We start from the raw sequence: 57,671 nt of genomic DNA on the forward strand, positions 1-57,671 counted from the left end.
TGATAAATCAGCGAGTTTTTTTGTCATGTTGCGCTCGTTAACAAAAACTACCTACAACAGCTGATAGGTTTATAAAGTTACACGCCATGACAAAGTAAAAAGGAAGCCTAAGCCTCCTTTTCTTCGTTAGTATAGACGATATTATCGTTTGAAGTTGATATCTTCAGTCTTATCTAAATTAATTTTAGTCTTAGCTGGTTGAGTCTCTGCGATTATTTTTCCGTGGCGAATCGAGTACTGCACTGGCACTTGGCGACGTACTGCATCAAAACCGTTATCTGCAGGAAGAATTAGTAAGCTTCCTGGCTTACCTTCTTCAATGCCGTAGTTGTCTTGGATATGCAGTGTGCGTGCTGAGTTCTTGCTGATTAAATCAAGTGAGGTGTTGATTTGGTCGTAGCCCATCACTTGCGTTACGTGCAGTCCCATGTGCAGAACTTGAAGCATATTCGCTGTACCTAGTGGGTACCATGGGTCAAACACATCATCGTGGCCGAAACACACATTGATATTTGCTGCGAGCATCTCTTTAACACGCGTTACGCCACGACGTTTCGGGTAGTCGTCGAAGCGACCCTGTAAGTGAATATTCACTAACGGGTTAGCCACGAAGTTAATACCAGACATCTTCAATAGACGGAACAAGCGAGATGCGTAAGCACCGTTATAAGACCCCATCGCTGTGGTATGGCTTGCCGTTACCTTCTCACCCATTTCGAATTTGTGCGCAAGGGCTGCCAGCGTTTCAACAAAGCGAGATTGTTCATCGTCAATCTCATCACAGTGAACGTCGATCAGGCAGTCGTACTTGCGTGCAAGCTCGAACACGTAATGCAGAGATTCAACGCCGTATTCACGAGTGAATTCAAAGTGAGGGATAGCACCGATAACGTCAGCACCGATCTTCACAGCTTCTTCAAGCAACTCTTTGCCGTTGGGGTATGAAATAATGCCTTCTTGAGGGAATGCAACGATTTGGATGTCGACCCACTCTTTCATCTCTTCGCGGACTTCAACCATCGCTCTTAACGCCACTAACGTTGGGTCTGACACATCAACGTGTGTACGCACGTGTTGAACCCCGTTAGCTATCTGCCATTTCAGTGTTTGCTTGGCACGAGACTTTACGTCTTCGATTGATAACAATTCTTTACGCTCAGCCCAACGCTCAATACCTTCAAACAAAGTACCAGAGATGTTCCAGTTAGGTTCTCCAGCCGTTTGCGTAGTATCTAGGTGGATGTGCGGTTCACAGAAAGGAGAAACTGCAATGCCACCTTCAGCATCAAGGATGTCACCTTGATGAGTGATTTGAGCGTCATTATCGAGAATGCGAGAAAATTGACCATTTTCAATCAGAATCTGTTTCAAGCCCTCTTGGTCTTGAAGTTTCGCGTTCTTGATTAATAAGGTTGTCATAGTGTGTCCTTAAGCGGCCTGAGATTTCAGAGCTTTTTTGTTCAATAGAGGATTTAGCACGAGGTAACTGATTGCACCACCAAACACGGCATTCAAAGGAACGATGCCAGGTAGGAAGTGACCAGCGGCTACGCCTGTTGCTACCGCGATAATGCCAGCCCAGTTAACGGTTTGGAACTCTGCATTTGCAAAATCTTTGTAACGTTTACGGTTCGCGAAGAAGTCGGCGATGATTACGCCACCAATGGGTGGAATCGCCAGCGAAAGGAAGGTTAACCAACCAACGAAGTTGTTGTATAACCAAAGCGCGAAAATCGTACCGATAATGCCGTTAATGATAGACATTGTAGTACTTGAGCGACCTGTGATGTTAGATAAACCCAGACCTGACGCATAAAGTGCATTTTCATTGGTTGTCCAGATATTCAAGCCAAGCACGATGATGGCTGGAAGCAGTAGACCTTGCGCGATCATCACATCTGAAATATCAGCCTGACCGGTTGCTGCTGCGCCTGCTGCGCCGAAGATAAACATCAGCGAGTTACCGATGAAGAACGCGACCATTGTAATTAACACGGCGCTTGCTGGCTTTTTACCGAAGCGAACGAAATCGGCAGTCAACGTACCTGCACTTACAAACGAACCTACAACCATTGCTAGTGCCATTGAGAAGTCCATTGGCGTCTCTGGCTTAATCAGCTGCAGTTGCTCTAGTCCACCAACACTGTCTACGGCTGTTAGTACTGAGTAACCACCCAAAATTGCAATCGCGGGCACCGCAATTGCTGAAAGCACCATTAGCGCTTTAATACCGAAGTACACCGTACCTGTCATCAAAAGGCCTGACACAATAATCAAGGTGTTGGTATCAATGCCTGTGGCTTTCTGTACCGGAATTGCGAACATGGCAACGCCTACACCAAACCAGCCGACTTGTGTACCACCAAGTAGAGCAGAAGGAAGCCATGAGCCTTTAGTACCAAAAGAGAAACGAGCAAGGAGATGAGTAGAGAGGCCAGTAGATGAGCCGATGTAGCCAAGAAAAGAAGTGTAAATACCAAGAATTAGGTTACCGATGAGAACGGCGAGGAAGAAATCGTTGAAAGAAAGACCTGTCCCGAGTGAACCACCTGTCCACATACTTGCAGAGAAGAAAGTGAGTCCAAGCATTACCATGGTGAGTGAAGCAACTCCTTTCCTAGCCGATGTTGGAACTGGCCCAAGACTGTAGTTATTATCCGCAGCCATTTTTTACCTCCGCAATTGTTCAAAATTAAAATTAATGGTCGCCGTATTGCAGGCAAACGTGCGCATTATCGTGATATAAATAACATAGTCAATGCTAGTTTTATCAATAAGCCATCTATTAAGGCGGTTATGTTAAAAATAGACATTTAAAACATAAGGTTACTTTTCATATTTATTCTTAAAAAATAATTAGAAAACGTTTTCTATGGCGTAGGTGATGAGCCAGAATTGAACTTCACTATGAATGCTAGCGATTATGACTATGAATGGGTGTCTGTATATTGGATGGGCGATGTTTCTTAAATTGCAGGCAAAAAAATGGCCAATCGCAATACTCGCAATTGGCCTATATATATCGTGAACAAGAAAGGTTCACTAACAACGTCAGTTGGCTAGGTGACCCTCGGCTTAAGAAGGGTCAATATGTACATTGCAGTTAGTGTGCCAACTTTTAAAGCAACGTAAAATGGGTGTTTTATAGCAATTTGGTGCGTATTTAAACGGTTTGCTTGCATTTTGGAAGTTGGCAGTTGCGTTTTGCAATTGCATTTTGCGATTTGTATTGCTTGTCATTAAGGAATAAACGATAAAAGTGAATACTGAATACTGAATACTGAATACTGAATACTGAATACTGAATACTGCTTAGTTTTTGATTTTTGCTGCTCTGTCTGCAACTAACGGTAAAATAGATAAAAAGCCCGTGCGATCTCAGATCTCACGGGCTTTGTATCGTTTTATCTAAAACAAGTATTAGATCGAGTAGAAGAAGTATAACTGGGACTTCATTCTAATGATGATCCCGCGTATTACGTCTAGGAACGCCATAAAGCTGATAGGCTTCTCACCGCTTACCCAAGCTAACCCTACAGAGCCGACTGGAATATCGTAACCTTCCGCCTCGTCAATTTTTAAGCGGACAAAGTGGTGCTTGTTCTGAAGATTTCGACCTGTGGTGACACGAACTTGTTCATCAATACCTAATAGGCTAGCTTGTGCTTCACCCGTCGCTTCAACAATGCCTTCTACGGTTGCGGAGAATATCTTGCCTGGGTATACCGCCGTTGCAAACTCAGCAGGCTGGCCCACTTTTACGTTACGAATAGCTTGGTGATTCACTCGCATTAACACGTATTTTTCTTCAGTGTACATTTGGATACGAGGCATCATTGATACTCGCTGTCCTTCACGAAGAATGAAATTAGTTACAAAGCCGTCAGTCGGCGCCGTTACTTTGGTACTGTTCAAATCCCATTGAGCTTGAGCCAATGTTGCTTTTGCCGAATCTACCTCAGTTTGTTTCTTACTGACGTTGGTTTCTGCCTTGTGGATGTTTAACTTCGCGTTCTCAGCATCAACTTCTTTCTTACTCAGTTGAGATTCCAACGTGGTGACGTTATACGTTGCCAAGTCTACCTTTGCCGTTTGTTGGTCGATGTCAGTCTCAGTAATCGTATGTTCTACCACTTTGTTTTGCTTTTGGTAACGGTCAAGTGTTTTAGATTGCAGAACAAGATCTGTTTTTGCTGATTCTATCTGAGCGACAGAGGCTTTGATATCTTCAAGCGCTGACTGATAGCTTACTTTAGCGATGCTCACTTCTTGGCGAGCGGTATCTAAAGCAACGTTCGCCGATTCAAGTTGCACGCTAGCCTTATCTCTCGCAATAACATATTTGGTGTCATCAATTTCGTAAATGAGCTGACCTTCAATCACGTCTTGGTTCGGTCTAATGTGAACCTTGGTTGTTTTGCCTGACACATTGGTTGAATCTGGACGTAGCTGAATGTGTGGTGATTGAACGACTGAACCTCCAGAGAGATCCATCGGCGTGTAGTTAATGAGTCCAACCCAAACAAACAATAACCATGATGTACCACCTAGATAAGAAAATGCTTTGGTGCCCTTATTCCATGGCATACCAATAAGCCTAAGTAGATAGATGAACAGTGCCCACAGAGCTAAGCCTTCTAACATGTTTGGCTCTCCCCATCTTGATCATTCTTAACTTGTTGTTCTGTTGGTTCCGCAGGTGCTTTCCATGTGTCTCTCAGGTTTATTATGGCTTTTTCCATATCAACAAACGCTAAAATGACGGCAAGTACCCATACCCAGTGCCATATGAAGCCAATCCAAGTTAAAGCTGTGATTAAACCGAGCTGGTGATGCTCTTTACTGTGGGCTTTATTGATTGGTAATTCATGAACACGCCAAAAGCCGTAACATGCAGCTGCGATTGTTGCGACCAACACAACGCCAGCTACGACGTGTAATGCGGTGTCTGCGCCTGTTCCAACAAATGGGACACTTAGTAAACTCATTGATCAACCCTAAGTAAAATTTGAACGCCGAGTGTGATGGAAGTTGGATTTACAGGTTGTAAATTTACTAATTACTTCGATAATGGCAATTATATGATTTGATCTATGATCTCCTTTCTAAGGGTTAGCGACTAATGAACAATTGTAACTTCTTAAGAGCGTTAGGGATTTTGGGTATTTATCAACACGCTGTCACAAACCCTGTGGTTAATACGGAGCGTTTAGGTATTCCGAAGTCTGTGTTTACTAACTCAATGAATCTTATTCCGGTCAATGAAGTCGATAAATGGTATGGGTTTCTTGAACAGCAAACTAATGATCCAGATATTATTCTGAAACTGTCTGACCGGGTGGATATTGAAAAATTAGGCCCGTTAACCAACTGGTTTTTTTCTGGACATGATCTTGCTTCTACGATCCGCCGAGTGAACATCGGCCTGCACTGTTTACAGTCTGGTGCGTTCTTATACGGTGCACAGGTAGGGACAATGATTAAATGGTGCTACGACAATCCTGCTTACTCAGAAACGGGTAAAGTGCATGACTCAATAAGAGTCGCGGTTTTCATTATGAAGATTTTACGTCGATATTTGGGTGATGACTTTAAACCCGTCGCGGTTTCAATAGCCGGTCGTCGAGAGAATGTTGACCTCTACCATGAATATTTCGGCTGTACGATTCAATGGGGACAGCCTCGCACAGAGGTTTGGATCCCGAGTGAATCGAGGTTATCCATCAATCAATCACTATCGAACAGTAAAGCAAATCTGGCGATGAACTTTCATGACTTGGATAACTATCTAAACATGCCAGATGCTGGTGATGAACATAAGGTCACCTATGAGATGATCAACTACAGTCGCCACTTTGGTTTACCAACCCTTCACAAGGTTTCCAGTTTATTAGGGCTCTCTGAGCAGCAGTTTCAACGCCGTTTGCATAAATCGGGCATCAATTTTTCTACCATTATGGGGTATGCGTTAAGCAACGTGGCGGTAGAGCTACTGATGTATTCAGTGCCAGTGGAAGAGGTCTCGAAGAGGTTAGGTTATACCAACGTCGCGAGCTTTAATCGGATGTTTAAGAAACATCGAGGTTTGACGCCTAAGCAGTATATTGAGCGTTTTGATAGTCAATACTGATCATCATTAGTCTTCATCTAGCTTTTTAAAATGAGTGGATAGGTAAACGATTATCCAAGTGCTAAGGACAAAAGGCGCGGTCAGTGGTAGCAGTGACCGTTCATGAAAACCAAGTGTGATGAGACAGCTCAACAGCATGCCTAATAGGATTAACGGCCAAGGAATTCGCGGATAGAGCACAAGTGCTAGAGTGGCAAGAGTGGCGTTGTACCCGTAAAGACCTTGCTCAATTAGCGCGCCAGAAGCGCCAATCATGTGGCTAAAAACAGTGCTGATTAACACTGTGAGTACTACCCATAGCGCATGCTTGATATTGTTGAGTGCGATGGCAACCAAGATGACTAGACCCGATAGTGCATTATCGATAAAGCTGACTTGGCTGATCCCTTTCAATAACGGGAGCACCGCTGTTGGTAAGCTGAACCACGAGTCTACCTCAAGACTGATGATGGGTATCAATGCGGAGTTGGATGGAGAAAATGCCGATAGATCCAAGGCTGATTGGATAGCATAAATCAGCCAACTGGTGAGGATAAAGGCACTAGTGTAACCGTGATACTTCTTAAAGCTAAACACGATCTTGGCGATGGGTACGGTTATCAGCGAGCCGAGGGCTACTACTATAATCAGCCACCCATTGACTTCAAAAAAATTCCCGATGAACAAAGCAATCAGTGCGCCATTTAGCGCATACATGCCATTCTCAATATCATGAGACGGTTTATTGGTCAGTAAGGCAAATCCGTAGCTGAAACTGGCGCCAAGCAAGGTAAGAAAAGCCAGCGCAAGTGACTCAATAGAAATGGCAAACAATAGCAGAAACGACGTCATGACCGACGGAGTGAAATAGACTTGCCCAATGCCATTGAGCAAGCCTTCAAATGGTAGAATATCCTTATTCGTTCTCATCGTCTGACTACATTCTTTTGCTATGTTGAATCTTTTGTAGCTCAGATTGTATGCAATTTTATTAAGTTGACCATCTTTGCGTATCAATTCTGATACCAGCGCTCACCATAGGCTTGTTGGTAATCTGGTGTTTCAATGATGCCTTCTTGCTCTGGAACGGTTTCTAATGGCCCAACGACCGTTCGATAAGGTAATACGCCAGCCCATACCGGGATATCCATATCAGCTTTATCATCATTCACTCCATGTTTACCTATCTTCACGGAGGCTTCTGTTAAAGGGATCGCCAATAGCTCGGTGGCGGTGAGCTCTTTCTCATTACTGAGCCTGACTTCATCGGTTCTGCCCGGCGCGATTTGCTCAATAAAAATATTCAACAAGCGATCCTTTTCTTGATTGTCATCGATGACTGAAAATGATCCTAATACCACAGCAGAACGATAATGCGCGCTGTGATGAAATGCCGAACGGGCCAATACCCAACCATCGAACAAAGTGAACGTTAAACAGGTGGGCTCTCCCTTTTTTAACCCTTTTAGTAAGCGACTGTTTTTAGCCCCATGAATGTAGACCATATCATCCACTCGCCACGCGAGCATCGGGATAACCATTGGCCCTTGTTCACCCTGCAATGCAATGTGTGCGATTAAGCTCTCATCAATAATTTGGTGCAGTTTCTCTTGTTCAAATACGGCTTTGTGAGCCCCTTTTTTAATCGTGGTTCTTTTCGTGCTAGATAACATAATCGCTCCTTAATCATTGCCTTTTGATTAATGTAGCGATTAACTGGTCTATTAAATAGAGCCACTTTTAAACACTATTTGGATCCAGTTATGCAGCCTATTGATGTCGGTGACCTACAGTTAGACGAGCAACATGACACGCGTCAAACCGCCTTGTTTCATGCGATCAGAGAAAAGATTGTTCAAGATTTATGGAGTAAGGGCAGTAAGTTACCCTCAACGCGTAAGTTGGCCGTAGAACTGTCGGTAAGTCGAAATACGGTGATTTATGCGTACGAACAACTGGTCACCGAAGGCTATATCGAGAGTAAGCAAGGCTCAGGGTTTTATGTCTCGGTTGAACAACCAGAGCACTTTCTAAGTTTGTCTCAGCCAAACAGTGTTCAGGATCCGAAGGTTAAACAAACAGTCAGTAAACCGGCTGCAAACATAGCGACACCTAACGACATTAACCGCAGCTTTGCCCCCGGAGTTCCTGACTTAGATGCGTTCCCTTTTGCGAAATGGCAGAGGCTGCTGCAACGTCACTCTACACGTCAGAACATTGCGGGCAATCAAGAGGTTCAGGGAAGCTTGGCCTTGAGGGAAGCATTGAGCGGGTATCTTGCGAGTAGTCGCTCGGTTCACTGCAGTACCGATAGAATCATCATCACCGCAGGTGCGCAGCAAGCCATCTCAATTGGTTTGATGGCGACGTTAGCTATGGGGGACAAAATCCTTGTGGAAGAGCCCGGCTATCGACAAGTGCATAAAATCATCGATCTGTTGAGGCTAGAGCTAGACGGTGTGAGTGTGCGTGAAAAGGTTGGGTTAGATATTGAAAAAGTGCTGTCCAGTAACGCCAAGGCTCTGTATGTCACGCCGAGTAACCAATACCCAATGGGCACGACCTTGAATACCGAGCAACGACTTAAACTGATCGATTGGGCCAATCAACATCAGTCGTGGATTATTGAAGATGACTACGACAGTGAGTTTCAGTTTGCTCATCGCCCTTATACCAGCATGCAAGGGTTAGCGGGAAAGTTAGGGTTCGATGATCGCATCATCTATGTCGGATCCCTGAGTAAGGTGATGTTCAATGGCTTGCGACTAGGTTATTTGGTGGTGCCAGAAAGTCTGGTGGCGAAGTGTCTTGAGATTAAAGATGCGCTCACTGGAGACACGGCCTCACATACACAAGAAGCGCTGGCGGACTTTGTACGTGAAGGCGATTTATTGCGCCATATTAGAAAGATGCGTCGTTCATACAAACTCAAGCATGAAGCGATGATAGAAGCGATTAAAAGTGAGTTTCATGGCGATCTTGAAGTGATCAGTCAGGCTGCTGGGCTACATGTGACAGTGAAGTGGTATCAAGGGATATCTGAACATGAGTGGAGCCGTAGAGCAGAGTTTGAAAATATCATCATTCGTCCTTTTGACTTTTATGAATATGGATCAAGTGATGCTCGTGATTGGAGTGGTGCAGTGCTGGGGTTTGGTAATATCCGACTGGCTGACATAAAGCCGAAGATCAAACAGATCGCTCGGCTTTTTTATCAGTAATATTGGTAGGGCTTGTTTACAATTTTCTGATTCATCACTAATCGAGTTACAACTTGTCGATAGAGACGGTGGGTTTACTTTTACCTAGCCACTTGCGCCAAGGTAGTGACAATGTCACAAAAACAGACACAGCATAGAGCATCGACCAACTTAGGCAGATAAACACCAAGGTACAGATCACTAGTGAGAGCATGGCGATGTATCTCGATGCGCCAGTCAGTAATCGGCAGGCCGCTAACATCGCAAGCAGATAAACTAGAACAAAAATACCATTGGCGAGTTTAAGAAAGAATTCGAGATCCAAATTAGACAGCTCGCCGATTACACACGAAATAAGCGCAATAAAGCCGATTGCTAAGGTTGGATAAAGTGGTACGCCACGGCTGTTGAGCTGCGCCATTTTATTGGTCGGAGTGTGTTGGCGAGCTTGAGCCCAAATCATGCGAGACAAGCTTTGGGTGTAAAGGTTTAGGCTAGCAAAACAAGCAAAGAAGCCAAGTACACTGATGACGGTTTTAAAGCCATTGCCAAACAGTTGCTCTGTCACCCACGGGATAGAGGCAGCATCAAATTCCGGCGAACCATAAGCGCCTAGCTTGATAATAACCACTGAACAAGCCCAGTACACCAAACCTGCGACGAAACACCCGGTAATGATGGCGATGGGGAAGTCACGTTGTGGATTCTTAAATTCCTCTCCCATGTGAGCAAAGGCTTCGATTCCTACAAAGCACCAAAACATAACCGCCAGTGCTGCACCAATAGACCACATTGAATCGGATGTCATAGTCGGAACTGCGATGTCAGCTGCTGTGATGTCGGCTTTCCAGACAAAAGCGCTGACTAAAGCAAAAATCGACAAGGCAATCACGGTTTGCAAGCGGCCTGAAGACTTACTGCCCATCAAATTGACGGCAATAAGCAGAGCGATGGTAAAGGATTGAGCACCTAATGGTGTGTCGAGTGGTGCTGGTAACAGTTGTTGAGCAAAGCCTCCTGCCAATGCAATCGCCGCTGGAATACCGACAGGAATAACACTCACAAACAACCAAGCTACACTGGTTTCTAATCGCTCGCTGAATGCTTGGCGCACAAAATAGGCCGTGCCTCCTGCATTGGGGTAGCGTTTCCCTAATGCAGCGAAGGTTAGTGCAATCGGGCAAATGGCGATAAACAGGATTAACCATGCTAGTAGCGATAACTGCCCTGCAATGCCTGCCGCGATAGCTGGGATCATAAACAATCCTGTGCCAAGCAAGGTCGTAGAAAGTTGTCCAATTCCTGAAATAAGCGTGATTTCTTGTTTGAGTTGCGTCATTCGCTGTCCTTGCTATTGGCTTTGATATCGGTTTTATGGTGCAGTCTTGTGAGGCTGAGATTGAAAGCATACATTGTCGACATCAATAATACAGCTAGCGAAACGTCTTAAGACACCGTCAATTTAACGGTATTAATTTGATTAAGCGTGAAAGTGTCGGCTGTCATAATGGCTGTTATAAGTAAGAAAGTTGTGTCAAATTAGGAGGTATAAATAGAACAATAAATGGAAAGAATCAGAAGCATGGATAAATTTGATCGCCAAATTTTAGATATTCTAAAAACTAACGCTCGATGCTCAGTGAGCGATATCGCCAGAGATGTCAGCCTGTCTCGCTCTGCAGTGAACGCCAGAATCAAGAAGCTGGAAAACGATAAGATCATTACAGGATATTGTGCACAGGTGACCGAGCCTGATTTACCGAAGAACGTTGGCGCTTATATCTCTTTGAAGTTTGACATGTCGAGCAGTAACCATAATTGTGAGTCTTACGCTAAAAATATCTACGCCATTAACGGTGTGCAGTGGTGTCACTCTATCAGCGGTGAGACCGACATGATGCTTTATGTTGAAGTTGAAAGCATGGAGCGTTTGAACCAAATTCGCGACCAGCTGCAAGGCTATCCTGAACTTCGACATCTTATGACTCATACTGTCTTAACTGAATTCTTCAACAAGCAAACTTCGTCTTTTAATATGTCTTGAGTTAATACCGCTTACCTTCACCGTGTCGTCATTTGTCCGTACTTACTCAACTTATTGTTACTCACTCTATTTTTATTCGCTCTAAGGTTGCTGATGTTAGGTAATATCAATTTAAATTTACTGCGGTCGCTGCATGTGCTTCTTGAAGAGTGCCATGTCAGTCGAACAGCTCAGCGTCTGCACATCACGCAGTCGGCTGTGAGCCGTCAACTGGCTCAGCTTAGAGATCTATGTGGTGATCCTCTTCTGGTTCGCGATGGGAACAAACTGGTTCCAACCAACCGTGCTTTGTTGCTTAAAGGCAAGCTCGATGACTTGCTGGGCGAGTTTGACCACCTCTTAGATGACAAGCCATTTGATCCACAAGATTGGCAAGGTGAATTGGTGTTGGCTTCGAGTGATTATGTTGCTCAGTATATCTTGCCCATTATTGTGTCCGAGGTGTCGAAGGACGCGCCCCATATCAACTTGGCTTATCGTCTATGGCAGCCTAACTTCCTTGAAACGCTCAATGAATCAGGTATTCACTTGGCGTCGAGTATGTTCCCCAAAAAGCCGGATCATGTCTCAAGTATCAAGCTTGGAGAAGATAAGTCCGTGTGTTTGATGAGAGCCTCTCATCCGTTGGCTAAGCAATCAGCCATAAGCTCGGAAGACATCGTGAGTTACTCACATATCAAAGTCACGGGTGGGGGAGATAAAGACAGTTATTCGGATATTGCGTTAAAGAAACAGGGACATAAACGCAGAATCGCGTTGCAGGTACCGTTCTTTTCATCGGCGGGAAACGTGTTAATGCAAGACGACTACTTGATGATTGTGCCGGAGCATATTGCTTATAACTTGGGTCGACATCTCGATGTCGCTTACTTTTCGCTGCCGTTTGAGACAGAAATGCATACCTATTGGCTGATGTGGCATCCTAAGTATGATAACGACTCTGCCCATAAATGGGCTCGAGAGAAAGCGTTTAAAGCCATCCAAAAGTCGAGTTACAATATAAGTATGATTTCAAATCATACCAGTGATGATAATCTTTGATTTCAAATAATACCTACTGCGGCTTATTGTAAGCGCTAAGTATTGAGTATTAATTGTAGAGTGTTCAGCTGGAACGCTTTGTTTTACTAGGAATGGAATGATGACAGTAACAATTTGGTTTTCTTTATTAGCTATCTGCTTGTTGGGTGCAATGTCTCCGGGCCCAAGCTTGGCGATGATCGCTAAGCACAGTTTGGCTGGTGGCCGTATGAACGGACTTATCGCAGCTTGGTCACACGCTGCGGGCATAGGTATTTACGCGTTCGCAACCATTGTCGGTTTAGCGGTGTTACTTGAGCAATCACCAATGTTGTTCAAAGGGATCAGTTTAGCGGGTGCTGCGTATCTGCTCTATCTCGGTGTAAACGCGTTGCGCTCAAAAGGTGGAGTTGCTGCGAAATTGGAAGCGGGTGAACAGATGAGCTACATGCAGTCTGCTCGCGAGGCTTTCTTGATCTCTATCTTGAGCCCTAAGATCGCTCTGTTCTTTATCGCTCTATTTAGCCAATTTGTGGCGTTAGGTAACGAACTGAGCAATCAAGTGATTATTGTCTCAACGCCACTGATTGTTGATGGCCTTTGGTATACCTTTATTACTCTGGTGCTCTCTAGCCCATTGATCGTAGAGCGCATTCGAGCAAAAGCGCAGTTGATCGATCGATTGTCTGGCGTGGTTTTAATCCTGCTTGCTGTGCGTGTGGTGTGGACGATATAGCGATAGTCCATATACTGGAAAGAAACGATATCCATTAAAAAGGCTCACTAGACGTTATCTAGTGAGCCTTTTTGACTTCTATGGATTGGCTTCGACAGTCTTGAGCTTGTTAGCCTTCTGAATTCAGCACCGCATCGAGCTTTTCCATGGAATCTGAAAAGTACGGGTTGTAGGTCAAACGAGCATGGTTTTTACCTTCTTCACGATATCCCCACGCTGAGTACCACACTGCACTTGTCGCGTTGCACTGTGCTTCAAAACCTTCCTCTTGACCATTGGAGCAGATCTTCTCGCTACCATTGATCCCGTAGTAAGGATTGCTTGGCGAGAACAGTAAGCCCATGTGAGAGCCGTTCGAGATACGTTGCTCTGGGATCTTCATGCTGTATTGAACAGCGCGAGGATCGTCAAGTGTGGTTTCCCCTTGCCAAATCAACACGTTATTTGGGTTTGGCATGGATTCCGTAAATGCCTGCTGAACGAAGTGGGTATCAATGACACTGTCGCCTTCACTCATCATAATAAACACGGGCTTATCAAAGTGTTTGTCTTGAAGGCCCTCACGAACCACTTCTGAGGTTTGGTAGTAAACCGAAGCACCATTCATTGGCAGTGAGTTATAGCGAAGTACATTGTCTTCAGGATCTTGATCCGCCCAAGTGACAAAATAGCTTGCTAGCTCCGCATATTGAACTGCAGAAGAGCTCGGTTGAAATGCAGGAGAGAACAACAGTAACCCAGAGATCTTAGGATCGTTCATCGCCTGTGAAGTCACAAGGTTCGCACCTGTTGAATAACCGCCAAGCCACACAGAATCATACTCTTGCTCCAATAGCTTCGTATGATGAGCTACAACACCTTGCCAATCTTCTAAGCTTGGTTGCATTAAGTCACCGACACGACTGCCGTGGCCCGGTAGCAATACCGTTCTCACTAGGTAGCCTTGTTCTGCTAAGTGCGTTGCGATGTCTTTAAATGAGTACGGAGAATCACCTAAACCATGTACCAATAAAACTGCCTTACCGTTAGGTGCCGCAGGTTTGTATTCGGTGGGTGAATTGAGTCGAATCTCTAGCTGCTTGTCTTTGGTCATGAATACACGGTTTTTCAATAACCAATCTTGAGTTTCATTGACGTAGGCATCAAAGCTGTCTTGCTGATATTCAGGCAAGTTTGGAGATGTTTCGTAAGCAGGTATCGTTGTCTCGTTGGAACAACCAACGAGACTTAAAGTCGTTAAGGCGAGCAGCGTTAGAATGGTATTTCTATGCATTTTTTGATGTTGTCTCTGTTGTTCTTCTACTATGTCTGAAACTGAAGTTTAGATTACTTTCTGCTTGAAAGGTCTTCGTATTCACCTTCAATAACACCGGCATCACTGGTAGATGATTGACGTGTGTTCATGTGAGCTGCGAAACCCTGTTTTTTCATTTGATTCTGAATGCGCTTGCCAGTGATTAAAGCTGCAATAGCTAAAGGAATAGCAAGAATCAAGCTCGTGAATAACGCCAATAGGCCAGTAAACAACGCAACAATCGTAACTAATATATTTTTCATATTCATTCCTCTTTTCTCTATGTTGTTACTATATCGCTTCCATTCTGAACGAAACATGAACACCGTTAATAAATATCAGAGAGTCACTATGACACAGGTGTGTGTGGATTGAGAGTTTATATGTAGTCATAATCACGCACTAAAATTATGGAATAACAGTAAGTTCCATAAAATCAATAACTTAAAAGTTGGCACGCTTGATGCTCTATAGGGGTTGGAATAAGTCACTGTAAGCAAAGTACTTACAGCTAATAAAAAATTACTGGAGCCCCTTATATGTTCTGTATTCAATGTGAACAAACAATTCAAACCCCAACCGTAAAAGGCTGTTCTTTCGCACAAGGCATGTGTGGAAAAACCTCGGAAGTATCCGACCTTCAAGACGTGTTGGTGCATTCTCTTCAAGGCGTTTCTTTTTGGGCAAGCTTAGGTCGCGCTTGCGATGTTATTGATACAGAAGTTGATGAGTGGGCGCCAAAAGCGTTCTTCGCAACACTGACTAACGTTAACTTCGACCCTGCTCGTATTATCGAATTCGCACAACAGTCTCATGAATTCAAGCAGCGTTTAGAGCAAAAAGTTCGTGCAGCAGCAACATTGATTGGTTTTGAAATTCCAGAGCTTTCTGCAGCAGCACAGTTCGATCTTCCAACAGATTCTTCAGAGCTATTGGCACTTGCGCCTCAAGCTGCTGTAAACCGTGGTCACGATTCTCAACACGAAGATGTGATTGGTCTTCGTCTTCTTTGCCTATACGGCTTAAAAGGTGCGGCAGCCTACATGGAGCACGCTCGTGTTCTTGGTCAAACTGATGACGCTATTTTTGCTGAATACCATGAAATCATGGCGTCCCTAGGTACAGATCCATCCGATCTAAAACAGTTACTTGATACATCAATGCAGATTGGCTTGATGAACTACAAAGTAATGGAAATGCTAGACAAAGGCGAGACAGATACCTTTGGTCACCCTCAACCAACAACCGTGAATGTGAAGACTAAAAAAGGTCACTGTATTCTTGTTTCTGGTCACGACTTACATGATCTAGAAAAGATTCTTCAACAAACTGAAGGCAAGGGCATCAACGTTTACACTAACGGTGAGATGCTACCAGCACACGGTTACCCAGAGCTAAACAAGTACCCACACCTTGCGGGTAACTACGGCAGCGCTTGGCAGAACCAGCAAAAAGAATTCGCTAACTTCCCAGGCGCAATTGTAATGACATCAAACTGCCTACTTAACCCTGATGTAGGTTCTTACGCAGACCGTCTATTTACACGCAGCATCGTGGGCTGGCCGGGTGTTGATCACCTTGAAGGCGACGATTTCAGCGCAGTAATCGACTGTGCACTGGCGCAAGAAGGTTTCAAACACGACGAGATCGAGCAAATGATCACTGTCGGTTTTGGTCGTAACGCACTGATGGAAGCCGCTCCAGCGGTTATCGAGCAAGTGAAAGAAGGCAACATCAAACACTTCTTCCTAGTGGGTGGTTGTGACGGTGACAAATCTGAACGTAGCTACTACACAGACTTCACAGCTCAAGCGCCAGAAGATTCAGTAATCCTGACATTGGCATGTGGTAAATTCCGTTTCAACAAAAACCAATTCGGCGACATTAACGGTATCCCACGTCTGTTAGATGTTGGCCAATGTAACGATGCTTACTCTGCGATTCAGCTTGCTATCGCACTGTCTCAAGAGTTTGATTGTGGTATCAACGAACTTCCGTTAACGCTGGTTCTATCTTGGTTCGAGCAAAAAGCGATCGTTATCTTGCTTACTCTGTTCGCTCTAGGTGTGAAAGGTATCTACACAGGCCCTACAGCACCTGCGTTCCTAACTGAAAACCTACTTAAGATTATGCAAGACGAGTTCGATATGCGTTCTATTTCAACGCCAGAACAAGATCTTAAAACAATCTTAGCGGCTTAATTTAAGCCAACCTGAAGCCTCGTTGTTGTGACGTTTTTAATAAAACAAACAGCTCCGGGGCTTTTTAGATTTAAATCTTTAGTCATTTAATCATCAGTAAGGTGCGTGAACTATGTATGCATGGTCGGATAGCGATTCAATCAATTTAGTGTGTTTAAAGAAATGGCACGAGACGCCAGATACGGTCAGCTTTGAGCTTGGCAGTATTCCACAAGACTTACATTTCAATTTTAAGCCTGGGCAATTCATTACTCTGGGTTTAGATATGCCGACGAAAACAGATTATCGCGCCTATTCTGTGGCTTCTTGTCCTGAAGATAATCGCCTGAAGCTCACGGTGAAACGTGTGGAAGGTGGCTTGGTTTCGAACTTTATTGTTGATGAGCTTGATGAAGGTGATGAGGTTTCTGTATTGAAGCCTGCTGGCGCGTTTAACTGTATTGATTGTATGCCAACAGCGACGAAAAAAGTGACGCTAGTGAGTGCAGGTTGCGGTATTACACCGGTGATGGCGATGGCAAAATATTGGTTGGCTCAAGGCAGTGATATTGAGATCGACTTCGTCCACATGGCACGCAATAAGCGTGAGACCATTTACTTTCAAGAACTGCATCAATTAGATGATGCGCACAGCAACTTCAATCTTAAATTGCTGCTAAAAGACAGTGAAGGAACATTAGCTCCTCAAGGTCGATTAGATAAGAATTGGTTAGTAAAACTAAGCCCAGATATTTTAGACCGAACTGTTTATCTGTGCGGCCCAGTTGGCTTTATGCAAAACATAGAAAGCTACCTGAAAGAACTAGAATTCAACATGGAAAATTTCTATCAAGAAAGTTTCACGCCAGCGAACCCAAACACGGATTCACTAGCCAATAGCAATACAGCTTCAGAAGAGTCACAAGCGGAAGCGTCTGCAGATTCAAATGGTGCCGTTAAGGTGTTTGTTCCTGCATTTGGCGCAGAAGTAGAAGCGGAAGCGGGTACACCACTGGCTGATTCATTAGAGAAAGCTGGAGTTCCGATTATTATTGCTTGTCGCAGTGGGATTTGTGGTTCTTGCAAGTGCAAAGTAACCAAAGGTTCAGTGGAATCAAGCAGCCAAGAAACATTGACGCCAGAACAGATTGAGCAAGGTTATGTCCTTGCGTGTTCGAGTACGATTCAGTCAGATGTTGAGGTTGAGCTGTAGCAGATGTGAAGTCGAGCTTTGTTAGAACGGTAAAAACAAAGTTGGCATAATAGAGACCAAAATTAAAGTAACAGATGTAAAAAGGCCACTTAGATCAGATAGAGAGAGCAGATCTAAGTGGCAACCTTCCTGTTTATACGGGGGAGTAAAACAAGAAGGGTTGCGAAGCCCATAATAGACTTCGCAGATATAATTATTATGTTGTGGAGCCGTTTGCGCTGAGTTAGTTACAAGATCGAAGTCGTTTAAACTTCAGGGTATGTCTTGTAACGAACACCCATCATCTGTTCCATACAGTGAACAACTTGGCAGCTGTAGCCAAACTCGTTGTCGTACCAAATGTAAAGAACAGCGCGGTTGTCTTGCGCGATAGTTGCAACACCGTCAACCACACCTGGGTGGCGGGAACCAACCAAATCGGTAGATACAATCTCGGTTGAGTCGGTGTAATCAATCTGTGCAGATAAAGTTGAAGATAGCGCCATTTCACGCAGGTATTCGTTCAACTCTTCTTTGTTTGTGCCTTTCTCAAGGTTTAGGTTTGCTACTGCCATTGAAACGTTTGGCGTAGGTACGCGAATCGCATTACCTGTTAGCTTACCTTCCATTTCTGGCATCGCTTTTGATACCGCTTTAGCAGCACCAGTCGATGTCAGTACCATATTCAATGAAGCAGCACGACCACGACGATCACCTGAGTGGAAGTTATCGATTAGGTTTTGGTCATTGGTAAATGAGTGAACCGTTTCGATGTGACCTGATAGGACACCAAACTTGTCGTGAACCGCTTTTAATACTGGCGTAATCGCGTTGGTTGTACAGCTTGCAGCAGAGATGATCGTGTCTTCTGGTTGAATGTCATTTTGGTTTACACCAAATACAACGTTCTTAATTTCACCTTTGCCTGGCGCAGTCAGTAGAACCTTCTTCGCACCATTACACGCAACGTGTTGGTTTAGGCCTTCAGCGTCACGCCACACACCTGTGTTATCAACCACAAGTGCATTCTCGATACCGTAAGATGTGTAATCCACTTCTGCTGGCTTGTTTGCGTAGATAACTTGGATGAAGTTACCGTTAACGATGATCGCTTTACGTTCTTGGTCTACAACGATGCTGCCGTTGAATTGGCCATGAACAGAGTCACGACGTAGCAAGCTTGCACGTTTTTCTAAGTCACCGTCTTTGCCGCCACGAACAACAATTGCACGTAAACGTAGTGGGTAACCTGGGCCACTTTTCTCGATCAATAGACGAGTAAGCAAACGGCCAATACGACCAAAACCGTACAAGACAACATCGCGAGGTTCTGTCATCGCATCGCCTTCAAGCGATTCTAAAAGTGCAGTTTGTAGGAAATCATCCAACCCGAGTGTGTCTTCGCGATCTTGCCAGAATGTATGAGCAAGGCGACCAACATCGATACGACATGGAGATAAGTCCATAGAGAGAAGGTGTTGAATGATGGGTTGAGTCTGTTCTGCGGTAAGCGGAGAACCTGTGTAACGTTTTGCGATGCGGTGAGCTTTGATGATGTCGATAGTTGTTGCGTTAACCAGTGTTTTACCGAAGAGGATAACTTCAACGCCTTTTTGGCGGTACAACTGACCTAAAGTAGGAGCGATTGATTCAGCAATAGTTTGACTAGTTTGCCAGTCTAGGAGGTGCTTTTCGGGACTCATCTTTACTCGGGACCTTTCACGTTAATTTCTGCAATCATAGCGAATGTAGGGTAGCCATGAGTGCATGGGGGAGTTGAGCTATCTAAGCTTTGGTGGTCTTTAACGCCACTTAAATTTGCTTGATATGCCTTGTGTGTAATTTGTAATTTTTATGTGGCAGGATTGTAAGGTACGACGAGTTATTCTGCTAGGAAAAATAAACATAGAGTAATTGTCTGAAAATTGGCTTTTAATTGGTCATAAATTAAGGTTTTAGTGTCAAGAAAGGCTATTGACTTTAACAGTCTGTAGCACTTAATTTTCGCCAAAAAATACTCAGATCAAAACATGATGTGTAATAAAGGGAATTACGATCATTGAAGATGTGATCATTAGCACTAGTTACACTTAAAAAGTAAACGACAGATAAGGTATTCAGCGAGTTTTCTTGTTCGACCTTTGAATAAGCTGAGTTTGAGTACAGAAAGTTAGTGACGCAAACGATTAGATCTCACAAATTTGACTTAACTTTGGTGTTTATTGGTTTCTAGAGCAGTGACTTTCGGTCATCTAGAGGCATAACCATATCCTTTCACTTGTTTAAAACAGACCTTCCTCTTTAAATCCTGTATGTGGATAACGACTGACGTGAATTCCCTATGATTAGCTCATAATGTCATTTGTTCATATTCAATTTGATCAATAACTCCTGTTAATGTCCTATTCTTATATTGGGCTAGGTAAAAATACTATCGGGAAAGGAGTCGTTATAAAAATGATAAATATGTCAATTAGATGGCGTCTTATTTTTCTTTCAACAGTTTCTGTATTCATTATGTTTGGGTTTACAGTCAATGAAGTGCTCAAGAACGATAAGAAGATGAATCACCTTGAAGCAACGCGAATTAAGGTGGAAGCACTTCAATCTTTTAATGCTGTTTCAAGTGGTGCTTATCAATGGTTAGTGCTGTCTAAAGACTCCCCGGAGAAAGATCCATTGTTTTTAGAGCTGCAAGCGGAAGTGGATAGGCTTGCTCATTACGAAATACAACTTCAACAGTTCGACAACAGTTGGACTGTCGAGACGCAGTTGATTGAGTTAAAGAGTGTGTTAAAGAAGCTCGCGCGGGTAACCACTAGTATTGACAGCGACGCATCACAGATTACTGTCAGTAACGCACGGCAAACAGAACGAGCCTTTGACCTGTTAAAAGGCGTGTTAATGGAGCTGTCTGAATATCGTGCCAATATAGTGGACGAAAAGATCAGCCAAACAGATACGATGTTTATCAATCTTACTCACTACGTGTTCTGGACTCAGCGAGAAGCGTGGCTGAGTTACCGCTTGTATCGTTCTCCAGAGCTGATTGATCAATATTTATTGAGCTATGTTGGTGCTTTAGAAAGGCAACAACAGCTGTTAGATACGTTTTTACGATCAGACAGTCACTCGCTGGAAATTAGCAAACTGTTAAACATGTTCTCCCAAGATGAATTTCAAGACCGATTTACTTCTCGGCTTCTCAAAGGTGACTTCTCGGCACCTGAAATATATGAACATGTGGAAAGTTTAGAGCGAAAGAAATTGGCGATCTCAAAGGCGGTTGGTGCTTATACCGATCAATTAAAGTTTGATTTGACAAAAAATATAGCGCTACAGAAAAGGCAAACGGCGGTTATGACATTGCTTATCCTTGTTGTTTCAGGTGCTTTGTTATGGCTTGGTGTCGCGACATCTTTGCGCTTAAATAGAAACTTATCGATTATCTTGAAAGGGGTGTCTGAATGCGCGGATAGTTACGGCAAGCCTAAGGTGATTCATATTCAAGGTAACGATGAACTTGCCGAGTTTACTGAAACCCTCAATCGAGTGATGGAACGTAACTATCATCACAACAAAGAGCTGATAATAGCAAAAGAAGATGCAATTTCGGCTAACAAGGCCAAGAGTGCATTTTTAGCGAACATGTCCCATGAAATACGTACGCCGCTTAATGGAATTATCGGTATGGCGGAAATTTTATCTCAGAGTCAACTGAGCGCTAACCAACAAGAGGTACTTGAGGATATCGAGTCGTCTTCACATTCGTTGTTGGTGTTACTCAATGACATTCTCGATCTTTCTAAGATAGAGTCGGGTAACTTAATGTTGTCGCCGCATAATGCCGATTTGCGAGAAGCGGTTTACGACTCTGTGAGCGTAATTTTGTCGAAAGCGATCAGTAAAGACATTGAACTCGACATCAACATTGATGCTCAAACCCCAACACAGCTGTTTTTCGATGAGTATCGTGTTCGACAAGTGCTAACCAATTTGCTGTCTAATGCTATTAAATTTACCTCAAAGGGCACGATTACGACGGACATTGCATACACACCTATGTCTTTGGGGCGAGGTAAGCTTGAATGCAGTGTGTCTGATAGCGGGATTGGGATTGAGCCAGAGAAGCTAGAGTCCATTTTTGAACCTTTCACTCAAGAAGATGGCAGTATTACTCGCCAATTCGGCGGTACAGGGCTAGGGCTTGCGATTTGTCGGCAGCTTGTTGACTTGATGGGCGGCTATATTACCGCACGCTCAGTGAAAGGAGGAGGCTCTACATTCACCTTTTGTTTGTACGTAGACACGGTCGAGGCTCACGCTCAAACGTTCGATAACCTAAGCCGTGCGACAATTATTTCTAATTCTTTCAATTACCTCGATCAATTGGTCAAAGAGTGCGAGCGCTTAAATGTTCGACCTAATGTTGTGTCATCCATTTCGGATCTTGGTGAGAGCCTGAAAGAAAGTGACTTGGTGCTTTATTGTCACACGCTGCATCACTCTATGAGGAAAGATCTTGAGGCGTTAAAGGCGTTGTATCCGCTGACTCGCGTTATTGTGTGCCAGCATCACCTATTTAAAACCAATCTAATCACAGAAACGGTTCACTCGACTCATACATTACCATTTTTGGGTAGACGCTTCTTAAACAGCCTACGATCGCTTGATGCTGGTGAAGTACAAACACCGACTGTGGAAGTAAAAGATGAAGAAGTTCGTTCTCTGAATCGACGTATTCTGATTGTTGAAGACAACCTGATGAATCAGAAGATAGCGAGCTTCTTCCTTGAGCAAGCGGGCTATGAATATTTGATTGCCAGCAATGGCCAAGAGGCGGTCGATGTCATCACCCAGGGCGCTCAGTTTGATGCCATTCTAATGGACTGCATGATGCCAGTTATGGATGGTATAACGGCGACTCGTGTGATTCGAGAGTGGGAGACAGATCAACAAACCCCACCACTACCCATTATTGCTTTAACCGCTAGTGTCTTAGAAGAGGACATCAAAAATTGCTTTGAAGCAGGTATGAACGCCTACTTGCCGAAACCTTATAAATCCCACCAACTGTATGATCTTTTCAGTAGCCTTGATATTGTCTAATGGTTCCAGTATCAAGGCTAGCGCTGTGTGATTTAGCGTACTTCTTGCCCAAGGCTGTATTGTGCAACACAGCGGCCTACGTAGCTGATTTTTAGTAACCCGGCCACTAATATGGTGCTGATGTGTGCGAAAATTTGAATGGGTAGTGAGAAGTAATCGGCCATCGGATAAGCAACAATAATACTGAGTAGCATTAGCAAGGCAGTGATCGCTAAACTGAAATTTGAAACAGAAAGTAGAGTTTGAAAGCGTTGAGTCATCGTCTTCATATTGAATTCCTAATTCCTAATTGCTATTAATAATTATGATACTTGTTATCAATAGCAATTAGCGTTCCAGTTATGTTTTTATCATCAAATCAATGGTTTAATTTTATTGTTTCTATTTTTGAGTCGTAATGACTCTATTTCTTTGTGTGTCTTTATGACCTATCCGTGCTCTTACCACTGTCTGAATCCACAAGTATCGATGTGGAATCGAACACCAGAATACAAACCCAGTCCAACGTTATTCTTTTGCCCAAATTCCGCATGAATCTTTTTAAGCTTCACGTGTAGATTTTCGCGAGTAATATCATTAGCAGGCACTAAGTCTAAAGCGCAGAACTCTAAGTGTTTACTTCGCAGTGCGCCACCCGCTTGCTTATTGTAGATATCGGTTCTTTCTCCAGACACAGGAATAACAACGCCAATCTCAGGCTCAATATATTGTTGAATGTACTTAAGGGTATTAATCATTTTTGGTACATGCTTTTTATTGGGTAGGGTAAACAGAGTGGTGTTGCTCATTGCCCAGTCGGTGCCTTGCAACAAGACTAAGTGCAGAGGCATGCTTTGGGTGATGCCGTTATCTTTGAGTTGCTGTCCGATCGCCTTGACTTGATCTTGGGCGTGGTTAAGGAGCATCCAACCTCGAAATGCTGATCTCGTGGGAACTTTGTAGCCATGAACATCGACTACGAGGTCGTCATAAGTGATTTCGGTTTCTTCGGTATAAAGTTTCTCAAATTTTTCAGGGTAAGGTTGCGTTGTTGATAGTGCCAAGGTAATCAGAATACTTCCGTACATAAAGTCTCTCCATCGCTTAGGTTCGCCTAGTTATTAACGTTCACCTAGTTACTTACGTACACTAAGGATATTACGTTCGATTAAGTATAGACGCCGGAATTTAGGCACAAAAAAACCCACTACAAAGAGTGGGTTACTAACATTGTTGCAAGTAAATTCGTTAGGTTAGATTACTTCTTACCTTGAGTTTGCTTGTCTTCTTCTGTTAGTTCACGAATACGACGGCTGATGTCGCGACGAGCTTTAGAGATCTCTGCACTCTTGATGATGTGATCATCAACGCGGTCTTCGTAGTCAGCTTTCATGTTTTTGATAATGCCTAGGATCTCGTCGTGAGTCATCTCTGGCTTGATGTAATCAAGTAGGTTATCAAGAAGGTCGACACGCTTGCGGTTGTCACGAACTTTCTTTTCGTTGTCTAAAAGTTCACGCTTAAGTTTGTTCTTACGTCGTGCTTGGTTAACAATTTCAAATACGCTGCTCATAGATTCCTTTTCCTAATCGTCAAATACGTTGTCTGGTTCTGATTAAAGCACATCAATTGATGATGTAACAGTATTTAGATCAAAGCAAAAGTAAGGTTGTTTAATTATTCATCACTCTCTCTAACGTACGATTGTTTTTATCTTACCGTTCAAGTTAGTATCCCATTTAGATACTGCATTGATACGACATGTGAAATGAATCAACAACAATTGGAAACAGAAGATTTGGGCGACGATGTCGTTGAATCTTCGGCAGAACAAAATAAGCTTCGTGATGCGTATGTACAAGAGCGCACTAATTTGGAAGTCGTGGAAATAGAGCTAAATCGTTCTAAGATCATAATGATTGATGAACAAGGCAGAAAGAAACGAGTACCGATTTTGTCTGAGCATTAGCCATAACTGGCTGCATTGTTAAATGTTGAGATGGAATTATCAAAATAATAAAAAGGAAAAACGATGAACACAGTACTTTCCCCAATTGAAGCGAGAATTATCGGTTGTTTGATCGAGAAAGAAGTGACTACTCCAGATCATTACCCACTGACACTAAATAGTTTAACAACGGCTTGTAATCAAAAGAGTAACCGTGAACCTGTGCTCTCTCTGTCTGAGTCAGACGTTTTAGATGCGGTTGATGGTTTGATCGGACGTCGTATGGTGAGCGATGAAAGCAGCTTCAACAGCCGAGTTAATAAGTATCAGCACCGTTTCTGCAACACTGAATTTGGTGATCTGCAATTTACAGAGCAAGAGCGTGCAATCATCTGCTGCATGCTGCTTCGTGGGGCCCAAACCCCGGGTGAGCTTCGTACTCGAACTGGTCGTCTTGCAAACTTTAGCGATGTGAAAGAGGTTGAATCAATACTCGAAAAACTCGCGGCAAGAGAAGCGGGTGCGTTAGTCGTGAAGTTACCACGAGAAGCGGGTAAACGAGAATCACGCTACCAACACTTACTGAGCGGCGAAGTAGACATTGAAGCGTTTGCGACGGCATCAGTAAGCGCTGTTTCATCATCTGCATCCAGTGAAAAGTTTGAAGAACTTGAATCAGAAGTCGCGAGCCTACGTGAAGAAGTGGCAGAGCTTAAGGCTCTGGTTGAATCACTGCTTTAAATGTCGGAATCTGACAAAAATGCGGATTGGGTCGTGTATTTGATCCGCAATCGACACAATGCTCTTTATTGTGGAGTGACGAATAACTTAGAACGTCGATTCGAACAACATCAAACGGGCAAAGGTGCAAAAGCCTTAAAAGGTAAAGGCCCACTTAAGTTGGTTTGGAGTATTGGTGTTGGGTCAAAAAGTGAGGCGTTAAAAACCGAATACGCGATCAAACAATTACCCAAATCTCGTAAGGAAAAATTAGTATCACTCAAACTAATCATTGAGTGGCAACAAGACAAAATTCAGTATATTCCAGTATCGTAACTTATCGTTAGAGTTCTTATTCTCGGCTGAATGTTAGTCACGTGAATTGTTGCAAGTTTACCACTTAAGTTATTGATTAAATGGTAATGTTTTTATTTTCAATTGAGTTGTTTTTATCTTAGGACTCATTAATCTTAGTCTCTATTCCAAATTTACACACTGCACATTTAGAATGGCATTCCAATTAGTATTAGACGCTATCATTTATCCTCGTTGTCCTACATAATATCTTTCAGCCATACAAAGAGATGGTGTCATGCTAGGTTAAAAAAATGAGCCAAAGTAGCTCATATAAAACGAGAAAAATATGAAACGTTTACTTATATTATTGGGAGTTGCCGTGTTTTCTGCGTCTGCTCTCTCCCACGGTACCCACGTCCTGAATGGCTATTGGGAATATCAGGATTACCTCACTACATTTCCAGAGCAAAAAGCATTGACCGATAAAATGGTTGAAGCTGTACAAAATCCCCCTGTGCCATTGAGGCAAGTTCAGGATGAACCTATCACGATTTCAGTTGTGTACCCGGGGCAACAGATCTCTGATTATTGGGTTCGTAATATCCAAGCCTTTGAGAAACGCCTAGATAAATTGAGAATTAATTATCAAATAAATCAGGTTTTTACTCGTGATAATGCCAACCCCTCTCAGCAAAGTATCTCTTTGCAAGAAGCGATTGAAAATAAAACGGATTATTTGATTTTTACGTTAGAGACGACGCGACACCGTAAGTTTATTGAACATGTGTTGAGCTCAACGGACACCAAGTTGATTTTGCAAAATATTACCACACCAGTACGTGCATGGGCCGATAGGCAGCCATTCATGTACGTGGGTTTCGACCATATGACGGGTAGTTTAAAGCTAGCGGATTACTTCAAACAAGTGAGTGAACCGGACAGCAAGTATTCTGTGTTATATCGTTCTGAAGGTTATATCAGTGATGCTCGTGGAGATACCTTTATCCATGATGTGAATTCTGATACTAACTTTGCTCTTAAGTCGTCCTTTTACACTAAGTCAAATAAAGAGAGCGGTTACCAAGCAGCTAAAATCAGCCTTGCTAACGATAAGGATCTAAACTTTATTTATGCATGTGCAACTGATATTGCTCTGGGCGCAGCAGAAGCTATTCGAGAATCTGGTCGAGATGTATTAGTGAATGGCTGGGGAGGCGGCTCTGCAGAATTGGAAGCTATAGCAAGGGGTGACTTAGATGTTACGGTCATGCGCATGAATGATGATACGGGTATTGCGATGGCAGAGGCGATTAAATGGGATCTTACCGGGTTGGAAGTTCCTACCGTTTATTCAGGTGAGTTTGAAATTGTGACTAAAGAGGATTCTCCAGATCGTATTTTAGAACTTAAGCAGCGAGCATTTAGGTACTCAGACCAATAATGAAAAAAAGCTACGCCATTACACCAAAGAATACTTTAGCCAAATTAATTACGCGTATCATTATTTTAGTGATAGGCGTGATGGCACTTGGCGTGCTTATTCATAACTACGAAACAAGCAGTAGGATCGTTAAGCAAGAGACGAATAGAACGGTTAAGCAAACTTCTAGCTTGATCCAAAACATGTTCGATTATCGTTTATCAGTACTGCAAATCCATCAAGACAGTAGCTCACACAGTGAAACTTTACGGGAGTATTTTGATACCAACAATGAAGAGGCTCTGAGCTACTTTTTTTATGGTGTTGACCAACGTGAGCCGGAACATGCTCCCGACTTACGCTTTGTTTCTACTTATAACGGTTTGGCTTGGGAAGATGGCAATGGTCAGTTCTATGGTTTGGATACGTCCAATTTAAAACATATTTCTGATGAGGTCGCTTTTAGCAGTAACTGGCACTTCATTCAGCTGGCTACGGATATCGGCAAGCGTCATTTGTTGGCTCGACGAACGCCTATTGTTGATAACAAGACTGGTGAAGTTCTAGGGCAGCTTTATGTTGCTATTGTTCTAGACAACAACTTTCCATTGGCTGAATCTATCCAGCAAGGCAGTAATTGCGAAAATATCGTCATTGAAGCGCATGGTACTCCGGTGACATCGACATTCAGTGGTGACGAAAGCTATACGATAAAAGACGTCCTCAGTTATAAAACGTATGAGCAACTACCTCGTCATTTCGTCACTATTGCAACCATTAAGATCAATGCTGTTGAAACTCCTCTAACCATTCGCGCGATCCAGAAAAACACTAACCTCATTGCACTCGAAGACAATTATGAACGTACCATCATTGTTATGATTGTGGTGATCATCATCATGTCTTTCCTTGCGCGAGCTTGGATTCAAAGAAGAGTCGCGGCAGAACTTGATAAGTTAATGGAGTTCACTCGCTCTGCAAGTGGCAATGAAGAGTTCAGCAAGTTTGATGGTTCAAATATTTTCGAATTTCACCACATTGGCTGCACGTTGGAAGATACTTTTGAGCGCTTATCTGAGCAACACCAAAAATTTCAAGATCTGTTTAATTTTGCGCATTCGCCAATTTTGGTTTGGTCCGAAAAAGGTGACTTAATTCAGATGAACCCAGCGGCTCGTATGGCGCTATTTGATGAAGATGATAACTATGGTGTAATGGCTCGAGAGTTTGAGCTCCGTATGTTGCCGAATATCCAGATGGTGGTTCAAGGCTCTAAACTAACGGGCATTAACGTGCCAATCGGCGAGAAGGTTTTTCGCTGGAACATGTCTGCAATCCGTGTTGAACACGGCATCAGCGGTGTGGTGGTGCAAGGTCAAGATATTACTAAACTTATAGAAGCAGAAAGACAGGCAGATCGAGCGCGTGAAGAGGCAGAGCATCTTGCCAGTGTGCGTGCAGACTTCCTCGCTAAAATGAGTCACGAAATTCGTACGCCACTGAATGGTATTCTCGGTGTCTCTCAGTTGCTTAAACGTTCAATACACAGTGAAGATAACCGTGATCAGGTTGATGTACTTTGTCATAGTGCAGAGCATCTACTGGCGGTACTAAATGATATTTTGGACTTTTCTAAGATAGAGCAGGGACAATTCAATATTCAGAAGAAAGATTTCCTTCTAGGAGAGTTGGTTAACACCTTAGATAGCATCTATCGCCCACTTTGTGAGGATAAATCCGTCGAGTTCACCATTGTGAATCACTTGGTTGATGACATCGAAATAAACACCGACCAGGTTCGCTTGAACCAGATCATGTTTAATTTACTGAGCAACGCCCTTAAGTTCACACATCAAGGCAGTATTTCCGTCAGTTTTGAAATCGAAAGTATCTTGAATACTGATTACGCTAGCTTGATTGTTCGAGTAAAAGACAGTGGCATCGGTATTGATGAGAGTAAGATCGATGCTATTTTTGAACCTTTTGTTCAAGCAGAAGAAACGACGACTCGGGAGTATGGTGGTACAGGACTTGGGCTTACGATTGTAAAGAACCTCGTCGATATGCTGGAGGGAGACATTCAAGTCCGAAGCGTTAAAGATCTGGGGTCTGAGTTCATTGTAGAAATCCCAGTGGAGTTACACTCCAAGCCTCTGTTAGCCGACGTTAAGAAACAAGCCAACATGGAGCCTGAGGCGTTGTTTAATCGTTCGTTGAAAGTGCTGTTAGTGGAAGATAATCACACCAACGCCTTTATCGCACAGGCATTTTGCAAAAAGTATGGGATGGTGGTTACTTGGGCAAAAGGTGGCTTGGAAGCGATAGAGCTAGCAAAAAGCACGGTTTACGATCTTATCTTAATGGATAATCAACTCCCTAATCTTGGTGGGATTGAAACCACAGAGCAACTAAGAGAGCAAATTGGCGTAACAGCTCCGATTTATGCGTGTACTGCCGATGCTCAAGAGTCAACAAGAGAAAGGTTCATGGCTGCTGGAGCAAATTATGTGATCGTAAAACCGATAAAAGAAGCGTCGTTGCACAAAGCTTTTGTTCATTTCAAACAACTGTACTGGGATGATACTCAGCATTAAGTCGAAGCTAGAAAGTGAGTCACTGATTCAAGTAAACAACGGCTTACTCTTGCTGAAAAACAAGATACACTGCTTCAGATATGTACTTGATGGAGAAATATTAAATGGAACTGCAAACCTTATTGAATACTCTGGCTGATACCCCAGAAAGCGTGCAATTTGAAGACACAATACAAGTGATAGAAGCTCATTATGATTTTGCTGAGAGTGAATTTCGTAATGGCGATGTAGTGAATGCCGCTGGGCAGAATAATGGTTCGTGTAAGATTTTTGCTTTTGGTTTAGAGCAAGGTCTATCTGCAGAGCAAACACTTGCTTGTTTTGGTCAGTTTTATCGTAATGACGTATTAGGTTTTCCCGAGAACACTGACCATCAAAATATTCGTAACTTCATGACTCATGGCTGGAGCGGAGTACAGTTTTCTCAGCCTGCGCTGATTGCAAAATCGAAGTAACCACTAACTAGATAACTATTAGTAAGTAGTAAGTAGTAGGTCGAAACTTAATGTCGTATCTTGAAGCGAGAGAACAACCTCTCGCTTTTTTGTATATGATGAACAGGCTCGTAACCTGCTGACTAGCTTTGCAAGCTATGGAACAGGCTCGTAAGCTACTGAATAGGCAAGGCAGACAGGCATTTACGGCACATGCACGCACCAGTTTTTGGAATGTTGCTAGTATCACGCTTCTCTAACTCAATACACCAACACGTCTCTTTACCCGCACTGATATCGCATTGAGCTGGCTCATGACACTGCGGACATTGGTGAGTCGAACTCTCGCCACTAAGGTTATCCATGACTGACATTCGTTCGTCTTCAGATAAGCCTTTCCAACCTATAATTTCATCCATTGTTCGAAAGCAGCCACTGCACATTCCGCCATTATTTTTACAAGCCGCTCGGCAAGGTGTTTTCATCTATCTAACCCATGATTCATTTGGGCTGAAATGTAGCATATTTGTTTCCTTTTTAAGAGTCATCAAACCAAAAACACAAGGGGCTGTTGAACTTTCGAGCTGATTTTTGCAGCATTTTGTGGGAAATTTCTACAAGGCAGAGGCTTTGAAGTGTAGCTAGCCTACATGAGAAGCCGATAACACAGTAGAAATGAACCACAAAGGCTGCCCGAAGGGTTCGGTTAGAATCGTTTTATACTTTGTTAAGATGTATTTACTTAGAATGACTAGGCTACATACATCTTGCCGCGCCTAAAACGATTCTATCTCGAACAAAAATTTAACCACGAAAGGTCAACAGACCCTAAGTAAAATCGACAAATGACCTCGTAATTTAAAGGCTTTTCATGTAGCATCTCGCCCCTTTTGTTGAGTGGGGGATATTATGTTTATTGGGTTTGATTATGGAACAGCGAACTGTTCTGTCGCGGCGATGGTTGATGGAGAACCAAGCCTGTTACCATTAGAAGGTAGCAACCATTATATTCCCTCAACGGTATTTGCACCTACTCGTGAGAGCGTTTCTGAGCACCTATTTCGCCATTTGAATATCAAACCGAGTGATGCGATTGGTGAGCAGGTGTTGCGACGTGCTATCGCTCTGAACCGAGAAGAGAGTATCGACCTAGTGCCAGAAGACATGGCATTTGGTCAGGCTGCATTGGACCTTTATTTGGAAGACCCTCGTGACGTTTATTACGTTAAGTCCCCTAAGTCTTTCCTTGGTGCCAGTGGATTGCATGATGTTCAGGTGAGTTTCTTCGAAGATTTAGTGTGCGCCATGATGGCGAATATCAAGCATCAAGCTGAAATCACGACTCAAGAGCCGATCAAACAAGCTGTTATTGGGCGACCAATTAACTTCCACGGTCGTGGTGGTGAAGAAGCAAACCGACAAGCCGAAGATATACTCTCACGTGCAGCCAAACGTGCAGGTTTCCTTGATATCGCTTTTCAGTTTGAACCGGTCGCTGCAGGCCTTGATTACGAAAGTACTCTGACTGAGAACCAAACGGTATTGGTTGTCGATATTGGTGGTGGTACCACCGATTGCTCATTGTTAGAAATGGGGCCAAGTTGGTCTGGTAAAGCGAACCGCACCCAAAGCTTGTTAGCACACAGTGGACAAAGGGTAGGGGGTAATGATCTTGATATTTACCTTGCCTTCAAACAATTGATGTCACCTTTCGGTATGGGTAGTAAGGGTATTTCGGGTATCGATATGCCGTTGACTCAATTCTGGAATCCAATTGCGATAAACAATGTAGAAGCTCAAAAAAACTTCTATTCAAGGGAAAACCTAGCCGCGTTAAAGTTACTTCGTAAAGAAGCTTCAGAGCCTCAAAAGTTAGACCGTTTAATGAAGGTCTATCACGATACTTTAGGTTACAGCATTGTGCGTCGGGCGGAAGAAGCCAAGATTGCATTGGCAGAATCCTCCCAATATCGAACAGCAATCAATGTTGCATCAGAGCTGATTGAAGTGGATATCTCCGTTGATCAGATGATAGAAGCGATTGACACGCCAAAATCTAAGATGATTGAATTGGTTAAAGAAGCGATTCAACAAGGTCAGAAAAAGCCAGATGTCATCTACATGACGGGCGGTTCTGCCCGTTCTCCTATTCTTCGAGAAGCAGTACAACAAGCCGTACCGAATGTGCCAATTGTGAGTGGTAACTATTTTGGTTCCGTAACTTCAGGCCTAGCACGTTGGGCTGAGGTTTGCTTCAAATAAGAATGTACTAACTTGTATTAGGGCAACCAGTCACGGATTGGTTGCCCTTTTTTTGTATTTTCTCTAGTGAACTTTCAATAAAGCAATAGCCAATAATTAATAAAGCAACTTATCCTAGTTCAAATTGGGAATTGTTTCACAAGGCTAAATATTTCAGTACGGTTCATTATGTTACAGGATGTTTCTAAGTTAATGGTATGTCGCAGAATGGTCTGGAAAGTCGTTTGTAGCTTAAGTGTCTAATGCTGTTTTTATGATTGGAAAATCAAAAAATCAAAGGTTTTTATATCAAAGAATACCAAAAATTAGCTTGAGGTTTGTTTTTAATGGTTTGTTTTTAATGGTATTTTTTGTTTTTATAGCGAGATTTTTTTTATTTTATATATTTTAATGCAACTTTTTTGTCAGTCGTATATTAGTGTTTTCCCACTTGTTAAATGCAGGTAACAACCTCTTCGTAAGTACGAGGTTGTTATGGAATCACTCTCCCAGTTACAAATGGATATGACAATGAATAAGAAACTTTTAGCGCTAGCAATTTCTGGTGCAGTATTTGGTACACAGGCAGTTGCGGTAGAGCTTTATAACGAAGACGGTACAGCCTTCTCTGTTGGTGGTCACGTTTCTGTAAACCTGAATGGTTCAGAGAAAGGCGATACGGATGTTGGTACAAACTCACCACGTATCAACTTTAATGCTACGCAAGAATTAGGTAATGGCTTCACAGCTGACGCTAAAGGCGAATGGGCGCTTAATTACCTAAACGGTGGTGATGAGTCGTTTACTACTCGTCTTGGTTACGTAGGTTTAACTCATGATGAGCTAGGTCGTGCTGTTGCAGGTACGCAGTGGGCGCCATACTACGATGTAGCTTCAGCTACTGATATGCCGATCGCTTTCGCGAACGATTTCTTATACGACAACCACGGTGCGCTAGGTACTGGTCGTGCAGACAAAATGGCAAGTTACCGCAACGGATTTGATTTTGGTGAAGCGGGTGAGCTTAGCTTTGGTCTAGGTTGGCAGGGCAGCAATGATGTAACAACTGACACTGAAAATGTTGTTGGTGGTGTTGTAATTACTCGTCGTTCAACTGTGTCTTACGACGATCGTATTCAAGCGACTCTTGGTTACTCAATCGCTGGTGTTAAATTGGGTTATGCCTTCAACACTGGTGACTTCAAAGAGGGTGGTGTTTCTAAGACGGCTGAATCTCACCTAGTTTCTGCTGCATACGGTTCTTACGGTTCAGGTTTATACCTAGCAGGTATCTACGCTTCAAACGAAAACATGAACGTAGGCCTTGAAGAAAGTGATGCATATGAATTGCTAGCGGCTTACGCTTTAGCGAACAGCTTAAACTTAAGCGTTAACTACGAAGTTGTTGAAGGCGAAGCGACGAAAGGCGCGGCAACACAAACTGACCGTGAAGAGCTAGCTCTACAAGCTGAATACAACTTTACGAGTAATGTTGTTGGCTACACTGGCTATCAGTTTGATCTAAACGATGCTGACAACAGAAAAACTGACGACAAGTGGACTATTGGTGCTCGTTTCTACCTATAAGTCGCGACTCATTGAGTTTGACCACTATTATGCATAGTGTTTACTCCTTAAATTTACCTTTTCGGATACTGTCCTAGACACCATGCTAAGCCCTCTCAAGCCTTTTGGTTTGAGAGGGCTGCTTTCGTTCTATACGCATCTGTTTTAGCTTTTCCTTCATGTTACCCAGCCATTTATTTCATCTACGTAGCGATGGTCTACGCAGCGATGATCTACGTAGCTATGGCTCTTGTCATTAGTTCTTATACGTCGCGATCTTCGAATAAAAGTATTTAAATCATTTAATTGAGCTAAAGATCAGAATTTAGATATTGGTAACCATCTTGACGAAGATTCTCTTTTAATGATGCGGTAAACTCTGCGCTCCAAAAAACAGTTTAGGGACAAACTATGAGCAGCGTTGTAGATCAGGAGCAATTGATGAATTCGAAACGAACAGCAACACCCAGCAAAGTACTGTGTATTGGGCGCAATTATGTTGATCACATCGAAGAGCTTAATAATGTTATCCCTGACTCTATGGTGGTGTTTAATAAGCCGAGCACTAGCGTTACGTCTTCTCTATTATCTTTCCATCAAGAAACGTTACATTATGAAGCTGAAATCTGCTTCATTGTTGAAAACGGTGAATACTCTGCCGTGGGGCTAGGTTTAGACCTTACCAAACGCGAGTTACAAAGTAGTTTGAAGGCAAAAGGTCTGCCTTGGGAACGTGCTAAAGCTTTTGATGGTTCTGCTGTTTTTAGTCGCTTTGTTCCCATAGATAACTTGGACCTCTCTGACTTAAACATAGAGTTATTTATTAACTGTGTCCGCGTTCAAAAAGGGCATGTTGAACAGATGCTTTATTCCCCACAGACCATCCTCGAAGAGTTATCTTCTTATACGACTTTGCTTGACGGTGATGTTGTGATGACGGGCACTCCGAAAGGTGTTGGAGAGGTACATCAAGGTGATATTTTCCTTGGTCGTCTAAAGTGTGGCGAAACCACTGTGATTGAGATCGAGTGGGTAGCACGTTAATTAGTCTTTTTTATTTAGTTAATAAATTGGTTTTACTGTTCATTGATGGTGTTTAATTCGATCAATTTAATACCTAGCAACTGATTGCATCTGGAAGGGTGTTAGTAATTGATATAAAATTCGCCTCCATTTTTATCAATACTGAAACCCATGATCGATTTAACCATCCTACCTGTTTACCTGACGGCCGTTGTAGCTCTTCTCCTTTTACCAGGCCCTGATATGTTACTTATCGCGAGTTCAAGCATGAGCTATGGCCGTAAAGTCGGTGTGTTTGCGAGCTTAGGTAATGCGACTTCTGGAATTATCCTGACAGTATTGGCAGCAATGGGCGTTTCAGCATTGATTGCGATGAGTCCAGTGGCTTTAAAAGCTCTTCATCTATTAGGCGGTGCATACTTATTAAAGATGGGGTGGGATTGTCTTCGAACAGAACAGGGCAGTGCGCCTGAGTTAAGCGACAACCGTGCTGCAAAAGCGTACTACCAACGAGCACTTATTAGTAACCTGCTTAATCCTAAAGCGTTGGTTTTTTTCGTGATGTTCTTACCGCAGTTTGTATCGACGAGTATTGAAGCGACTTCGGGTGAGCAGATGCTCGTTTTGGGCTTATTGCTGAATGTGCTAGGTTTGACGTTCAACTTTTTACTTGTGGCGTTAGTGGGTACTATTGGTAAATCTTTGGTAGAAAATGCTAAGTTTCGTACCTATCAGCAAAAAGTGATGGGCGGAGTTTTCATCGTGTTAGCGGTGTGGATGTTGTCTTCTTTCTTTACCTCGTAGACTGCAACTCAAACAGTTTATTGGGGTTGGCCGCCGATACAAAAATGGACGCTTCGAGCGTCCATTTTTTATGTCTATCAGTTACATATTGTACTTCATTGAACTGATGTTTTGAAAGAATGATGAGCTAAGAGTTCAGCTCTTTCTGGTGTTGTTCGATGAGCTTATCCATGTACTCTTCACCGCGCTTGCGAGTATCGTCATAGGTTTCTGTCCCTTCGAACTTTGTTACCGTCTCATAATAAACCTTAACTTTTGGCTCTGTACCTGAAGGTCTTACGATAATGCGTGAACCATCCTCGAGGTGATAGATGAGTACGTCACTTGCAGGCAGGTTAATGGCTTCAGTATTGCCTCCAATGACGAAGCGTAAAGAAGACTGCAGATCTTCAATCACAGAGATAGCGACACCGTTAATCGCTTTAGGCTGTGCTGAGCGGAGCTTAGAACCAATCGATGGTGAATCTGGGTCTAGGGCAATACTTCGCTGCGCGTTGGTATGAACCCCATGTTCAAATGAAATTTGAGCGAGAAGATCCCAAACGGTTCGCCCTTGAGATTTTAACTCCTCAACCAGTTGAGCAAACACGACGATAGCAGACAGCCCATCTTTGTCTCGTACCTGAGTACCAATTGTGTAGCCTAATGCTTCTTCATAGGCGAACAAGAACTCGTTTTTCTCATCTTCTAATTGCATGCCAATATTCGCTAACCATTTAAAGCCAGTCAGCGTTTGGAAGTAAGTCGCACCATGGGATTGAGCCACTTTCTCAAGTAGAGTTGAAGATACGATACTGTTACCAACTAACTGGTTTTTAGTGTGTGGCTTTGATAGCAAGTAGTGCGCGAATAACACACCCACTTGGTCACCCGTGAGCATTTTATAGGAAGCATCTTCAGTTCTGACTTTATCATCGGTTCGAACGGCAACCGCAAATCGGTCTGCATCTGGGTCATTAGCGCAAGCGATGTCGGCATCGACACTTTTTGCTAAGTTAACCACAAGATCCATCGCGCCTTTTTCTTCCGGGTTGGGGAAGTTCACGGTTGGGAAGTGACCATCTGGCTCTCTCTGTTCGGCAACACTGAACACCTTATGGAAACCAGAATCATGAAGTAGATCTTCCGCCATTTGTGCGCCGACACCATGCATAGCGGTATAGGTGATGGTGGTGTTCGCCGATTCGATCTCTTTACTCACGTGTGGGCTCTGGTTGATCGCAGCGCGGTACGTTTGATAATAGCCTTCAGTTAACCATACCAACTTACCTTGTGTTTCAGCGTCACTAAGGCTCATCAATGGGATGGCCTTGGTCGATGCGATGTCTATTTCAGCAGCAATGCCTGCATCATGAGGGGGAATGATTTGAGCGCCATTCTCCCAGTACACTTTGAAGCCATTGTACTCCGGCGGGTTGTGGCTCGCCGTCACTACAACCGCCGCTGCCGCGTTGAAGTGCTCAATACCAAAGGCAACGATAGGTGTCGCTGCAACATTCGAAGTTAGGTAAACCTTAATACCTAAACCGGTGAGTACAGAAGCTGTATCAATTGCGAATTGCTTTGAATCTAAACGGCCGTCGTAGCCAACCACTACACCACGCATAGAGGCATTTGCGACATGTTCAATTAAATAGTGGCCAAGGCCTGTGGCCGTTTCTTGTATGACCAAGCGGTTCATTCTATTTGGGCCGCATCCGACTTTGCCGCGCAGTCCCGCTGTTCCGAATTCTAATCGTTGAATAAAGCGGTCTTCAAGTTCATCGTGCATTCCCTCATCGATAAGGTATTGAAGCTCTTCACGAGTTCTTGGGTCTGGGTCTCTCGCTAACCAGTTCATTGCATCTTGCATAATCACTAAACCTTTTAATATCGGGGTGTCTTTCTGTTGATTTAATTTAAATGATACTGATTATCATTTCTATGAAAGCAATCGTAAAACTCAATTTAAAATAAATTCCAACAGTAAGGGGAAGGCATATGGGTAAAGCCACTTCAAATAATTGACTGTTTAATAAGTAAACTTACCTTGAACAATTGGATATCACTAACTAGCCTTTTACATAAATATAACAAAACTTAACAAGTTCGTCGTTTTTGAATCTTTAGTGGAAACTTCCAACGCTTATGATCCGTATTGGTTCTTAGGTTGAGATGAGGTCAGCAGCCCGTTTACAGGCTAGCTCCATGTGAGTTGTAGATTGAGATTCAGCTTTTCATGTGCAGTTGGAATAACAATGAATGTTGTCTGGCTCGGAATGACACATAGCTCGTAATGACATGTAGTTCGTAATGAAACGTAGCTCGCAACGAAACAGAGCTCGCAACGACATTTAGGTCGCAAGTATCCAATTAGGAAGGATAAGGAGAGATCTTTTGAAAAGATTACTGGTTAGGCTAGGGTGGCTTTTGAAAAGTTTTGTTATGGTTTTGGTATCGCCTTTGGTGCATGCCAGCACTGAATACAATATGACTCAAGGTGTCACTGAGATCAGCGGTAAGGTATACGAACTTCATATGCTGATCTTCTACATCTGCTGTGCGATTGCTTTTGTTGTTTTTGGAGTGATGTTCTATTCGATTCTGAGGCACAGAAAGTCGAAGGGTGCGGTTGCTGCCCATTTTCACGAAAGCACGAAAGTAGAAATTCTTTGGACCATCATTCCTATTATTATCCTTATCGCTATGGCGATACCCGCCACTAAAACCTTGATAGCGATGGAAGACACCTCCCAATCAGATCTGACCGTTAAAATCACAGGGTCACAATGGAAATGGCATTACAGCTATTTTGGTGAAGACGTTGAGTTTTTCAGCCTCCTAGCAACCAGTGATAAAGAGATTGAAGGCATCGAAGTGAAAGGCGCCCATTACCTGCTAGAAGTTGATAAGCCGCTTGTACTGCCTGTTGACCGTAAAGTCCGTTTCTTGATGACTTCCGACGATGTGATTCACTCATGGTGGGTGCCAGCATTCGCCGTTAAGAAAGATACCATTCCGGGTTTTATTAATGAGGCTTGGACAAAGATAGATGAGCCCGGTGTCTACCGAGGGCAGTGTGCAGAGTTGTGTGGCCGCGCTCATGGGTTCATGCCGATAGTGGTGCATGCCATGGAAGAAGACGATTTTGACGCATGGCTAGCAGAACAGAAAGAGTTGGCGATAGCCGAACAACAAGCCGCGAAAGATGCATTAGATGCGTCACTTTCTTTGGAAGAGTTGAATACCATCGGTGAAGAGGTTTACAAAACTCGATGTGCGGTTTGTCACCAAGCAAACGGTGAGGGAATTCCCGGAGCATTCCCTGCCATCAAAGGAAGTCCTATTGCCCTTGGTGATGTCGATGTTCATATCGACACCATTGTTTATGGTCGTGGCGGAACGGCGATGCAAGCATTCGATAATCAGTTAACCGAGAAAGAGATCGCAGCGGTAGTGACTTATCAACGAAATGCTTGGGGTAATAACACCGGCGATATTGTTCAGGCTTTAGATATCAACGCTTATAAGGCGAAGCAAGAAGGCAGTTCTGAAAGCTCAACGGATGATGCACAAAATGATGCTAAGGATCAGTTATGAGTTCACCAATCAATAAGCCGGTGAAATCGGCTCCAGCAGAAGACCAAGCATTGAGCCATTCTGCGGAAGGTACACTAGGCAATAATGATTTGCCTGTTGATGATCACGACTCACATGCGGCACCCAAAGGTTGGGCGCGTTGGCTGTACTCAACCAATCATAAAGACATTGGTACATTATATCTTTGGTTCAGTTTTGCGATGTTCTTAACGGGTGGTGCGATGGCGATGGTCATCCGTGCTGAGCTATTCCAACCCGGGTTACAACTTGTTGAGCCAGATTTCTTCAATCAGATGACTACAGTCCATGGTTTAATCATGGTATTCGGTGCCGTGATGCCAGCATTTACGGGCTTGGCTAACTGGATGATCCCGATGATGATCGGAGCTCCAGATATGGCGTTGCCGAGAATGAACAACCTCAGTTTCTGGATTCTGCCTTTTGCATTTTTAATCTTGATCGGATCTTTGTTTACTGAGGGAGGCGGGCCGAGTTTTGGTTGGACATTTTATGCTCCGCTCTCAACAACTTATGGTCCAGACAGCACCGCGCTATTCGTATTCTCAGTTCATATTATGGGGATCAGTTCGATCATGGGGGCGATTAACGTGATCGTAACCATAGTGAACATGCGCGCGCCGGGTATGACTTGGTTCAAGCTACCGATGTTCGTATGGACATGGTTAATTACCGCCTTCTTACTAATAGCCGTGATGCCCGTGCTCGCGGGGGCTGTGACCATGGTACTGACTGACAAATATTTTGGGACAAGCTTCTTTGATGCCGCTGGTGGTGGGGACCCAGTGATGTTCCAGCACATATTCTGGTTCTTTGGGCACCCCGAAGTGTACATCATGATCTTGCCTTCTTTTGGTATTGTCTCAGCCATCATTCCAGCATTCAGTGGCAAGCGTCTGTTTGGCTACCACTCTATGGTGTACGCGACTTGTAGTATCGCATTGTTGTCATTCTTGGTTTGGGCGCACCACATGTTCACCACGGGTATGCCAGTATTTGCCGAATTGTTCTTCATGTATTGCACTATGCTGATTGCGGTGCCGACCGGGGTGAAAGTCTTCAACTGGGTGGCGACCATGTGGCGGGGTGCTTTGACCTTTGAGACGCCAATGCTGTTTGCGATTGCCTTCATTGTTCTGTTTACGATTGGTGGGTTATCCGGATTGATGCTCGCTATCGTGCCTGCTGATTTCCAATACCACGATACCTACTTTGTTGTAGCTCATTTCCACTATGTTCTGGTGACAGGTGCTGTGTTCTCAATTATGGCCGCCGCTTATTACTGGCTACCGAAATGGACTGGGCATATGTACGACCACAAGCTCAGCCTGTGGCATTTCTGGACGTCGGTGATTTCAGTCAATGTACTGTTCTTCCCGATGCACTTTTTAGGGTTAGCGGGTATGCCGCGTCGTATTCCTGATTACGCGATTCAGTTCGCCGACGTTAACCAAGTGGTGTCGATTGGTGGTTTTGCCTTTGGGTTGTCTCAGCTGATTTTCTTATGGCTGGCTATCAAGTGCGTAAGAGGCGGAGAGCCTGCGCCAAGCAAGCCTTGGGATAGAGCTGAAGGTCTTGAATGGACAGTACCAAGCCCTGCGCCTCACCACACCTTTACTCATCCACCTAAAGTGGATTAGAGGATAGAACCATGAGTGATAAGCAAAGCGATCCCAATCAAGATAAAAAACAACCAAAGCGCCTGTCTAATAAGCGATCGACCAAAAAGCTGACGGGTTATTTGATGTTGGGCGTGGTTGCGATGTTTGGCTTCGGTTTCGCTTTGGTGCCGCTCTACGATGTGATGTGTGAGGCCTTAGGCATTAATGGCAAAACTAATACTGTTTCAGCGGTGCAACCTCAGGGAATGCAGCCTGATTACTCTCGTACTGTTCGTGTTGAATTCATGTCGCACATTAAGCCAGATATGCCGTGGCAGTTCTCGCCTGAAGTTCGAGTGTTAGAGGTTCACCCTGGTGAAGTGGTTCAAACTAACTACATAGCTAAAAACCTATCTGGAGCCTCATTGGTTGGCCAAGCCGTACCATCGGTTTCTCCAGGTATGGGGGCAACTTACTTCAATAAGATGGAATGCTTTTGCTTTAGTCAGCAGCCATTGGACGGGTACAAGACCGCTGAAATGGGTTTGATATTTTACATCGAGCCCGATATTCCAGAATCGATACATACACTCACGCTCTCATATACGCTGTTTAACATCACGAGTCAGGTGAGTGGAAAGGCAAGTAAGCCTGAAGTGAGTACATCAACATTGAGCACACTACAATCTGGCTCACCAAAAGCGAGCACACTCGCAAGTAACTAGGGATTTACAGAACCAGTATCAACATAAGGAGTTGAACGATGAGTTCTAAAAAGGAAGTTTATTTCGTTCCACATCAAAGTCACTGGCCATTAGTGGGTGCTGTAGCACTGTTTTTGGTCGCGGTTGGTGCTGGCTTGACGGTGCAAAATATGGGCACCGACGCAGCCGGTGGTGTATTTGGCAAAGCGGTGTTGTTAGTCGGGTTTGCTGTGCTGCTTTACATGCTCGCAGGTTGGTTCAGCAATGTGATCACAGAATCATTAAGTGGCGTTTATTCTGAGCAGATATCTCGTTCTTTTAGACAAGGAATGAGTTGGTTTATTTTCTCCGAAATCATGTTCTTCGGCGCTTTCTTTGGCGCGCTTTTCTATGCTCGTATGATTTCTGTACCTTGGATTGGTGGTGCGGGTAATAATGAAATGACCCATGAAGTATTGTGGCCGATGTTCCAATCGATATGGCCATTAACGACTACCCCTGATGGCGTAACGACACAAGCCATGCCTTGGCAAGGTATCCCGCTTAAGAACACCATTATCCTGCTGCTTTCCTCTGTGACGCTGCACATGGCACATATCAGTCTTGAACAAAATAAGCGTATGGCTTTGATCGTCTGGTTGGAGATAACCATTGTTCTGGCTGGCTTCTTCCTGTTCTTTCAAGTTGAAGAGTATCTTCACGCTTATCAAGAGATGGGGCTGACACTTCAGTCTGGTATCTACGGCAATACCTTCTTCTTGTTGACTGGGTTCCATGGTTTGCATGTCTGTTTAGGAACTATCTTTTTGATCGTGTTGCTGGCAAGGGTTGCGAAAGACCACTTCACTCCGAAAGACCACTTTGCGTTCCAAGCGGGCAGTTGGTATTGGCACTTTGTTGATGTTGTTTGGTTAGGCCTGTTTGTATTTGTTTATGTGCTTTAACGGTTGAGCCTATAGGGGATTAATAGGGGCGAGGGTTGGGAGTTATCACTCCTGATCCCAGAGCAAGTAATAAAAGTAGCACGACAACGGCTGACCACATGACACGACGCCCCAAGAAGTGACTGAGCCTTTTTCCATTGTGTTTTCCCGAGGCGATTTGGATTAGACCTTTCATCAAATTGAAAGCGATGAAGAACAGCAAAGCGACTAACACAATTTTAAACAACAACACAAAGGAAGATGACGCCATAGTGATAACTCCAAATCGATTGATTGATGATGAACACAAGTTCCGCAGTAAAGGTTTTTGGATAGCGGTTGTTTTAACTGTGGTTTCAGTCGGCATTTTAATCAAGTTAGGTTTGTGGCAGTTAGAGCGTGGTAACGAGAAATTGCGTTATGAACAGCAATTATCAGAAAGAGCGCAGCAATCGTCTAGGTCATTGGATGCGGTTATCTCTGAATGGAAGGACTCGCGTATACAAGCGCAAGGTGCATCTGAACAGCTGTTTTTAAATGGTTTGAAGGTTGATGTGGAATTGAAAGCACCAAGTGGTTTAGTGGTTTTGTTAGACAACCAGATTAACCAAGGAACGGTAGGGTATATGATTTACATGTTGGGCGAAGTTCCAACACAAGATGGAAGAAAACAACTGTTGATTGATCTTGGGTTCGTTGCAGCTAGCCGTGACAGAAGAGAGCTACCCCAATTAGGAAGCATCACACTACTAACCAATCTGTCAGGGCGTTTGTACACACGTTCGTTGAACCCTCTAAGTCATGAGTTGGGATTAGAAAATACGACACCGAATAGAATCCAAAACTTAAACATAACAGCGTTATCACAGTACACAGGACAAGAAGTGCTGCCCTTTGTCTTCCAACCTCAGAGTTTAGATTCATGGCCCTATGAAATGTTATGGCGTCCAACGGCGATGAAATCTGAGAAGCATTTTGGTTACTCATTTCAATGGTTTGTTATGGCTGCGGTACTTTTGTTTTTGACGATGTTGATTGGCTATCGGTACCTAAAAGCAACACCTATCACGAGGAATAAGGATGGATAAATCTCAAGCACAAGTGAACAGGGAAATTACCGAGGCAAACATGGCTGAGCTCAGAAGCCGTCGTACTAAAGGGCGCTTGGTATTAATTGGACTTGTTTTAATTTTCGCTTTGCCTGCCATTATCGCCAAAACTGTGCTGGACCAGAATTGGTATACCTCCGGTGTCACTAACTCAGGCGAATTGGTAGAACCAAGAACCACGCTTGCGGATTTCGGCGTAACGGTACCCATGGCTGGAGAAGGGTGGTTAGTGGGTTATATCGCTCCTACAGAGTGTGAAAGCTTGTGCGAACAACAACTCCATTATTTGAATCAAAGCTATTTGGCGTTAGGGAAAAACAAAGAGCGAGTGACTGCCGTTGTTTTTGTCTCAGAAGGTAATTCGTTGTCGGGTTCGCTCAACAAGCCGGATTTATCTTTGTTAGCTGGTGGTGATCAGTTAAGTACTGAGTTTTCGCCTGCTTCGATTGTCATTATTGACCCACTAGGGCAGTTGGTCATGGAGTACAAAAGCGTTTCTGACCCGTCTCAGTTAGTTAGTCAATCTAAAGGCATGATTCATGATTTAAGAAAGCTGCTTAAGCTGTCACGAGTTGGGTAGTTAATCAGCTTAAGTTGATACGCTTGAGTTGATGCGCTTTAGCAAATTGCGTTAATGCTGAGTGTTGTTAGCGAAAAGGGAATAAATATAGGGAGATAAACGATGCAGAATAGAGCCCCTGATTTACTCATACACATGATGAGATTAACGATTTTATTAACCCTTACCGTGATCGTGCTCGGCGCTTATACCCGTTTGTCGGATGCTGGTCTTGGCTGTCCTGATTGGCCAGGGTGTTACGGCAAGATAACCGTTCCTTCTGATGCCCAAGCAGTGAATCAAGCCAATCTACAATTTCCAGAACGTGCTCTCGAAGCAGACAAAGCGTGGATAGAGATGATCCATCGCTACTTTGCAGGAACATTAGGGCTGCTTATCTTTGTCGTTGTTGCTTGGTGTATTAAAAAGAATATAACAGCTGCTGGTCTTCCGTTACTTATCTCTGCAACCGTGATACTTCAGGCTTTGCTTGGAATGTGGACGGTGACTCTCAAGTTGATGCCCGTTGTGGTTATGGCACATTTGATGGGGGGCTTCACGCTACTGTCGCTGTTGTGTCTGCTCTACTGTCGTTTGTCTCAATTTCAAAGCCGTTTTGGTGAGGCTACGTATACTTCGTCACTTAAGGTTTGGACGCTGTTCGGGCTACTCATTGTGGTCGGGCAGATACTGCTTGGTGGTTGGACATCGTCGAACTATGCCGCGTTGGTGTGTACACAGTTACCCATATGTGAAGGTAACTGGATGAGCTATCTCGACTTCAAAAATGCGTTCGATTTTGCTCAACACGGCCATGATAACTATGAGTTTGGTGTGTTGGAATATCCCGCAAGGCTCACCATCCATGTCATGCACAGGTTCGGGGCTATTGTGGCGACGTTAACGGTGCTGATGATCGTGTACCAGCTATGGAAATTTGGCCAAGTGCCTCACCAAAAGCTGAGCGTGATTGTCGCAATAGTCTTGGTTACTCAAATCAGCCTTGGAATCAGCAATGTATGGTTTCATCTGCCAATATCAGTCGCGGTTTTGCATAACCTAGTCGCAGCGATGTTGCTAATCAGCATGGTGGTGACCAATTTTGTCGTGTGGCAACGCAAACCGAGTGAGAGCTTGGTGAAGAACAGTGTATTACAAGGAGGTAAGCATGGTCAGTAGAACGTCAACACAACATGGAGTGGTGGTTCAAGGAGTAGCCTCAACTCCTAAGATAACAGCTAACAACGACATCGCTTTAAGTAACGAAACAGCAGCAAAAAACAAAGCTACTTGGAAGATCTATTTAACACTGACCAAGCCTAAAGTGGTGGCTTTGATGCTGCTAACTGCATTGGTTGGAATGTGTTTGGCTGTGCCGAATGGATTGCCTTTGCAACAAACTCTGTTCGGGATGATTGGGATAGGGTTAATGGCTGGTTCGGCAGCTGCGTTTAACCATTTGATCGACAAAAAGATCGATGGACAAATGACTCGAACAAATCGACGACCTTTACCATCCGGTGAACTGAGTAGTGCGCGCGTGTTCAGCTTTGCCGCGGGTATTGGCTTACTTGGTTTCGTCACGCTTGTGGTGTGGGTCAATCAACTCACCGCTTGGTTAACCTTTGCAAGCTTATTGGGCTACGCGGTGATCTATACCATGTACTTGAAGCGAGCGACGCCACAGAACATCGTAATTGCAGGGATCGCAGGCGCTATGCCTCCGCTTTTGGGCTGGACGGCAGTCACCAACGAGCTGCATTCAAACGCTTGGTTGTTGGTGATGATCATCTTTATCTGGACCCCTCCGCACTTTTGGGCATTGGCAATTCACCGTCGTGACGAGTATGCCAAAGTGAGCATCCCCATGCTGCCTGTGACCCACGGAATCGAATACACCAAGACTTCTATTTTGCTCTATACCTTGTTGCTTAGCATCGTGTGTATATTGCCTGTATTGGTCGGCATGAGCAGCTGGATATATCTGAGCGCTTCATTGATACTCAACGGTGGGTTTGTTTATCACGCTTGGGTACTTAAGTATCGTGATGAGCCTAACATGGCGATGAAGACCTTCAAGTTCTCCATTTATCATCTTATGATTTTGTTTGTTGCTCTGTTGGCGGATCATTATTTGCTCTGATAGCTCTGATAGCTCTGATAGCTCTGATAGCTCTGATAGCTCTGATAGCTCTGATAGCTGTATATAGTTCTATATAGCTCAAAACAAGGTTATTCCCATATCAAAACCAAACCTTTGGTTTCCACTAACCAAACCCTGACATGTCATGTATGAAAAGCCGGACAATTGATTGGCATGAATTATATAAAGGAACCGGTAATGGAATTCACTGAGCAAGATAGAGATGCTTTGTACCAAACGTGGATGTCACAAAAATCTCGAATGCGAATTACGCAGATGGAGTTTTCAAAAAAGCTAGGGATGAACCAGTTGGATTTTTCACGAGTGCTAAGAGGGGAGAAAGCATTAACCATGTCTTTCGTTAGTCACTTCTGTCGTTTGCTTCATTTGGATCCAAGGAATGTGCTCCCTTCACTTAAAGAAGACAATGAATCCGGGCCCAAAGTGGTTTATCTGAAAAGTAGAATGAGTGTTGATGGTGAGATCCAAAATGCTTATATCGAAGGCAATCAGGTGATCGTAGAGTATGCACATACCGTTCAGAACCATTGATTTTAGATCGAACTCTGAGTTTTACCTCTTTTTCTACAACTTTTTCACTTAGGGTATGACATACTTACTTAATCCCTTGATTTACTTAAGTGCGTTATGAAACCTTTAAAAGTCCTTTTGCTTGTTGCAACCAGCATGTTTTTGTTTGGTTGTGCAGGCGGCCCAATTAAAACCGCTACTAAATTCACCAGTTATGAAGATTTTCGACCTGGCCCTGATGGAGGCGTTGATTTAGTTTGGGCAAGGATAGGGCTGCGTGACGAACAACGTTTGAAATCCAAGTTAGACGCTTATGACTCTGTGGTGATCGACCAAGTCTTTGTGTTGGCAGAAGAAGGCACATTAGATCAGGAAGACATTCAGGAGCTCACAGATCATATGGTGAGCCGTTTGGAAGCGAAAATATCGCCTCATAAAACGATTGTCGATGAACCAACAGGGAACACGCTACGTTTGAGTATTGCCTTAAGTAATGTTGAAACGCCCAATCCGATCTTAGCCGTGACAAGCAGTGTGCTGCCGTTTGGCCTTGCGATGTCGACTATATCTAAGGTGACGACAGGCGAGCACACCAACGTTGGGAGCGCCAGTGTTGAGCTATTGGTCAGTGATGCGCAAGACGGCACTCCATTGTTTGCAGCTATCGACCGCGAAGCGGGTAACAAAGACTTTTCTACTATGATTGATTCGTTAGATGATGCCAAAGATGCGATCAACTATTGGGTTGAACGTTTAGGTGATACTCTACAGAACATCGACGACGTCTAGAAAGAGCTTGTAATGCTAGAGAAAGAGAACCTAATTAAGCTAGCCAGAATGCAAATGCCATTTGGCAAATACGCTGGCCGAACCTTGATTGACCTACCTGAAGAATACTTGCTGTGGTTCGATAAAAAGGGCTTCCCACAAGGTGAGTTGGGCGATCTAATGCAGCTATGCTTAGCACTCAAGATTGAGGGCTTAGATTCTGTGGTGCAACCGCTTAAATATGACTATTAGCCCTAGTCGCATCTCACAGTCATAAATCAACATCCCATCCAAATAAGTGACGAGTTGTTGTGGTTTTCTGAGGAACACTCAATACAGAGGCAAGAACTGAATCTTGCCTTTCTAATTTAACCCACAAGAGTCGCTGTAGCTGTAATATTGCCCCCTTAACACCTTTCCTCAACGCTCCTGTCTTCATTATTAATTATTAGTCATCCACCATGTTCATTAATGACGAGTTCAGAATCGACTAGCTTTAGCTTCCCCCTCAGTGACCTGTACACACAGGCAGTTTATTGCGTATTGAATCAACCATGGCCTAAAGAAGAGTGGCTTTTAACTCTGAATGAGCACTAATAAAACGAGAGTTTAATTTTAAGGTATTGATTAATATTTAGATTGATGGATGGCTAAGAATGGTAACGTGCCCTACATCGGCGGTAATGTGTGCTTGCACGTTTTTACACTTAATGTTGAGACCCACTTTTATATTAAATGCGTAGCATTCAGTTGGTTATAAGCAACCTTTTTGATATATTGACTGGGTGAATTCGTACTTGCACGATATTAAAATGTTAGCACTATTAATGATTATGGAGTTTTCGTGGAAAAAATAGTTCAAAAATTTAGCATATCTAGCCTCTTTGGTTGCCAGAATGTATCACTTACTTTTAGTGACAAGGAATTAATATTAATAGGAGAGAATGGCAGCGGTAAAACGACTGTAATGAATATGTTTTATCATATGTTAAAGGGTGATTTTAATAAGTTAGAAAAGTATGATTTTAATAAAGTTATCCTTGAATTCACTAACGAATCTAAAATCTCCTTTTCTAAGTATGATTTAGAATTGTTTAATAGACATAATAATCGTAGAAATAGTCTGTCTCAAATGAAAAGAAGGCTTGGGGGAGTGTTTGACCATTCTAAAGAATATAAACAAGTCCTAAAAGAAATTGAAACTAATCAAATAACAGTTAAAGATGTTGAAGATGGTTTGTTAGTTGAACGTCTGGACTATGCAAGCCATAGGTTTGTAGATGATATTAATAAAGATTTTGCATTATTAATAAACCATCCTGCATCTATGTTTAATGAATTCAATCAAATTTTAAAGGACACCCTTTCTGATATTGAAATACTTTATTTCCCTACTTATCGAAGAGTTGAAGAAGATTTAAAAAACCTTGAGATTGATATCGATTTAGATGAAGAATTAGAATTTGAAATTAAAGGTAATTCTGAAATACCAATTCAATTTGGCATGAAAGATGTCAAAGATAGATTTGAAGAAATAAAGGCAGAAGTAGCGAGGCTATCAAGTAAAGGTTTAAATACATTATCAGCAGAAATTCTTCGCCAATTGGTTAGGGGGGATTTCACAGCTAAAGCAGACGTGTTGAATATATCAGAAGAAGATGTAAAAGTTGTAATTAGTCGTTTAGGTGAGACCTTTGATGAAGAAGATAAAGCTAGAATTTTAAATGCAGTAAAGAGTGGTGTATATCCAGAGTCTGATAATATGCTTGTCTATTTTTTAAGTAAATTGGTTGAAGTATATGAAGAACAAAAAGAAATCGACATATATACTGATAAATTCACCTCGGTTTGTAATAAATATTTAGAACAAACAGAACTAGTATATAATAAGTCAAATATAGAAATCTACATTAATAGTAAAAAGTCTAAAAAAGAGATAGATTTGAATGCATTATCTTCAGGTGAGCAGCAAATTGTATCTCTTTTTTCTAAAATTTATTTAAATTCAGAGAAAAGGTTCATAGTACTCTTCGATGAGCCAGAATTATCATTATCTATATTTTGGCAGATGTTATTGCTACCAGATATAGTTGACTCTGGAAAGTGTGACTTGTTAATGGCGGTTACACATTCTCCTTTTATTTATGATAATGATCTTAAACATAAGACTGAAAATTTGAGTGATAGTATTTCCATAATAGATATGGAGTGCACTGATGAAGAATAAGTTGGATGCACAAATGGAACGCTCCGCAACGGTAATTGCTTATCAAAAATTTCAGTTACTAAAGAATAAAAATGAATATGCATTCTTTTTTGTTGAAGGAGAAGACGATCTACTCTATTACCCTTTGAAAGCTAGAGGGAAATATAATGAAAAGCAAATAATGCCTTTGCACTGCGGTGGCAAAAAAGGAGTCCTAGAAATACATGAAATGACAAAAGATGATATAAGTGAACAGCGAGTTATTGGTTATTTTATTGATAGGGATTTTGATGATAATAGTAACGTGTGTAATACCATTTATGTAACGCCTAGTTATGCCGTTGAAAACCTAGTTTATAACAAAACAACGTACGTAAACTATTTACATGAAAGGTTCAACCTGAACATTACTGATGCTGAATATACTAAAGCGATGTGTTTTTATCAAAAATTAACAACTGAGTTCTATGAAGCTTTAAGTTTATACAATGCATGGATGTTTACACAGCGTAATTTATGTCATGAACGTAAAAACAAAAGTTTAAGTTTTCCTAAAAATATCCCTGACGATTTTATTCATTACTCACATGATCAAATTACTGCATGTTATACACTTGAAGATATTAAAAATCGCCACGAAAATGCGCCTGAAATAACAAATGAAGAAATTGAAATTAGCTTGGATTTTTTGACTAAAGAACCCCTAGAAAAAACTCTAAGAGGAAAATTTCATTGGGCTATATTTTCTTTTATTTTATCTTACTTAATTGAAGACGCAAATAAAAAGAAGGACAAAAAAATAATGAAAAATAAGGTTAAATTTACCATATCTAAAAAAGATAGCAGGAAGCTATTTGAAGAGATTCATCCCTTTTCAACAGCTCCAAATTGTTTGGATAAATATTTTGGAAACATCGCAGCATAAAGTGCTAACAAATAAGGCTTAAGGTGTTGCGCAGCCAACACTAAATCCCAAGTGTTGAACAAGCCCGAAGCCACTTTGTTAAGTAAAAATTGTACGATTGCATTTGAAGGGCACATCGCTTTGTGGCTTTTCTCAAGGCGAGCGAGGTCAAGATAAGGTTGCGATAGCAATCTTATCAACCAGTTAGCTGTTTTTCGTTTCTTTCGTCGTCACATCTCCTCTGTTTTTTTTTGATGCCATTCTCCCTATTATCAATGCCTTTTGGCCAGGTGGCTCCGCTCACTTCTACGCATGTCAAAATCGACAACCATAAATTGGGCATCGTGACCGAGTTTATTGAGTGTTGTTACCTAATAATGTGCAGATGTGGATGCAAGTTTCGTTGTTGGCTGTGGGTATGCAGGCGTTATAGCTCAGGTCAGATTCACCTTCTGAAAAGTCATAACTACGTTAATCACGTATAGTTTTGCTATGTGTACGTCACTTGCGTATACTCTGTGTATGAAAAGTGTATTTGTCGAATCGACCATATTTGAAAAGTACCGTAATGAATATCTCAGCGATGATGAGTTTAGGCTTTTTCAAGCTGAGTTAATGTCTAACCCAAAACAGGGGGACGTGATTCAAGGTACAGGTGGTTTGCGAAAGATTCGAGTTGCAAGTAAAGGTAAGGGCAAGCGTGGCGGCTCTCGTGTTATCTATTACTTCCTCGATGAAAAGCGTCGTTTCTACTTGCTGACAATTTATGGCAAGAATGAAATGTCCGATTTAACTGCAGATCAAAAGAAACAATTAAAGGCTTTTATGGAGGCGTGGTGTAATGAGCAATCGTGACCTATTTGCAGAGTTAAGTACTGCTCTTGTTGAGGCTAAAGAGCATTCAGAGGGTAAACTCACTCTTAAAACTCATCAAGTTAACGATATCAGTGAGTTAGATATTTCACCTAATGAAATCGTGAGTATCCGTGAACAGTTTAATATGTCGCGTGGTGTGTTTGCGCGTTTACTGCATACATCATCCCGAACATTAGAAAACTGGGAACAAGGGCGTAGCGCACCAAATGGACAAGCTGTGACCCTTCTAAAATTGGTTCAGCGTCATCCGGAAACTCTTTCGCACATCGCTGAGCTATAACAAATAAGGGCTAGGGTGTTGCGCAGCCAACACTAAATCCCAAGTGTTGAACAAGCCCGAAGCCACTTTATTAAGTAAATTGTACGATTGAGTATGAAGGGCGCACCGCTTTGAGGCTTTTCACAAGACGATCGAGGCCAAGGTAAGGTCGCGATAGCAATCTTATCAACCAGTTAGCTGTTCTTCGTTTCTTTCGTCGTCACATCTTCTGTTGTTTCGCCTGTACAATTCTCCATATACCGTTCCTGCGCAGAAATTGCCAAATTTGATCGGTTCTATTCTTCGATGAGTAACATCCAAACCAAGGTTGTGGTGCTAGTTCCCATTTTTTCTCTATGTGACGAAAAGTCTTTAGCTCTCTATTTTTTGTGTATGCGTTTTGTAAAGGCTGTAGTGTGGTAAAGAGCTTTTATCTATCGTTGCGTAAGACATTATCTAGCCAGGATAGTTTGAAGAGCTGTGTTCTTACTGTGTCTGATAACTGCACAATCGATAATGTGTAAATAATGTTATACAGGGTGTTTTAAATATAAAACACAAAATAAATTGCGTTTTTTTTTAATTAGTGATTGAAACTGTGGTTTTTACTAGTTAAGTTACAGGGAACAAGAAGATAAATGCTGATGGAAAGTGACGTGAGATAACGTGCATTCAGCCTCAAGGATAGAAAATAGGAAGAAGTAAGCAATGTTCCAGACTGATGATGTAAGAATTAACAAAGTAAAAGAGTTATTACCACCTGTTGCTGTTTTAGAAAAGTTTCCAGCGACAGAAATTGCTTCTTCTACAACCTTTGAAAGCCGCAAAGCGATCCATAATATTTTAGAAGATAGCGATGATCGCTTACTTGTTATTGTTGGCCCATGTTCTATTCATGATACAGAAGCTGCGCTTGAGTACGGTAAACGTTTGAAAGTGCTACGCGACGAACTAGGCGATAACCTTGAAATCGTAATGCGTGTTTACTTTGAAAAACCACGTACCACCGTTGGCTGGAAAGGTCTAATCAATGACCCGTACATGAACGACACGTTCAAACTAAATGACGGTCTTCGTCTAGGACGTAAGTTACTACTTGACCTAACTGATATGGGAATGCCTACGGCGAGCGAATTCTTAGATATGATCACGCCGCAATACGTTGCCGATCTAATCAGCTGGGGCGCAATTGGCGCACGTACGACAGAATCTCAAGTTCACCGTGAACTGGCTTCAGGCCTATCTTGCCCAGTTGGCTTCAAGAATGGTACGGATGGCAACATCAAGATCGCAACAGATGCAATTCGCTCTGCAAGCGCTTCTCACCACTTCTTGTCGGTAACTAAATACGGCCACTCAGCGATCGTTGAAACCGCAGGTAACCCTGATTGTCATATCATCCTACGTGGTGGTAAAGAGCCAAACTACAGTGCAGAGCACGTTGGTAAGATTAAAGAAGAGCTAGAAGCTTCAGGTCTTCCACAGAAAGTGATGATTGATTTCAGCCACGCGAACAGCTCAAAGCAGTTCAAGCGCCAAATGAACGTTTCTGATGACGTAAGTGCACAGATCTCTGGTGGTGATAAAGCCATTTTTGGTGTGATGATTGAATCTCACCTAGTTGAAGGTCGCCAAGACTTAGTTGACGGTAAAGCGGCGACGTACGGTCAATCTGTTACTGACGCATGTATTGGTTGGGAAGATACTGAAACAGTACTTCGTCAACTTGCCGGTGCTGTTGAAGCCCGTCGTAACAAGTAATCTAATTATTCAGCCAGTCGCCAAGCGGCTAAAAATTCAAAGCCCTTATTAGCAATCGCTAATAAGGGCTTTTTTGTGGTTCTTAGTTGTAAACGGAAAGTGCCTTGGACTCTTAAATAAGAAAAGACAGTAGCTCGTCGACTTTAAGTGATAGCAAAGCTCTATCTTGTCTGGTTTCTACATTAAGGCGTATTAATGGCTCGGTATTAGACTTTCTTAAGTTGAAGCGCCATGTGCCCATATTCATGCTGAGCCCGTCTGTGTGATCGATCTCAACGGCATCAACTTGATAGTGCGACAACACACAAGCCATGACTTGTTCTGGGTCTGAAACTCTGCGATTGATCTCTCCCGAAGAAGGGAATCTATCCATACTCGAACTGGTCAATTGATGAAGAGATTGTTGAGTCTCACCGATTAGTTCAATCACTAAGAGCCAAGGAATCATTCCTGAATCGCAATACCCAAAATCACGGAAATAGTGGTGCGCACTCATTTCACCACCGTACACTGCGTTTAATTCTCGCATCTTCTCTTTGATGAGCGCATGCCCAGCTTTGACTGCAACAGCCTCCCCACCAAGCTTATTGGCGACTTCAATTGTGTTCCATGTCATACGCATATCGTGTAATACAGTGGCGTTAGGCTCTTTTAACAAAAATGCTTCAGCGAGCAACCCGACAATATAGTAACCCTCAATATAATTGCCTTTTTCATCAAAGAAAAAGCAGCGGTCAAAATCACCATCCCACGCAATTCCTAGATCGGCCGAATGTTCTAGCACAGCATTTCGAGTCGCTATTTGGTTTTCTATAATCAATGGATTGGGAATACCATTAGGGAAATTTCCGTCAGGAGTATGGTGAACCTTGATGAAGGTGATAGAGGCACTGAGTTCGTTAAATTTCTTCTCCAAAGCATCAATGACATGTCCTGCGACACCGTTCCCTGCGTTCACCACAATTTTCATAGGTGAAAGCTCAGAAGGAGATATATAAGAGAGTAGGTGGTCTACATAAGGGGCGAGAATACTGGTCGATCTACTAGAGTTACTTGGTTGTGCATGAACGAACGGTAAATTGCAGTTCAGTTCTTGATTGAGTATTTTAATGCGTCGTTTGATTTCATCTAACCCACTGTTTTTACTTATCGGGCTAGCGTCCAAGCCGACCAATTTCATTCCGTTGTAATTAATTGGGTTATGGCTTGCCGTAATTTGGATTCCGCCAATGGCGCCAAGGTGGCGAGTTGCAAAGTAGACTTCTTCAGTCCCTGTCATTCCAAGGTCAACGACGGTTATTCCAGACTCGATTAAGCCTTTGGTCATGGCTTCTTGTAATGAAAGGGACGTTTCTCGGTTATCACGACCAATCACCACTTGAGCCAAGCCATCGAATGAGGCTTCAGGTGTCGTGGATAGGGCGTATTCTCCAAATGCTTTGCCGAGCAGGTAGGCAAAGTACCCATTGATTTGGTCACCAATGATGCCGCGAATATCGTTGTTCTTAAAGCAGTTAAGGTCTAATGTTGGTTTCACTTGATTGTCGCCGCTTTATTTCGATTTGTTGTTCTGAGACGAAGAAGCTTGTTGGTTTCGAACGTCTCGCCCATAGCTGTCTTGATATCGAATGATATCGTTTTCACTTAAATGACTACCGGTTTGTACTTCAATCATTTCGAGAGGTGAGTCTCCAGGGTTCTCAAGGCTGTGGATATGGCCTAACGGAATGTAAGTGGATTGATCTTCTTCGACGAGATACGTTTTCTCATCGTTGGTTACTTTCGCAGTACCTGCCACTACAACCCAATGCTCCGCTCTATGGTGATGCATTTGCAACGAAAGCCTATGGCCAGCGTTGACTGTAATGCGCTTCACTTTGTCTCGTTTGCCTAGATCGATCACGTCGTATTTACCCCAAGGCCTAAAGACCTCGCGATGATGGACATGCTCCGTTCGACCAGCCTGATTCAGTTGGCTAACAATCGACTTAACACCTTGAACTTCGTCTTTGTTCGCAACCAATATTGCATCTTTGGTTTCGACAATGATCAAATTGTCGACACCTACAGTCGCGACCAGCTTATTTTCCGCATGAATGTAGTTGTGTTGAGAATCGACGGTTAATACATCACCTTCAATGACGTTATTGTGCTCATCTCTGTCGCTTACATCCCAGATAGCAGACCATGAACCGATGTCATTCCAACCTACATCCATTGGGATCACTGCGGCGTGTGAGGTCTTCTCCATCACGGCATAATCGATGGAATCACTCGGGCTGCTTTTGAATGCTTCTGCATCAATACGGATAAAGTCGAGGTCGGTATTTTGCTTTGCAAGAGCGAGTTTACAAGCCGCCAATATCTCGGGGTGGTGTTCGGCGAGTTCTTCAATATAACGAGATGCCTTAAACATGAACATGCCACTGTTCCATAAGTACTGTTCTGAGCGGATGTACGCTTCTGCAGTTTCTCTATCTGGCTTTTCTATGAAGCATTCAATGGTGTAGGCGTGATGGACTGATTGCACTGTAGTGTTGGTTTCTATTTGCAGGCTAGAGGGAAGTGGTTGGCCTTGTTTGATATAGCCATAACCCGTTTCTGGCGCGTTGGGTGTTATGCCGAATGTCACCAGTTTGCCTTGCTTCGCGTAATCAACACCACGACTGATCACTTGTTGGAATTCAGAGGTGTTAGCGATGTGATGATCAGCAGCCAGTACTAATAAGATCGGGTCTGATGCATCCTGCTCATTATTGGCTGATTTACCTAAGGCTTGTAATGCCGCTAATGCGATGGCTGGAGCCGTGTTTCGACCGACAGGCTCTAGCAGAATACCACTATGTTGGATGTTAGCCGATCGAGCTTGTTCAGCGGCAATAAAGCGGTGTTCTTCATTACAGATAATGAATGGAGCTGCGCACTTGCTATCCGTTAGATAGTCCTCAAGACCTTTCAAGCGTTGAAGCGTTTGCTGAAGCATTGATTGTTCGCCAGCAATGTTGAGGAATTGCTTAGGGTAGAGCTCGCGAGACAGAGGCCAGAGGCGGCTTCCGGAGCCGCCAGCTAGAATGACAGGTAAAATCATAAAGTGGTAATTAGGTGTATTTGAATACTGGCGCCATGTTACCACGCTTCACTCTGTTTATTTATCGATAACCAGTTTACTTATCAATAACCGACTTACTTATCGATAACCCATCGACTTAACGACAAGCTATAAACGATAAGCAATATAGATGTGCTTCTTAATGGCCTTCTGAGTTGGAAAAGACCATACCTTGAGCTTCGCCAAAATCTTGAGGATCGATCTTGAGTGTTTGTGTTGGGAAGGCAATATCAGCATTGTGCTTATGAATAATCGCCAACACCTGCAGCAGGACATCTTGCTTAACTTCGTGGTATCTAACCCAGTTAACCGTTTTGGTGAAGGTGTAGATAAAGAAATTAAGGGTTGATGGACCAAACTTATCAAAGTTAACGATCAGCGTCTGTTTTGCATCAATGTCAGGGTGTGTTTCGAGCATGGATCTAACTTCATCAACAATTAGAGCCAGTTTGTTCGCATCTTGGTAACGCAGCCCAAAAGTCTCATTGATTCTGCGGTTCAACATTCTTGATGGGTTCTCCACCACAATGTTACTGAACACAGAATTCGGTACGTACAAAGGGCGCTTATCAAAGGTTCTAATGATGGTCATGCGCCAGCCAATGCGTTCGACTGTGCCTTCGATTTGACGGTCTGGTGAGCGTATCCAATCGCCAACTTTAAACGGGCGGTCGAAGTAAATCATCATTCCGCCAAAGAAATTCGACAGTA

The 57,671-nt window shown here is 43.1% G+C and carries 53 protein-coding genes (1 of these 53 only partly in view); 34 read left to right on the forward strand and 19 right to left on the reverse strand.

Translation table 11 applies throughout. The features are described 5' to 3' along the window. Positions 1-141 precede the first annotated feature (141 nt). The 4 genes from ACED25_RS03230 to ACED25_RS03245 form a co-directional block, all read right to left on the reverse strand. Positions 142-1,419 carry a cytosine deaminase gene (locus ACED25_RS03230; protein ID WP_371694612.1) on the reverse strand — a complete coding sequence of 426 codons (1,278 nt, stop codon included), beginning with the start codon at positions 1,417-1,419 and terminating at the stop codon, positions 142-144. A 9-nt stretch (positions 1,420-1,428) separates the two neighbouring features. Beyond that, positions 1,429-2,667 carry a cytosine permease gene (gene codB, locus ACED25_RS03235; RefSeq protein ID WP_032499239.1) on the reverse strand — a complete coding sequence of 413 codons (1,239 nt, stop codon included), beginning with the start codon at positions 2,665-2,667 and terminating at the stop codon, positions 1,429-1,431. Between the two features lie 753 nt (positions 2,668-3,420). After that, positions 3,421-4,644 (reverse strand): HlyD family secretion protein, encoded by a 1,224-nt coding sequence (locus ACED25_RS03240; RefSeq protein ID WP_017100960.1) that lies wholly within the window; start codon positions 4,642-4,644, stop codon positions 3,421-3,423. Continuing rightward, positions 4,638-4,988, reverse strand: coding sequence for a hypothetical protein (locus ACED25_RS03245; RefSeq protein WP_012600300.1), 351 nt, complete (start codon positions 4,986-4,988; stop codon positions 4,638-4,640). The genes ACED25_RS03240 and ACED25_RS03245 overlap by 7 nt, the downstream gene beginning before the upstream one ends. A 134-nt stretch (positions 4,989-5,122) precedes the next feature. Here ACED25_RS03245 and ACED25_RS03250 point away from each other — a divergent pair, with 134 nt between their 5' ends. Continuing rightward, on the forward strand, positions 5,123-6,130 hold the full coding sequence (locus ACED25_RS03250) for an AraC family transcriptional regulator (RefSeq protein WP_017097042.1): 1,008 nt from the start codon (positions 5,123-5,125) through the stop codon (positions 6,128-6,130). A 6-nt stretch (positions 6,131-6,136) separates the two neighbouring features. Here ACED25_RS03250 and ACED25_RS03255 read toward each other — a convergent pair whose 3' ends face one another. Then, on the reverse strand, positions 6,137-7,039 hold the full coding sequence (locus tag ACED25_RS03255) for an urea transporter (protein ID WP_108193696.1): 903 nt from the start codon (positions 7,037-7,039) through the stop codon (positions 6,137-6,139). Positions 7,040-7,122: 83 nt separating this feature from the next. Next, a complete protein-coding gene (locus tag ACED25_RS03260) occupies positions 7,123-7,782 on the reverse strand; it encodes a pyridoxamine 5'-phosphate oxidase family protein (RefSeq protein WP_017097040.1) in 660 nt (219 codons plus the stop codon). A gap of 90 nt (positions 7,783-7,872) precedes the next feature. On the opposite strand from ACED25_RS03260, the gene ACED25_RS03265 reads away from it, so the two are divergent. Beyond that, the gene (locus ACED25_RS03265) at positions 7,873-9,330 is read left to right on the forward strand and encodes a PLP-dependent aminotransferase family protein (RefSeq protein ID WP_009845689.1); all 1,458 of its coding nucleotides are present in this window, start codon (positions 7,873-7,875) and stop codon (positions 9,328-9,330) included. Positions 9,331-9,376: 46 nt separating this feature from the next. Here the strand turns inward: ACED25_RS03265 and yjeH are convergent, their stop codons facing one another. After that, positions 9,377-10,648: an L-methionine/branched-chain amino acid transporter gene (gene yjeH, locus ACED25_RS03270; protein ID WP_108193694.1), complete on the reverse strand. Its 1,272-nt coding sequence runs from the start codon at positions 10,646-10,648 to the stop codon at positions 9,377-9,379. Between the two features lie 243 nt (positions 10,649-10,891). Here yjeH and ACED25_RS03275 point away from each other — a divergent pair, with 243 nt between their 5' ends. The 3 genes from ACED25_RS03275 to ACED25_RS03285 all read left to right on the forward strand — a co-directional run bounded on the left by ACED25_RS03275 (position 10,892) and on the right by ACED25_RS03285 (position 13,109). Continuing rightward, positions 10,892-11,353 carry an Lrp/AsnC family transcriptional regulator gene (locus ACED25_RS03275; RefSeq protein WP_017097037.1) on the forward strand — a complete coding sequence of 154 codons (462 nt, stop codon included), beginning with the start codon at positions 10,892-10,894 and terminating at the stop codon, positions 11,351-11,353. 93 nt (positions 11,354-11,446) lie between these two features. Then, positions 11,447-12,394, forward strand: coding sequence for a LysR family transcriptional regulator (locus ACED25_RS03280; RefSeq protein ID WP_017100954.1), 948 nt, complete (start codon positions 11,447-11,449; stop codon positions 12,392-12,394). Between the two features lie 100 nt (positions 12,395-12,494). Further along, complete coding sequence (locus ACED25_RS03285) at positions 12,495-13,109, forward strand: LysE family translocator (protein ID WP_061017544.1); 615 nt, start codon at positions 12,495-12,497, stop codon at positions 13,107-13,109. A gap of 109 nt (positions 13,110-13,218) precedes the next feature. Here the strand turns inward: ACED25_RS03285 and ACED25_RS03290 are convergent, their stop codons facing one another. Both ACED25_RS03290 and ACED25_RS03295 read right to left on the reverse strand, forming a co-directional pair. Next, positions 13,219-14,382 carry a carboxylesterase gene (locus tag ACED25_RS03290; protein WP_108193693.1) on the reverse strand — a complete coding sequence of 388 codons (1,164 nt, stop codon included), beginning with the start codon at positions 14,380-14,382 and terminating at the stop codon, positions 13,219-13,221. A gap of 53 nt (positions 14,383-14,435) precedes the next feature. Next, entirely contained in the window at positions 14,436-14,666 is a 231-nt protein-coding gene (locus ACED25_RS03295) for a hypothetical protein (RefSeq protein WP_009845683.1), read from the reverse strand. Positions 14,667-14,942: 276 nt separating this feature from the next. On the opposite strand from ACED25_RS03295, the gene hcp reads away from it, so the two are divergent. Together hcp and ACED25_RS03305 are read left to right on the forward strand one after the other, a co-directional pair. After that, complete coding sequence (gene hcp, locus ACED25_RS03300) at positions 14,943-16,604, forward strand: hydroxylamine reductase (RefSeq protein ID WP_108193692.1); 1,662 nt, start codon at positions 14,943-14,945, stop codon at positions 16,602-16,604. A 112-nt stretch (positions 16,605-16,716) separates the two neighbouring features. Next, the gene (locus tag ACED25_RS03305) at positions 16,717-17,796 is read left to right on the forward strand and encodes a hybrid-cluster NAD(P)-dependent oxidoreductase (protein WP_012600312.1); all 1,080 of its coding nucleotides are present in this window, start codon (positions 16,717-16,719) and stop codon (positions 17,794-17,796) included. Positions 17,797-18,041: 245 nt separating this feature from the next. Here ACED25_RS03305 and ACED25_RS03310 read toward each other — a convergent pair whose 3' ends face one another. Then, on the reverse strand, positions 18,042-19,478 hold the full coding sequence (locus ACED25_RS03310) for a glyceraldehyde-3-phosphate dehydrogenase (RefSeq protein WP_371694613.1): 1,437 nt from the start codon (positions 19,476-19,478) through the stop codon (positions 18,042-18,044). A gap of 814 nt (positions 19,479-20,292) precedes the next feature. Between ACED25_RS03310 and ACED25_RS03315 the strand changes: the two genes are divergently transcribed. Next, positions 20,293-22,884, forward strand: a complete 2,592-nt coding sequence (locus ACED25_RS03315; RefSeq protein ID WP_371694650.1) for an ATP-binding protein — start codon at positions 20,293-20,295, stop codon at positions 22,882-22,884. 32 nt (positions 22,885-22,916) lie between these two features. Here the strand turns inward: ACED25_RS03315 and ACED25_RS03320 are convergent, their stop codons facing one another. The 3 genes from ACED25_RS03320 to ACED25_RS03330 form a co-directional block, all read right to left on the reverse strand. Further along, the gene (locus ACED25_RS03320; RefSeq protein WP_009845678.1) at positions 22,917-23,153 is read right to left on the reverse strand and encodes a hypothetical protein; all 237 of its coding nucleotides are present in this window, start codon (positions 23,151-23,153) and stop codon (positions 22,917-22,919) included. 171 nt (positions 23,154-23,324) lie between these two features. After that, on the reverse strand, positions 23,325-23,951 hold the full coding sequence (locus ACED25_RS03325) for a D-Ala-D-Ala carboxypeptidase family metallohydrolase (RefSeq protein ID WP_009845677.1): 627 nt from the start codon (positions 23,949-23,951) through the stop codon (positions 23,325-23,327). A gap of 170 nt (positions 23,952-24,121) precedes the next feature. Beyond that, positions 24,122-24,436 (reverse strand): DUF496 family protein, encoded by a 315-nt coding sequence (locus ACED25_RS03330; RefSeq protein WP_004730049.1) that lies wholly within the window; start codon positions 24,434-24,436, stop codon positions 24,122-24,124. A gap of 195 nt (positions 24,437-24,631) precedes the next feature. On the opposite strand from ACED25_RS03330, the gene ACED25_RS03335 reads away from it, so the two are divergent. The 6 genes from ACED25_RS03335 to ACED25_RS03360 all read left to right on the forward strand — a co-directional run bounded on the left by ACED25_RS03335 (position 24,632) and on the right by ACED25_RS03360 (position 30,297). Further along, entirely contained in the window at positions 24,632-24,832 is a 201-nt protein-coding gene (locus tag ACED25_RS03335) for a hypothetical protein (RefSeq protein WP_009845676.1), read from the forward strand. A gap of 63 nt (positions 24,833-24,895) precedes the next feature. Next, positions 24,896-25,552 (forward strand): YceH family protein, encoded by a 657-nt coding sequence (locus tag ACED25_RS03340; protein ID WP_017100949.1) that lies wholly within the window; start codon positions 24,896-24,898, stop codon positions 25,550-25,552. Further along, on the forward strand, positions 25,553-25,867 hold the full coding sequence (locus ACED25_RS03345) for a GIY-YIG nuclease family protein (protein WP_009845674.1): 315 nt from the start codon (positions 25,553-25,555) through the stop codon (positions 25,865-25,867). It begins immediately after the preceding gene. Positions 25,868-26,174: 307 nt separating this feature from the next. Further along, positions 26,175-27,269: a substrate-binding domain-containing protein gene (locus tag ACED25_RS03350; RefSeq protein WP_371694614.1), complete on the forward strand. Its 1,095-nt coding sequence runs from the start codon at positions 26,175-26,177 to the stop codon at positions 27,267-27,269. Then, positions 27,269-29,842 carry a quorum-sensing autoinducer 2 sensor kinase/phosphatase LuxQ gene (luxQ, locus tag ACED25_RS03355; protein WP_371694615.1) on the forward strand — a complete coding sequence of 858 codons (2,574 nt, stop codon included), beginning with the start codon at positions 27,269-27,271 and terminating at the stop codon, positions 29,840-29,842. Before ACED25_RS03350 ends, luxQ begins: the two co-directional genes overlap by 1 nt. A gap of 104 nt (positions 29,843-29,946) precedes the next feature. After that, positions 29,947-30,297, forward strand: a complete 351-nt coding sequence (locus ACED25_RS03360; protein WP_017097028.1) for a HopJ type III effector protein — start codon at positions 29,947-29,949, stop codon at positions 30,295-30,297. Positions 30,298-30,452: 155 nt separating this feature from the next. Here ACED25_RS03360 and ACED25_RS03365 read toward each other — a convergent pair whose 3' ends face one another. Next, on the reverse strand, positions 30,453-30,761 hold the full coding sequence (locus tag ACED25_RS03365; protein WP_371694616.1) for a DUF1289 domain-containing protein: 309 nt from the start codon (positions 30,759-30,761) through the stop codon (positions 30,453-30,455). Between the two features lie 424 nt (positions 30,762-31,185). On the opposite strand from ACED25_RS03365, the gene yegD reads away from it, so the two are divergent. From yegD to ACED25_RS03385, 4 genes are all read left to right on the forward strand, one after another. Next, complete coding sequence (gene yegD, locus ACED25_RS03370; RefSeq protein ID WP_371694617.1) at positions 31,186-32,538, forward strand: molecular chaperone; 1,353 nt, start codon at positions 31,186-31,188, stop codon at positions 32,536-32,538. Between the two features lie 510 nt (positions 32,539-33,048). Next, a complete protein-coding gene (locus tag ACED25_RS03375) occupies positions 33,049-34,104 on the forward strand; it encodes a porin (RefSeq protein WP_269334689.1) in 1,056 nt (351 codons plus the stop codon). Positions 34,105-34,494: 390 nt separating this feature from the next. Next, a complete protein-coding gene (locus ACED25_RS03380; RefSeq protein ID WP_371694618.1) occupies positions 34,495-35,127 on the forward strand; it encodes a fumarylacetoacetate hydrolase family protein in 633 nt (210 codons plus the stop codon). Positions 35,128-35,277: 150 nt separating this feature from the next. Beyond that, entirely contained in the window at positions 35,278-35,910 is a 633-nt protein-coding gene (locus tag ACED25_RS03385; RefSeq protein ID WP_017100941.1) for a LysE family translocator, read from the forward strand. A gap of 127 nt (positions 35,911-36,037) precedes the next feature. Here the strand turns inward: ACED25_RS03385 and ACED25_RS03390 are convergent, their stop codons facing one another. Beyond that, a complete protein-coding gene (locus ACED25_RS03390) occupies positions 36,038-37,762 on the reverse strand; it encodes a phospho-sugar mutase (protein ID WP_371694619.1) in 1,725 nt (574 codons plus the stop codon). Positions 37,763-38,286: 524 nt separating this feature from the next. Here ACED25_RS03390 and coxB point away from each other — a divergent pair. From coxB to ACED25_RS03410, 4 genes are read left to right on the forward strand one after another with little or no spacing between them, the layout of a single operon-like run. Continuing rightward, positions 38,287-39,489: a cytochrome c oxidase subunit II gene (gene coxB, locus ACED25_RS03395; protein ID WP_371694620.1), complete on the forward strand. Its 1,203-nt coding sequence runs from the start codon at positions 38,287-38,289 to the stop codon at positions 39,487-39,489. Continuing rightward, positions 39,486-41,147: a cytochrome c oxidase subunit I gene (gene ctaD, locus ACED25_RS03400; protein ID WP_012600328.1), complete on the forward strand. Its 1,662-nt coding sequence runs from the start codon at positions 39,486-39,488 to the stop codon at positions 41,145-41,147. The genes coxB and ctaD overlap by 4 nt, the downstream gene beginning before the upstream one ends. 11 nt (positions 41,148-41,158) lie before the next feature. Continuing rightward, positions 41,159-41,833 carry a cytochrome c oxidase assembly protein gene (locus ACED25_RS03405; protein WP_371694621.1) on the forward strand — a complete coding sequence of 225 codons (675 nt, stop codon included), beginning with the start codon at positions 41,159-41,161 and terminating at the stop codon, positions 41,831-41,833. 38 nt (positions 41,834-41,871) lie between these two features. After that, positions 41,872-42,756 carry a cytochrome c oxidase subunit 3 gene (locus ACED25_RS03410; protein ID WP_017097020.1) on the forward strand — a complete coding sequence of 295 codons (885 nt, stop codon included), beginning with the start codon at positions 41,872-41,874 and terminating at the stop codon, positions 42,754-42,756. A 19-nt stretch (positions 42,757-42,775) separates the two neighbouring features. Here ACED25_RS03410 and ACED25_RS03415 read toward each other — a convergent pair whose 3' ends face one another. Next, the gene (locus ACED25_RS03415) at positions 42,776-43,006 is read right to left on the reverse strand and encodes a DUF2909 family protein (RefSeq protein WP_371694622.1); all 231 of its coding nucleotides are present in this window, start codon (positions 43,004-43,006) and stop codon (positions 42,776-42,778) included. Here ACED25_RS03415 and ACED25_RS03420 point away from each other — a divergent pair. The 12 genes from ACED25_RS03420 (at position 42,945) to aroG (ending at position 53,851) form a co-directional block, all read left to right on the forward strand. Further along, on the forward strand, positions 42,945-43,823 hold the full coding sequence (locus ACED25_RS03420; RefSeq protein ID WP_371694623.1) for an SURF1 family protein: 879 nt from the start codon (positions 42,945-42,947) through the stop codon (positions 43,821-43,823). The genes ACED25_RS03415 and ACED25_RS03420 overlap by 62 nt on opposite strands. Continuing rightward, positions 43,816-44,424, forward strand: coding sequence for a hypothetical protein (locus tag ACED25_RS03425; protein WP_102504076.1), 609 nt, complete (start codon positions 43,816-43,818; stop codon positions 44,422-44,424). The genes ACED25_RS03420 and ACED25_RS03425 overlap by 8 nt, the downstream gene beginning before the upstream one ends. A gap of 102 nt (positions 44,425-44,526) precedes the next feature. Further along, a complete protein-coding gene (locus ACED25_RS03430; RefSeq protein ID WP_371694624.1) occupies positions 44,527-45,582 on the forward strand; it encodes a heme A synthase in 1,056 nt (351 codons plus the stop codon). Further along, entirely contained in the window at positions 45,572-46,546 is a 975-nt protein-coding gene (cyoE, locus tag ACED25_RS03435) for a heme o synthase (RefSeq protein WP_371694625.1), read from the forward strand. The genes ACED25_RS03430 and cyoE overlap by 11 nt, the downstream gene beginning before the upstream one ends. Before the next feature lie 198 nt (positions 46,547-46,744). Then, positions 46,745-47,098, forward strand: a complete 354-nt coding sequence (locus ACED25_RS03440) for an XRE family transcriptional regulator (RefSeq protein ID WP_135383695.1) — start codon at positions 46,745-46,747, stop codon at positions 47,096-47,098. A 96-nt stretch (positions 47,099-47,194) separates the two neighbouring features. Further along, positions 47,195-47,866: a DUF3313 domain-containing protein gene (locus tag ACED25_RS03445; protein ID WP_065678179.1), complete on the forward strand. Its 672-nt coding sequence runs from the start codon at positions 47,195-47,197 to the stop codon at positions 47,864-47,866. Between the two features lie 12 nt (positions 47,867-47,878). Then, complete coding sequence (locus ACED25_RS03450) at positions 47,879-48,097, forward strand: DUF3820 family protein (protein WP_009845653.1); 219 nt, start codon at positions 47,879-47,881, stop codon at positions 48,095-48,097. Positions 48,098-48,689: 592 nt separating this feature from the next. Beyond that, positions 48,690-50,072, forward strand: a complete 1,383-nt coding sequence (locus ACED25_RS03455) for an AAA family ATPase (protein WP_371694626.1) — start codon at positions 48,690-48,692, stop codon at positions 50,070-50,072. Then, positions 50,062-50,976 carry a DUF4435 domain-containing protein gene (locus ACED25_RS03460; RefSeq protein ID WP_371694627.1) on the forward strand — a complete coding sequence of 305 codons (915 nt, stop codon included), beginning with the start codon at positions 50,062-50,064 and terminating at the stop codon, positions 50,974-50,976. The genes ACED25_RS03455 and ACED25_RS03460 overlap by 11 nt, the downstream gene beginning before the upstream one ends. Positions 50,977-51,477: 501 nt before the next feature. Next, positions 51,478-51,810, forward strand: a complete 333-nt coding sequence (locus ACED25_RS03465) for a type II toxin-antitoxin system RelE/ParE family toxin (RefSeq protein WP_371694628.1) — start codon at positions 51,478-51,480, stop codon at positions 51,808-51,810. Then, complete coding sequence (locus ACED25_RS03470) at positions 51,797-52,111, forward strand: DNA-binding transcriptional regulator (protein WP_009845645.1); 315 nt, start codon at positions 51,797-51,799, stop codon at positions 52,109-52,111. The genes ACED25_RS03465 and ACED25_RS03470 overlap by 14 nt, the downstream gene beginning before the upstream one ends. A 687-nt stretch (positions 52,112-52,798) precedes the next feature. After that, entirely contained in the window at positions 52,799-53,851 is a 1,053-nt protein-coding gene (aroG, locus tag ACED25_RS03475) for a 3-deoxy-7-phosphoheptulonate synthase AroG (protein WP_012600346.1), read from the forward strand. A gap of 112 nt (positions 53,852-53,963) precedes the next feature. On the opposite strand, the gene ACED25_RS03480 is transcribed toward aroG, so the two are convergent. The 3 genes from ACED25_RS03480 to ACED25_RS03490 form a co-directional block, all read right to left on the reverse strand. After that, positions 53,964-55,388 carry a phosphomannomutase CpsG gene (locus ACED25_RS03480; RefSeq protein WP_371694629.1) on the reverse strand — a complete coding sequence of 475 codons (1,425 nt, stop codon included), beginning with the start codon at positions 55,386-55,388 and terminating at the stop codon, positions 53,964-53,966. A 15-nt stretch (positions 55,389-55,403) separates the two neighbouring features. Further along, positions 55,404-56,939: a mannose-1-phosphate guanylyltransferase/mannose-6-phosphate isomerase gene (locus ACED25_RS03485; protein WP_371694651.1), complete on the reverse strand. Its 1,536-nt coding sequence runs from the start codon at positions 56,937-56,939 to the stop codon at positions 55,404-55,406. A gap of 160 nt (positions 56,940-57,099) precedes the next feature. Then, on the reverse strand, positions 57,100-57,671 hold the 3' portion of the coding sequence (locus tag ACED25_RS03490) for a mechanosensitive ion channel family protein (RefSeq protein ID WP_371694630.1). Its footprint extends 541 nt past the window's final position; 572 of the gene's 1,113 nt are visible here — the last part of the coding sequence; its start codon lies beyond the right edge, outside the window; the stop codon is at positions 57,100-57,102.

This window comes from Vibrio sp. 1F263, assembly GCF_041439035.1.
GTDB lineage: Bacteria > Pseudomonadota > Gammaproteobacteria > Enterobacterales > Vibrionaceae > Vibrio > Vibrio tasmaniensis_A.

Coding starts and splice junctions, on each gene's coding strand:
- ACED25_RS03230 (WP_371694612.1), bottom strand. CDS start 1,419: ATGACAACCTTATTAATCAAGAACGCGAAACTTCAAGACCAAGAGGGC.
- codB (WP_032499239.1), bottom strand. CDS start 2,667: ATGGCTGCGGATAATAACTACAGTCTTGGGCCAGTTCCAACATCGGCT.
- ACED25_RS03240 (WP_017100960.1), bottom strand. CDS start 4,644: ATGTTAGAAGGCTTAGCTCTGTGGGCACTGTTCATCTATCTACTTAGG.
- ACED25_RS03245 (WP_012600300.1), bottom strand. CDS start 4,988: ATGAGTTTACTAAGTGTCCCATTTGTTGGAACAGGCGCAGACACCGCA.
- ACED25_RS03250 (WP_017097042.1), top strand. CDS start 5,123: ATGAACAATTGTAACTTCTTAAGAGCGTTAGGGATTTTGGGTATTTAT.
- ACED25_RS03255 (WP_108193696.1), bottom strand. CDS start 7,039: ATGAGAACGAATAAGGATATTCTACCATTTGAAGGCTTGCTCAATGGC.
- ACED25_RS03260 (WP_017097040.1), bottom strand. CDS start 7,782: ATGTTATCTAGCACGAAAAGAACCACGATTAAAAAAGGGGCTCACAAA.
- ACED25_RS03265 (WP_009845689.1), top strand. CDS start 7,873: ATGCAGCCTATTGATGTCGGTGACCTACAGTTAGACGAGCAACATGAC.
- yjeH (WP_108193694.1), bottom strand. CDS start 10,648: ATGACGCAACTCAAACAAGAAATCACGCTTATTTCAGGAATTGGACAA.
- ACED25_RS03275 (WP_017097037.1), top strand. CDS start 10,892: ATGGATAAATTTGATCGCCAAATTTTAGATATTCTAAAAACTAACGCT.
- ACED25_RS03280 (WP_017100954.1), top strand. CDS start 11,447: ATGTTAGGTAATATCAATTTAAATTTACTGCGGTCGCTGCATGTGCTT.
- ACED25_RS03285 (WP_061017544.1), top strand. CDS start 12,495: ATGACAGTAACAATTTGGTTTTCTTTATTAGCTATCTGCTTGTTGGGT.
- ACED25_RS03290 (WP_108193693.1), bottom strand. CDS start 14,382: ATGCATAGAAATACCATTCTAACGCTGCTCGCCTTAACGACTTTAAGT.
- ACED25_RS03295 (WP_009845683.1), bottom strand. CDS start 14,666: ATGAAAAATATATTAGTTACGATTGTTGCGTTGTTTACTGGCCTATTG.
- hcp (WP_108193692.1), top strand. CDS start 14,943: ATGTTCTGTATTCAATGTGAACAAACAATTCAAACCCCAACCGTAAAA.
- ACED25_RS03305 (WP_012600312.1), top strand. CDS start 16,717: ATGTATGCATGGTCGGATAGCGATTCAATCAATTTAGTGTGTTTAAAG.
- ACED25_RS03310 (WP_371694613.1), bottom strand. CDS start 19,478: ATGAGTCCCGAAAAGCACCTCCTAGACTGGCAAACTAGTCAAACTATT.
- ACED25_RS03315 (WP_371694650.1), top strand. CDS start 20,293: ATGTTTGGGTTTACAGTCAATGAAGTGCTCAAGAACGATAAGAAGATG.
- ACED25_RS03320 (WP_009845678.1), bottom strand. CDS start 23,153: ATGAAGACGATGACTCAACGCTTTCAAACTCTACTTTCTGTTTCAAAT.
- ACED25_RS03325 (WP_009845677.1), bottom strand. CDS start 23,951: ATGTACGGAAGTATTCTGATTACCTTGGCACTATCAACAACGCAACCT.
- ACED25_RS03330 (WP_004730049.1), bottom strand. CDS start 24,436: ATGAGCAGCGTATTTGAAATTGTTAACCAAGCACGACGTAAGAACAAA.
- ACED25_RS03335 (WP_009845676.1), top strand. CDS start 24,632: ATGAATCAACAACAATTGGAAACAGAAGATTTGGGCGACGATGTCGTT.
- ACED25_RS03340 (WP_017100949.1), top strand. CDS start 24,896: ATGAACACAGTACTTTCCCCAATTGAAGCGAGAATTATCGGTTGTTTG.
- ACED25_RS03345 (WP_009845674.1), top strand. CDS start 25,553: ATGTCGGAATCTGACAAAAATGCGGATTGGGTCGTGTATTTGATCCGC.
- ACED25_RS03350 (WP_371694614.1), top strand. CDS start 26,175: ATGAAACGTTTACTTATATTATTGGGAGTTGCCGTGTTTTCTGCGTCT.
- luxQ (WP_371694615.1), top strand. CDS start 27,269: ATGAAAAAAAGCTACGCCATTACACCAAAGAATACTTTAGCCAAATTA.
- ACED25_RS03360 (WP_017097028.1), top strand. CDS start 29,947: ATGGAACTGCAAACCTTATTGAATACTCTGGCTGATACCCCAGAAAGC.
- ACED25_RS03365 (WP_371694616.1), bottom strand. CDS start 30,761: ATGAAAACACCTTGCCGAGCGGCTTGTAAAAATAATGGCGGAATGTGC.
- yegD (WP_371694617.1), top strand. CDS start 31,186: ATGTTTATTGGGTTTGATTATGGAACAGCGAACTGTTCTGTCGCGGCG.
- ACED25_RS03375 (WP_269334689.1), top strand. CDS start 33,049: ATGAATAAGAAACTTTTAGCGCTAGCAATTTCTGGTGCAGTATTTGGT.
- ACED25_RS03380 (WP_371694618.1), top strand. CDS start 34,495: ATGAGCAGCGTTGTAGATCAGGAGCAATTGATGAATTCGAAACGAACA.
- ACED25_RS03385 (WP_017100941.1), top strand. CDS start 35,278: ATGATCGATTTAACCATCCTACCTGTTTACCTGACGGCCGTTGTAGCT.
- ACED25_RS03390 (WP_371694619.1), bottom strand. CDS start 37,762: ATGCAAGATGCAATGAACTGGTTAGCGAGAGACCCAGACCCAAGAACT.
- ctaD (WP_012600328.1), top strand. CDS start 39,486: ATGAGTTCACCAATCAATAAGCCGGTGAAATCGGCTCCAGCAGAAGAC.
- ACED25_RS03405 (WP_371694621.1), top strand. CDS start 41,159: ATGAGTGATAAGCAAAGCGATCCCAATCAAGATAAAAAACAACCAAAG.
- ACED25_RS03410 (WP_017097020.1), top strand. CDS start 41,872: ATGAGTTCTAAAAAGGAAGTTTATTTCGTTCCACATCAAAGTCACTGG.
- ACED25_RS03420 (WP_371694623.1), top strand. CDS start 42,945: ATGAAGAACAGCAAAGCGACTAACACAATTTTAAACAACAACACAAAG.
- ACED25_RS03415 (WP_371694622.1), bottom strand. CDS start 43,006: ATGGCGTCATCTTCCTTTGTGTTGTTGTTTAAAATTGTGTTAGTCGCT.
- ACED25_RS03425 (WP_102504076.1), top strand. CDS start 43,816: ATGGATAAATCTCAAGCACAAGTGAACAGGGAAATTACCGAGGCAAAC.
- ACED25_RS03430 (WP_371694624.1), top strand. CDS start 44,527: ATGCAGAATAGAGCCCCTGATTTACTCATACACATGATGAGATTAACG.
- cyoE (WP_371694625.1), top strand. CDS start 45,572: ATGGTCAGTAGAACGTCAACACAACATGGAGTGGTGGTTCAAGGAGTA.
- ACED25_RS03440 (WP_135383695.1), top strand. CDS start 46,745: ATGGAATTCACTGAGCAAGATAGAGATGCTTTGTACCAAACGTGGATG.
- ACED25_RS03445 (WP_065678179.1), top strand. CDS start 47,195: ATGAAACCTTTAAAAGTCCTTTTGCTTGTTGCAACCAGCATGTTTTTG.
- ACED25_RS03450 (WP_009845653.1), top strand. CDS start 47,879: ATGCTAGAGAAAGAGAACCTAATTAAGCTAGCCAGAATGCAAATGCCA.
- ACED25_RS03460 (WP_371694627.1), top strand. CDS start 50,062: ATGAAGAATAAGTTGGATGCACAAATGGAACGCTCCGCAACGGTAATT.
- ACED25_RS03465 (WP_371694628.1), top strand. CDS start 51,478: ATGAAAAGTGTATTTGTCGAATCGACCATATTTGAAAAGTACCGTAAT.
- ACED25_RS03470 (WP_009845645.1), top strand. CDS start 51,797: ATGAGCAATCGTGACCTATTTGCAGAGTTAAGTACTGCTCTTGTTGAG.
- aroG (WP_012600346.1), top strand. CDS start 52,799: ATGTTCCAGACTGATGATGTAAGAATTAACAAAGTAAAAGAGTTATTA.
- ACED25_RS03485 (WP_371694651.1), bottom strand. CDS start 56,939: ATGATTTTACCTGTCATTCTAGCTGGCGGCTCCGGAAGCCGCCTCTGG.